The sequence below is a fragment of the Streptomyces sp. CNH287 genome (assembly GCF_000424825.1).
This window is the reverse complement of record NZ_KE384251.1, coordinates 550,277-606,193: the sequence shown is the minus strand read 5'-3', so window position 1 is coordinate 606,193 and position 55,917 is coordinate 550,277. Positions and strand designations below refer to the sequence as shown.

Annotated in this window: 52 protein-coding genes and 1 riboswitch (1 of these 53 running past the window's edge); of the genes, 19 read left to right on the top strand and 33 right to left on the bottom strand. The window is 72.9% G+C overall.

Annotated features, from left to right (window positions below; all coding sequences use genetic code 11):
* Positions 1-481, bottom strand: partial view of a hypothetical protein gene (locus tag H299_RS40700; protein WP_486587429.1) — the 5' portion only. 38 nt of this gene lie to the left of the window's left edge; the window shows 481 of its 519 coding nt (coding positions 1-481); it begins with the start codon at positions 479-481; its stop codon lies beyond the left edge, outside the window.
* 108 nt (positions 482-589) lie between these two features.
* Here H299_RS40700 and H299_RS0126500 point away from each other — a divergent pair, with 108 nt between their 5' ends.
* Positions 590-1,426: a Scr1 family TA system antitoxin-like transcriptional regulator gene (locus H299_RS0126500; RefSeq protein WP_027750879.1), complete on the top strand. Its 837-nt coding sequence runs from the start codon at positions 590-592 to the stop codon at positions 1,424-1,426.
* Positions 1,423-1,644: a DUF397 domain-containing protein gene (locus H299_RS0126495; protein ID WP_027750878.1), complete on the top strand. Its 222-nt coding sequence runs from the start codon at positions 1,423-1,425 to the stop codon at positions 1,642-1,644. Before H299_RS0126500 ends, H299_RS0126495 begins: the two co-directional genes overlap by 4 nt.
* 105 nt (positions 1,645-1,749) lie before the next feature.
* On the opposite strand, the gene H299_RS0126490 is transcribed toward H299_RS0126495, so the two are convergent.
* From H299_RS0126490 to H299_RS36425, 4 genes are all read right to left on the bottom strand, one after another.
* A complete protein-coding gene (locus H299_RS0126490; RefSeq protein WP_027750877.1) occupies positions 1,750-2,052 on the bottom strand; it encodes a DUF6087 family protein in 303 nt (100 codons plus the stop codon).
* 72 nt (positions 2,053-2,124) lie between these two features.
* Entirely contained in the window at positions 2,125-3,294 is a 1,170-nt protein-coding gene (gene tgmC, locus H299_RS0126485; protein ID WP_027750876.1) for an ATP-grasp peptide maturase system methyltransferase, read from the bottom strand.
* A complete protein-coding gene (gene tgmB / locus H299_RS0126480; protein ID WP_027750875.1) occupies positions 3,291-4,250 on the bottom strand; it encodes an ATP-grasp ribosomal peptide maturase in 960 nt (319 codons plus the stop codon). The genes tgmC and tgmB overlap by 4 nt, the downstream gene beginning before the upstream one ends.
* 3 nt (positions 4,251-4,253) lie before the next feature.
* Positions 4,254-4,475 (bottom strand): putative ATP-grasp-modified RiPP, encoded by a 222-nt coding sequence (locus tag H299_RS36425; protein WP_486587454.1) that lies wholly within the window; start codon positions 4,473-4,475, stop codon positions 4,254-4,256.
* Positions 4,476-4,619: 144 nt separating this feature from the next.
* Here H299_RS36425 and H299_RS0126470 point away from each other — a divergent pair, with 144 nt between their 5' ends.
* The gene (locus H299_RS0126470) at positions 4,620-5,723 is read left to right on the top strand and encodes a helix-turn-helix domain-containing protein (protein ID WP_051262913.1); all 1,104 of its coding nucleotides are present in this window, start codon (positions 4,620-4,622) and stop codon (positions 5,721-5,723) included.
* Positions 5,724-5,742: 19 nt separating this feature from the next.
* Positions 5,743-6,324, top strand: a complete 582-nt coding sequence (locus tag H299_RS0126465; protein ID WP_027750873.1) for an HD domain-containing protein — start codon at positions 5,743-5,745, stop codon at positions 6,322-6,324.
* Positions 6,325-6,547: 223 nt separating this feature from the next.
* On the opposite strand, the gene H299_RS0126455 is transcribed toward H299_RS0126465, so the two are convergent.
* The 5 genes from H299_RS0126455 to H299_RS0126435 form a co-directional block, all read right to left on the bottom strand.
* A complete protein-coding gene (locus H299_RS0126455) occupies positions 6,548-7,258 on the bottom strand; it encodes a hypothetical protein (RefSeq protein ID WP_158692392.1) in 711 nt (236 codons plus the stop codon).
* Between the two features lie 106 nt (positions 7,259-7,364).
* The gene (locus tag H299_RS0126450) at positions 7,365-8,489 is read right to left on the bottom strand and encodes an AAA family ATPase (RefSeq protein WP_027750871.1); all 1,125 of its coding nucleotides are present in this window, start codon (positions 8,487-8,489) and stop codon (positions 7,365-7,367) included.
* Positions 8,490-8,503: 14 nt separating this feature from the next.
* Positions 8,504-9,541 (bottom strand): aliphatic amidase, encoded by a 1,038-nt coding sequence (locus tag H299_RS0126445; protein WP_027750870.1) that lies wholly within the window; start codon positions 9,539-9,541, stop codon positions 8,504-8,506.
* 107 nt (positions 9,542-9,648) lie between these two features.
* Positions 9,649-10,293 (bottom strand): AmiS/UreI family transporter, encoded by a 645-nt coding sequence (locus H299_RS0126440; RefSeq protein WP_027750869.1) that lies wholly within the window; start codon positions 10,291-10,293, stop codon positions 9,649-9,651.
* Positions 10,294-10,395: 102 nt separating this feature from the next.
* Positions 10,396-11,469 carry a substrate-binding domain-containing protein gene (locus H299_RS0126435; RefSeq protein WP_027750868.1) on the bottom strand — a complete coding sequence of 358 codons (1,074 nt, stop codon included), beginning with the start codon at positions 11,467-11,469 and terminating at the stop codon, positions 10,396-10,398.
* A 125-nt stretch (positions 11,470-11,594) separates the two neighbouring features.
* Here H299_RS0126435 and H299_RS40695 point away from each other — a divergent pair, with 125 nt between their 5' ends.
* On the top strand, positions 11,595-12,158 hold the full coding sequence (locus tag H299_RS40695; protein ID WP_106965864.1) for a MarR family transcriptional regulator: 564 nt from the start codon (positions 11,595-11,597) through the stop codon (positions 12,156-12,158).
* 389 nt (positions 12,159-12,547) lie between these two features.
* Here H299_RS40695 and H299_RS38685 read toward each other — a convergent pair whose 3' ends face one another.
* The 7 genes from H299_RS38685 to H299_RS0126395 form a co-directional block, all read right to left on the bottom strand.
* Positions 12,548-13,624, bottom strand: coding sequence for a peptidoglycan recognition protein family protein (locus H299_RS38685; RefSeq protein ID WP_078513054.1), 1,077 nt, complete (start codon positions 13,622-13,624; stop codon positions 12,548-12,550).
* Positions 13,625-13,908: 284 nt separating this feature from the next.
* On the bottom strand, positions 13,909-14,703 hold the full coding sequence (locus H299_RS0126420) for an ABC transporter permease subunit (RefSeq protein ID WP_027750867.1): 795 nt from the start codon (positions 14,701-14,703) through the stop codon (positions 13,909-13,911).
* A complete protein-coding gene (locus H299_RS36410; RefSeq protein WP_037760599.1) occupies positions 14,703-15,638 on the bottom strand; it encodes an ATP-binding cassette domain-containing protein in 936 nt (311 codons plus the stop codon). The genes H299_RS0126420 and H299_RS36410 overlap by 1 nt, the downstream gene beginning before the upstream one ends.
* Positions 15,639-15,694: 56 nt before the next feature.
* Positions 15,695-16,672, bottom strand: a complete 978-nt coding sequence (locus H299_RS0126410; protein WP_027750866.1) for an ankyrin repeat domain-containing protein — start codon at positions 16,670-16,672, stop codon at positions 15,695-15,697.
* 174 nt (positions 16,673-16,846) lie between these two features.
* Positions 16,847-17,527 carry a response regulator transcription factor gene (locus H299_RS0126405; protein WP_027750865.1) on the bottom strand — a complete coding sequence of 227 codons (681 nt, stop codon included), beginning with the start codon at positions 17,525-17,527 and terminating at the stop codon, positions 16,847-16,849.
* Complete coding sequence (locus tag H299_RS0126400; RefSeq protein ID WP_027750864.1) at positions 17,524-18,750, bottom strand: sensor histidine kinase; 1,227 nt, start codon at positions 18,748-18,750, stop codon at positions 17,524-17,526. The genes H299_RS0126405 and H299_RS0126400 overlap by 4 nt, the downstream gene beginning before the upstream one ends.
* A 167-nt stretch (positions 18,751-18,917) precedes the next feature.
* Positions 18,918-20,213 (bottom strand): MFS transporter, encoded by a 1,296-nt coding sequence (locus H299_RS0126395; RefSeq protein ID WP_106965863.1) that lies wholly within the window; start codon positions 20,211-20,213, stop codon positions 18,918-18,920.
* A gap of 114 nt (positions 20,214-20,327) precedes the next feature.
* On the opposite strand from H299_RS0126395, the gene H299_RS0126390 reads away from it, so the two are divergent.
* On the top strand, positions 20,328-20,834 hold the full coding sequence (locus H299_RS0126390) for a MarR family transcriptional regulator (RefSeq protein ID WP_027750862.1): 507 nt from the start codon (positions 20,328-20,330) through the stop codon (positions 20,832-20,834).
* Complete coding sequence (locus H299_RS0126385; RefSeq protein WP_027750861.1) at positions 20,834-21,451, top strand: nucleotidyltransferase domain-containing protein; 618 nt, start codon at positions 20,834-20,836, stop codon at positions 21,449-21,451. Before H299_RS0126390 ends, H299_RS0126385 begins: the two co-directional genes overlap by 1 nt.
* 59 nt (positions 21,452-21,510) lie before the next feature.
* On the opposite strand, the gene metE is transcribed toward H299_RS0126385, so the two are convergent.
* A complete protein-coding gene (gene metE / locus H299_RS0126380; RefSeq protein WP_199782512.1) occupies positions 21,511-23,793 on the bottom strand; it encodes a 5-methyltetrahydropteroyltriglutamate--homocysteine S-methyltransferase in 2,283 nt (760 codons plus the stop codon).
* A gap of 241 nt (positions 23,794-24,034) precedes the next feature.
* A riboswitch (cobalamin riboswitch) is annotated at positions 24,035-24,266 on the bottom strand.
* Positions 24,267-24,786: 520 nt separating this feature from the next.
* Here metE and H299_RS40690 point away from each other — a divergent pair.
* A complete protein-coding gene (locus H299_RS40690) occupies positions 24,787-24,921 on the top strand; it encodes a hypothetical protein (protein ID WP_486587428.1) in 135 nt (44 codons plus the stop codon).
* Between the two features lie 63 nt (positions 24,922-24,984).
* On the opposite strand, the gene H299_RS0126370 is transcribed toward H299_RS40690, so the two are convergent.
* A complete protein-coding gene (locus H299_RS0126370) occupies positions 24,985-26,439 on the bottom strand; it encodes an aminotransferase-like domain-containing protein (RefSeq protein WP_027750859.1) in 1,455 nt (484 codons plus the stop codon).
* Positions 26,440-26,704: 265 nt separating this feature from the next.
* Between H299_RS0126370 and H299_RS0126365 the strand changes: the two genes are divergently transcribed.
* Positions 26,705-27,331 carry a LysE family translocator gene (locus tag H299_RS0126365; RefSeq protein WP_027750858.1) on the top strand — a complete coding sequence of 209 codons (627 nt, stop codon included), beginning with the start codon at positions 26,705-26,707 and terminating at the stop codon, positions 27,329-27,331.
* Between the two features lie 58 nt (positions 27,332-27,389).
* On the opposite strand, the gene H299_RS0126360 is transcribed toward H299_RS0126365, so the two are convergent.
* Together H299_RS0126360 and H299_RS40025 are read right to left on the bottom strand one after the other, a co-directional pair.
* A complete protein-coding gene (locus tag H299_RS0126360) occupies positions 27,390-28,565 on the bottom strand; it encodes an extracellular solute-binding protein (RefSeq protein ID WP_486587427.1) in 1,176 nt (391 codons plus the stop codon).
* A 358-nt stretch (positions 28,566-28,923) separates the two neighbouring features.
* Positions 28,924-29,079 (bottom strand): hypothetical protein, encoded by a 156-nt coding sequence (locus tag H299_RS40025; RefSeq protein WP_199782504.1) that lies wholly within the window; start codon positions 29,077-29,079, stop codon positions 28,924-28,926.
* Positions 29,080-29,217: 138 nt separating this feature from the next.
* Here H299_RS40025 and H299_RS0126350 point away from each other — a divergent pair, with 138 nt between their 5' ends.
* Together H299_RS0126350 and H299_RS0126345 are read left to right on the top strand one after the other, a co-directional pair.
* Complete coding sequence (locus H299_RS0126350) at positions 29,218-29,454, top strand: DUF397 domain-containing protein (RefSeq protein ID WP_027750856.1); 237 nt, start codon at positions 29,218-29,220, stop codon at positions 29,452-29,454.
* Between the two features lie 257 nt (positions 29,455-29,711).
* Entirely contained in the window at positions 29,712-30,620 is a 909-nt protein-coding gene (locus H299_RS0126345) for a Scr1 family TA system antitoxin-like transcriptional regulator (RefSeq protein ID WP_027750855.1), read from the top strand.
* A 204-nt stretch (positions 30,621-30,824) separates the two neighbouring features.
* On the opposite strand, the gene H299_RS0126340 is transcribed toward H299_RS0126345, so the two are convergent.
* Entirely contained in the window at positions 30,825-31,637 is an 813-nt protein-coding gene (locus H299_RS0126340) for an SAM-dependent methyltransferase (RefSeq protein WP_027750854.1), read from the bottom strand.
* Between the two features lie 258 nt (positions 31,638-31,895).
* Here H299_RS0126340 and H299_RS0126335 point away from each other — a divergent pair, with 258 nt between their 5' ends.
* Positions 31,896-33,434, top strand: coding sequence for an ATP-dependent DNA ligase (locus tag H299_RS0126335; protein ID WP_027750853.1), 1,539 nt, complete (start codon positions 31,896-31,898; stop codon positions 33,432-33,434).
* A gap of 54 nt (positions 33,435-33,488) precedes the next feature.
* Here H299_RS0126335 and H299_RS0126330 read toward each other — a convergent pair whose 3' ends face one another.
* Entirely contained in the window at positions 33,489-35,333 is a 1,845-nt protein-coding gene (locus tag H299_RS0126330; protein WP_051262911.1) for a hypothetical protein, read from the bottom strand.
* A 79-nt stretch (positions 35,334-35,412) separates the two neighbouring features.
* Positions 35,413-38,253 (bottom strand): serine hydrolase, encoded by a 2,841-nt coding sequence (locus tag H299_RS0126325; protein WP_027750851.1) that lies wholly within the window; start codon positions 38,251-38,253, stop codon positions 35,413-35,415.
* 229 nt (positions 38,254-38,482) lie between these two features.
* On the opposite strand from H299_RS0126325, the gene H299_RS36400 reads away from it, so the two are divergent.
* From H299_RS36400 to H299_RS36395, 3 genes are all read left to right on the top strand, one after another.
* On the top strand, positions 38,483-39,295 hold the full coding sequence (locus H299_RS36400; protein WP_078513052.1) for a GOLPH3/VPS74 family protein: 813 nt from the start codon (positions 38,483-38,485) through the stop codon (positions 39,293-39,295).
* 427 nt (positions 39,296-39,722) lie between these two features.
* Positions 39,723-40,583 (top strand): Scr1 family TA system antitoxin-like transcriptional regulator, encoded by an 861-nt coding sequence (locus tag H299_RS0126315; RefSeq protein WP_027750850.1) that lies wholly within the window; start codon positions 39,723-39,725, stop codon positions 40,581-40,583.
* 136 nt (positions 40,584-40,719) lie between these two features.
* The gene (locus tag H299_RS36395) at positions 40,720-40,944 is read left to right on the top strand and encodes a DUF397 domain-containing protein (protein WP_051262859.1); all 225 of its coding nucleotides are present in this window, start codon (positions 40,720-40,722) and stop codon (positions 40,942-40,944) included.
* Between the two features lie 125 nt (positions 40,945-41,069).
* On the opposite strand, the gene H299_RS0126305 is transcribed toward H299_RS36395, so the two are convergent.
* On the bottom strand, positions 41,070-42,188 hold the full coding sequence (locus tag H299_RS0126305; protein ID WP_027750849.1) for an ADP-ribosylglycohydrolase family protein: 1,119 nt from the start codon (positions 42,186-42,188) through the stop codon (positions 41,070-41,072).
* 251 nt (positions 42,189-42,439) lie between these two features.
* Between H299_RS0126305 and H299_RS0126300 the strand changes: the two genes are divergently transcribed.
* The 3 genes from H299_RS0126300 (at position 42,440) to H299_RS37790 (ending at position 46,120) form a co-directional block, all read left to right on the top strand.
* Positions 42,440-43,336, top strand: a complete 897-nt coding sequence (locus tag H299_RS0126300) for a phosphotransferase (protein ID WP_027750848.1) — start codon at positions 42,440-42,442, stop codon at positions 43,334-43,336.
* 48 nt (positions 43,337-43,384) lie between these two features.
* Positions 43,385-45,382 carry an outer membrane protein assembly factor BamB family protein gene (locus H299_RS0126295; RefSeq protein ID WP_027750847.1) on the top strand — a complete coding sequence of 666 codons (1,998 nt, stop codon included), beginning with the start codon at positions 43,385-43,387 and terminating at the stop codon, positions 45,380-45,382.
* A gap of 141 nt (positions 45,383-45,523) precedes the next feature.
* Entirely contained in the window at positions 45,524-46,120 is a 597-nt protein-coding gene (locus H299_RS37790) for a hypothetical protein (RefSeq protein ID WP_051262858.1), read from the top strand.
* A gap of 18 nt (positions 46,121-46,138) precedes the next feature.
* On the opposite strand, the gene H299_RS0126285 is transcribed toward H299_RS37790, so the two are convergent.
* From H299_RS0126285 to H299_RS0126255, 7 genes are all read right to left on the bottom strand, one after another.
* On the bottom strand, positions 46,139-47,149 hold the full coding sequence (locus tag H299_RS0126285; protein WP_027750846.1) for a DUF389 domain-containing protein: 1,011 nt from the start codon (positions 47,147-47,149) through the stop codon (positions 46,139-46,141).
* Positions 47,150-47,245: 96 nt separating this feature from the next.
* Entirely contained in the window at positions 47,246-48,559 is a 1,314-nt protein-coding gene (locus tag H299_RS37785; RefSeq protein WP_051262857.1) for a DUF2254 family protein, read from the bottom strand.
* A 7-nt stretch (positions 48,560-48,566) separates the two neighbouring features.
* Positions 48,567-50,303: a SulP family inorganic anion transporter gene (locus H299_RS36380; protein ID WP_051262856.1), complete on the bottom strand. Its 1,737-nt coding sequence runs from the start codon at positions 50,301-50,303 to the stop codon at positions 48,567-48,569.
* Positions 50,304-50,336: 33 nt separating this feature from the next.
* Positions 50,337-50,729, bottom strand: coding sequence for a DUF202 domain-containing protein (locus tag H299_RS0126270; RefSeq protein ID WP_037760592.1), 393 nt, complete (start codon positions 50,727-50,729; stop codon positions 50,337-50,339).
* 16 nt (positions 50,730-50,745) lie between these two features.
* A complete protein-coding gene (locus H299_RS0126265) occupies positions 50,746-52,653 on the bottom strand; it encodes an alkyl sulfatase dimerization domain-containing protein (RefSeq protein WP_027750844.1) in 1,908 nt (635 codons plus the stop codon).
* A gap of 143 nt (positions 52,654-52,796) precedes the next feature.
* On the bottom strand, positions 52,797-53,099 hold the full coding sequence (locus tag H299_RS0126260) for a lipopolysaccharide assembly protein LapA domain-containing protein (protein ID WP_027750843.1): 303 nt from the start codon (positions 53,097-53,099) through the stop codon (positions 52,797-52,799).
* 150 nt (positions 53,100-53,249) lie between these two features.
* A complete protein-coding gene (locus H299_RS0126255) occupies positions 53,250-53,588 on the bottom strand; it encodes a hypothetical protein (protein ID WP_027750842.1) in 339 nt (112 codons plus the stop codon).
* A gap of 383 nt (positions 53,589-53,971) precedes the next feature.
* On the opposite strand from H299_RS0126255, the gene H299_RS0126250 reads away from it, so the two are divergent.
* The gene (locus tag H299_RS0126250) at positions 53,972-54,325 is read left to right on the top strand and encodes a VOC family protein (RefSeq protein WP_027750841.1); all 354 of its coding nucleotides are present in this window, start codon (positions 53,972-53,974) and stop codon (positions 54,323-54,325) included.
* A gap of 149 nt (positions 54,326-54,474) precedes the next feature.
* Here H299_RS0126250 and H299_RS0126245 read toward each other — a convergent pair whose 3' ends face one another.
* A complete protein-coding gene (locus tag H299_RS0126245) occupies positions 54,475-55,815 on the bottom strand; it encodes an NsdA family TPR-like regulatory protein (protein WP_027750840.1) in 1,341 nt (446 codons plus the stop codon).
* Positions 55,816-55,917: the final 102 nt, after the last annotated feature.

Here is a 55,917-nt window from a genome sequence, read left to right as displayed (position 1 = left end):
GAACAGGCTGTCGGCAATCCGGCGCCTCCGGCGGCAGCGGCGCATCCCGCAGCGCCCGGCACAACTGCGCATGCACCAACTCCGCCTCAGCGGGCGAGAGGTGGAGGTTGACGTCCGCCTCTCGCCGCCCGTTGTGCACCAGCCACAACGGCAGCACACACCTCCCCTCCTCCGCCCGCAACGGAAACCCAGGCACCCGCTCCACCGACCACCCACGCACACAACGCACACCCGACCCCGCACAGCCCTGGGACGGGTCAGACACCGGGCGGCCCTCAAGAACCGAACAGAACTGGCCGTGCAACTCCACAGCCTGCACAAGGCTCAACACCAGATCCAGATCACTGTGATGCTCACCGTCACGCACCAGCCACAACGGCAGCAGACACCTCCCGAACTCCACCTGCCGCAACACCGGCCTGCCCGGAATCCGGTCAATACGCCAACCCACAGGACGACACACCATCGCCGCATCGGACACCGACCACTCCTCTCTGTAGTCGCTCCACTACCAAGGCGGCCCAGCGTGAACTACGATTCAAGACATATTCAACGTTTCACGGCAGGACGGAAGGTCGGTGTCGGCCACTTGAACGTCAAGGAGTTGGACCCGGAAGGCTCACCGCAGGCTGCGTACGGGGCGCGTTTACGCAGGTTGCGGACACAGCGTGGCTGGACACAGGATGACCTGGCGGAGCGTATGGGATATTCCAGTACGCATATGTCGTCCGTAGAAACTGGTCGGAAGGTTTCTACTTTGCGCTTCGCGCGTAGTGCGGATCGTGCCTTTGGCCTCGGGGAGGGCGCAGACACGTTCGAGCGCGAGTGGCGCGAACTACACCACGGTGGCCTGCTGGAAGGCTTTCCGCAGTTCATCGACTACGAAGGGCGCGCGACGGAGATCCGCCTCTACGAAGTGGGAGTGATGCCTGGTCTCCTCCAGACTCCGGAGTACGCGTCGGTACTCGCTGAGCACGACGTCAAACGCGGCGCGATCTCGGACGAACACGCCACCGAAAGAGTCGCGCTGGTCTCCGAACGGCAGGCCACGCTCGTCCGCACGCCTCCACCGCTCGTGATCGTGGTGCTGGACGAGAGCTGCATCCGTCGGCCCATCGGTGATGCCGCCGTCATGGACGCCCAGTTGGCCCGCCTCCTCGATTTCGCCGACCTGCCGAACACCGTGTTCCACATTGCCCCGTTCGACATGGGCGCCCGCCGCCCGTTCAGCCTGCCGGTTTCCATCCTGACGATGTCGGATCGGTCCCTCATGTCCTACGCCGAGTCCGCACAGCGGGGCCATCTCGAACGGGAAAGTACGTTCGTACTGCCTGTGCTGACGGCCTACCATCAGTTGCAGGCCGAAGCGTTCTCCCAAGCGGCGTCGGTGGCCGTGATCGAACAGCTACGAAAGGGCATCCCGTGACGACCGAGTCCCCTCACTGGTTCAAGTCCTCCTACAGCGAGCACGGCGGCCAATGCGTGGAGGTCGCCGCGAACCTCTCCGCTGCGCGCGGCGTGGTCCCTGTCCGCGACTCCAAGAACCCCACCGGCCCGGCACTGACCTTCGCCACCGGCACGTTCACCACCTTCGTGGCGGGCATCAAGGCAGGCGACCTCGACTTCGGCTCCTCCGACAGCTGACCAACAGGAACGAGCGGTGGGGTCCCCCGCAGGAGCGTTGCGGGGGACCACCGCTCTCGTTTCTGCTCTGGCGTACGCGTCCGACAGTCCTCACGTTGCCGACGGTCACTCGCCCAGCCGGGGCTTGCGGTGCCGCCCACGCCCGGCCTGGAGTGACTGCGACTGGGGCACCGGCGCCGCCGACGGTTCCTCGTCGGGCGGGTGCAGGAGGCGCTGAGCCTCAGCGAGGTTCGCCGCGCACCCATGCGGCTCCCAGGCACACCCGTTCCACCGCTGAATGACGCGGGGCGCATCAGGGTTGAGGTGTGAGCCCTGCGGACCGTCGCCGGAGACCAGCGGTACGGCCCGGAGACGCCCGATCTTCGCGTCCCGGCGCTCCGCCCAGTCCGACAGCGGCTCGTCGTCCATCGTGGTTCCCTACGCTCCGGAAGCTCCTGCTCCAGCACAGTAGTGCGCTGTCCTGGTGTCGCATTCCCTCAGTCAGGCGAGGTGGTGCTCCCAGTGAAGCGCAGGGTGGCCGTCTATCCAGTAGGCGTGGGCCTCCTGCGTGACGCGGAGCCGCACCGTGGTGATGTCGGGGCGATCCGCGTCTTGCCAGGCAGTGAGAGCCTGCTCGATCGCGTCCCACAGTGCTACCGGGCCGCCCTGCCGGACCGTCCAGTTGCCGTCGTTTTCCGTGAACGAGGCGAAGGACTCTCGGTCCGGGTCGAAGAGGTGAAGCAGCCGGTTGCCGTCCAGCGACGTGGCGCGCGCGAAGCGCGCGCCCGGGGCGGCGAGCTGTCCGAGGAAGGCCGGCATCCAATCTTCCAGCAGCAGCGGGGACACCTTGGCCTCACGCTCACTGTCGGCGTAGGCGGTACGGGCGGACAGGTCTCCGCCGATGGGCACCTCTGCCTGAGACCGGGCCTGCATGAACGAGCTGCGACCGATGATCCTCCCCTTGGCGGTGCCGTCTTCGCCGACGGTGACCTTCGCCAGGCCGGTGCCGTAGTGCCAGGACCCGCCGACCGTGGCGAGGACAATGCCGCCCGGCTTGGTCTGCCTGATCCACGCGTACGGGACACGGCGAACCGCACAGGTGGCGATGACGCGGTCGTACGGGGCGCGGCGGGGGTGGCCGAGGAGCCCGTCTCCGGTAACGGTCCAGGTCGAGTACCCGGCGGTCTCCAGGGCTGCGTCGGCTCGGGCCGAGACCTCCGGGTCCACCTCGATCGTGGTGACGTTGTCCTCTCCGAGGCCGAAGCACATCAGTGCGGAGGAGTAGCCAGTCCCCGTGCCGATCTCCAGAATCTGGTGGCCGTCCTCCACCTCCAGCTTCTCCAGCATGTCCACGACGGTGACCGGAGTGGTGGACGAAGAGGTTGGGGACCCGGTCACGGGGCCGCTGGCCTGGTCGGCGGTGAGGTGCCCGTCGAGCTGGGTGGTCAGGGACTCGTGGCGGTAGGCGGTCTGAACCCACTCGGCCTGATCCGTGCCGACCGCGGTGACCGGCCGCCACCGGCCGCCGTCCTCGGGCAGGAACACGCCGGGGTTCAGGAACAGCTCGCGCGGTACGGCCTCTACCGCCGCCCGCCAGCGGGGGCTGGAGAGGACGCCTGCCGCCGTCAGACGGCCGGCAAGCTCGCGCCGCTCATGGGCGGTGTCGGTCATGAGGCAACTCCTTGCGTCGGCAGATCAGCAAAAGCGGCGGACATCGGAAGGCCGGTGGATTCCTCCAGCCACCCCCACTGTCCGTTCGGATTCAGCTCCAGCCACCAGAGGCCACCTGCCTCGTCGACGGCGAAGTCGAAACTCCCCGAGACCAGCCCGAAGTGCGCCAGGTAGGCAAGGAGCGCCTTCTCTGCGCGGCCGGGCAGGTCCACCACGCGGTAGGACAAGGCCGAGTAGTCCTTGCGCCAGTCCAGCATTCCGGACTCGATCCGTACGGCGAACACCTCGCGGCCGACGACGAGCACGCGCAGGTCGGCCGTCTTGTCCACCACGGCCTGGAACAGGTGCGGCACCACCGCCACGCTCTCGTCGATCTCAGGTGCGGTGACCAGGTCGGCCCACCCGGTAACGGGAACCCCTTCACGCTGGTACGGCGTCCACCGGAGCGTCTTGAAGATCACCTGTTCGTGGCTGCCGACGAAGGACTTGGCCTCGGCCGGGTCGTTCGTGACGAGCGTCGGCGGCACGGTCAGGCCGAGGCGCTGGGCGAGGGCGAGTTGGGCGGGCTTGTAGTCGGCGGCGGCATTGCGCAACGGGTGGTTGACCCACAGCGGCCCGTCAAGGGCGTACAGGGTTCCGCCGAGCCCGTAGCGGGTCTGGGCTGCCGCGAACCGCGCGTCGTCCGCGCCGAGGTGGTCGAAGGCGGGCCACACCGGGCGACGCCAGTACACCGACCGGATCTGGGCAAGGTCCACGGTCCGCGACGGGGTACGGAGCTGCCCGGCCACGGGGGCCGGGCGACTCCCGAACCGAGCGGAGACCGTCAGGGCCGCCCCGATGTCGGCGGGGTTGAACCTGGTGACCGGCACGTTGCGCCGGTTCAGCTCGGTGATCACCATGTCGACGGTGACGTCGTCCGCCTCGGTGGCCACCAGGACCGGCCTCTCGTCGGTCACTGGTCAGTCCTGCTCGGAGTCCTGATCGTGCCCCTGGTCGGGCGCGGAGTCACTGTTCGTGTTCGTGCTCGTCTCGGTTCCCGAGCTGGTGCCGTGCTTGCCCATCTCGATCACCGTGCCGGCGTGGTCGGTGAAGACGCCGAGCTGGGTGTCGGGGTCGAGCGTGACTGAGGTGTGGGGGCGGTGGGTGACGGTCGGGTACGGGGAAAGCCGATCGGCCCCCAGGGACGGACGCGGGGCTCAACTGCTGTAGCCATCCTGGCCTCCTTGACGGCAGTGGCTGTTGTCGAACCAGAAGCTACGGCCACCGTCAGTGGAGTAGGACTGACTGTGGGTACGGGTTGGACAACCGACGGCAAAGGGGGCGGGATGGCCGCGAAGGGAGTTCCTCGCGGACGCGCAACCGCGGGCACGATCGCCGGGTTCGTCCTGCGCGTCGCCCGCGAGAGTACGAGCATCCGCACGCAGGCCGGCATGGCCGAGGCGATGGGAGTCGACCTCGCCACCTGGCAGGGCTGGGAGACCGGACGACGGCCGCTCGCCAACGTGAAGGCCGGTGTTCTTCTCGACATCCGACGTCGGTTACTCGCGCTGGGCGCGCCCCCCGATGTTCTTCACCTTCTCGACCCGGCGATGGACGCGGACCGTGTCATCACCTCCACGATCCACCCGGAGATCAACGCCCACCATCCCCTCGCGAGCTGGGTGCACACCCGCGAGACGGCCCACATGATCGCCTGGGCGCTGAACGGGACCGTTCCGCCCGCTCTGTCCCGCAGCGCGGTGACAGGGCGACGTGGCCCCGTCGCCAAGGCCCCGCTGCTGGCCGCGACCGACCGCGGCATGTTCTTCACCCACCTCCGGGAGACCGCCGAAACCGCGTCACGCGCGGGCGACGACGGACTACTGCTTCACCGCCAGGCCCTCTACCTCTGCTCCTACGACCGAGGACCCGAGGCGACCTCGTGGATGGTGCACGCTCTGCACAGCCGCCGCGACCTGGCCTCCGCCCGCGGCTGGACCCCGCACTGGGCAACCGCACGGTCAACGGCCGCCGCCCTGGTGCGCCTTGGCGATCGACAGCCGCTACTCGACTTCATCGACAGAGGCTTGGCGGGCGACGACTCCGCCGAGAACGCCAACCTGAACTACTGGGCCTACTGGCTCGGTTCAATCCGGGAGCCGCAGCCGGACGACAGCTTCATGCGGCACAGGCCCCCCGAGTGGGAGCCCGTACGGCTCCTTCGCAGCCTCGCCACCGGCCTCCAGGAAGCCCCGGCGTACACGGACCTCTACGTCCACTCGCTGTGGGCCCTGCTGACCACCAACCGGTGGCTGCCCCTGGCAGACGCTGTCCTCGCGGACAGGCTGGCCGCATATGCCGCCCGCCTCCTCGATCACGACGGGATCTCCCTGCGAGCGAGGCGGGAACTCAGTGCGGTGCATTACGTTCTACGCGAGAACCGCGCATGACACATCGGAGGGCACCCGCATGGCGGACACAGAGCAGGAGCAGGCAAAGGGCACCGCGGGCTTCCTGCTGGAGATGGGGATGCTCAAGCGCGCCAAGCGATCCGGCTGGTGGATCGCGGGGGTCAAGGACCCGGAGACCATCGCCGAGCACAGTTTCAGGGTCGCGCTCATCGGCTCCGTCCTCGCCATGATGGAGGGCGCCGACCCGGCCAGGACCGCGCTCCTCGGTCTGTGGCACGACACCCAGGAGACCCGCGTCAGCGACATCCCGCACATCGGCCGCCGCTACCTCGAAGCCGCCAGCAACGAGGAGGTCACCGCCGACCAGGTGTCCGCCGCTCACCCGGCGGTGAAGGCCGGTGCCCAGCGGATCGTGGAGGAGTACGAGAACGGCGACTCCCTCGAAGTCAGCTGCGCGCACGACGCCGACAAGCTCGAATGCCTCCTCCAAGCCGTCGAGTACCGCGAACAGGGCTGCTCGAACGTCCAGCCCTGGATCGACAGCAGCGTCGCCAAACTCAAGACTGCCTCCGCCCAGTCCCTCGCGGACGCCGCGCTCACCATGAACTCGATCGAGTGGCAGCAGACTTACCTCCGGTGACCACGGCCGTCAGCAGGCCTACGGGAAGCTTCCCCCGATGCCGGACGGCTTCGCCTACGTCCCCGCCGGGACCGCCGAGAACCTTCTCGCCGCGCAGCGTGGGCGCACGGGGCCGGCCCCGGTGCTCCCGCTGGTGAGCAGTAGGTGAGACCGGACCCACCACAGCTCGCGGGCGTCCGGCGGGCTCGGCGGGTGGCCGATGCTTCCGGGGCGGCAGTCGGCGTCACTCCGGGGTCGCGCTCTCCAGTACGGCCTTGATCTGCTCCCGCTCGTCCGGCAGGTCCTTCGGGGCCACGCCGAGCAGGAAGGCCGAGCGGCTCTTCTCCACGGCGATCACGGTCATCCGCAGGTGCCCGTGGCCGCCCTCGCCGTCGCGTACGCGCAGCACCACCGTGTGTGCCGGACGGTCGCCGACCGTCGTCGCCTGCGAGTCCTGGAGTTCCGAGCCGCCGTGCGGGAAGAAGAACTCCGCGTTGGAGCTGGCCGCCCGCTCCGTCTCCTGCTTCAGGGCGGACTCCTTCAGCGCACCCGCCTGGCCCGCCATGACGATGCCGCCGTCCTCGTCCTGCCCGGAAGCCGCGCTCTCCTGGGACCGGCCACCCTCGTCGGCGGGGCTCGTGGAGATCGCGGAGGAGAAGGCCCCGATCAGGTGGTCCCTTGGCTGCTCGGTCCAGCCCTCCGGTATCGCGTACGAGATCCCCGCCTTGTCGTCGGTCACCCGGGGGCGGTCCGCGAGGTCGGAGCCGTCGTCGCGCGTCAGCCACCAGGCCGTACCGGCGCCGCCGGCGAGCAGGAGCGCCACCACCGCGACGGCGCCGACCACCCGTCCCCGCCGCCGCGCGGGCTGCGGCGGGGACGGCGGAGGCGGGGGCGCCGGGGGGCCGCCGTAGGGGGCGGGGCCGGGCTCGGGAGGCGGGGACGAGTGCGTGTGCATGCCCCCAGCCTGCGGCATCGCTCCGCAGCCGCCCTGAGCACCCCTACTCAGCCCGCTACTCAGATCACCGCCCCCACGGGAGAGCCCCTCGGGCCTCTCGTGGGGATCACGCTGGGCTCGCGGGGTCCGGCGCGGGGGTCGAGGTGACCCGGATCACGCCCTGCTCGGACCGGGCGCGCAGGTGCAGCGGTTCGCGCCCGGTGGGGCGCAGGCGCAGCACGGTCTCGGCGACGGGGTCCGCCAGGACCGTGCGGACCGAGCGCCGCAGGCCGCGCGCGCCGTAGACCGGGTCGAAGCCGACCTCGGCGAGCAGCCGCGCCACGGACGCGTCCGTGTCCAGGTGTACGGAACGGCGGCCCAGCCGCTGCCGCAGCAGGTCGACCTCCAGCGCGGCGATCCGCTCGGCGGTGACCGGGTCGAACTCGGTGAACTCGGCGGTCTCGTCGATGCGGTTGAGGAACTCCGTGTCGAAGAAGTCACGGAGCGCGGTGCTCAGCACCGTCTGGTTGCCGCGGGCGGCGAGGCGGGCGGTGAGCGAGCCGGTGCCCGTGCCGAGGCGGTCCGCCAGGCGGCGCCACTTCGCGCCGCGCCGCCGTGCCAGTTCGGCGCTGCCGAGGTTGGAGGTCATGAAGACGAAGCTGTTGCGGAAGGAGATGGTCTGCTGGCCGCTGGCGAGGGTGAGCATGCCGTTGTCCAGGACCTGGAGCAGCGCGCGCAGGACGGTGGGGTGCGCCTTCTCCACCTCGTCGAAGAGCACCACCCCGGGCCGGTACGCGTCGCCCTCCACCTTCGTGCGGTCGAAGACGGTGAACGCCTCCTTGCTGCCCGCGTATCCGGGTGGTGCGCCGGTGAAGGAGGCCGCGTAGTGCTCCTGGGCCAGGGAGTTCATGTCCACGCGGCACAAGTCGTCGGGCCCGGAGCGCAGTTGGGCGGCGACCTGACGCACCAGCTCGGTCTTGCCGGTGCCGGTCGGGCCGACCAGCAGCAGGTTGGCCAGGGGCCGCTGCGGGTCGGTGGCGCCGGCGGTGGCCAGCACGACGGCCCGTACGACGGCTGAGATCGCGGGCTCCTGCCCGAGGACCCGCGCGCGCAGCTGCTTCGCGAACGCGGCCGGGTCGAGACCGCCGGAGGACCGCTGCTCCGGGTCCTGCGGACTGTCGTCCGGAGCAGCGGCCTCCTCGCCGTTCCTGCGCCGGTTCTGCTCGTGGTACATGTCGGTCAGGTACGGCACGGCGGTCCTCCCTCTCAGGCCTGCTTCGTCTTGTCTGCGGGCAGGTTGCCCACCTGGCAGTCGGCGACGCCCACGGTGTCGCGGGTGATCGCCTCGACGTTCTCCCGCGCCTTCTCGGCGTCGTTGACCCACAGCTTGTAGAAGTCGAACGGGCAGTCCGCGACGCCCTTGTCGCCGTCGCCGGCCGCGTGCACCCCGGAGTAGCCGCGGTGCAGCAGCTTGAAGAGATGGTTCTGAGACTGGTCGTACTCGCGGGCGTCACGGATGGCGGACAGGGACAGCTGCGCGTACTGGATGCCGTACTCCTCCTCCCCGGTCTCCCCCAGCGTGCGGCCGTCGAAGCCGATGAGCGCGGAGTGGCCGAAGTAGGAGTAGACGCCGTCGAACCCGGCGGCGTTGGCGACGGCCACGTAGGTGTTGTTGGCCCAGGCCATCGCCTTGGCCATCAGGACCTGCTGGTCCTTGGCCGGGTACATGTAGCCCTGGCAGCGGACGATCAGCTCGGCGCCCTTCATCGCGCAGTCCCGCCAGATCTCCGGGTAGTTGCCGTCGTCGCAGATGATGAGCGAGATCTTCATGCCCTTGGGGCCGTCGGAGACGTAGGTGGTGTCGCCCGGGTACCAGTTCTCGATCGGGCACCAGGGCAGGATCTTGCGGTACTTCTGGACGATCTCGCCCTGGTCGTTGATCAGCACGAGCGTGTTGTAGGGCGGCTTGTTGGGGTGGTCCTCGTGCTGCTCGCCGGTGAGCGAGAAGACGCCCCAGGTGCGGGCCTCGCGGCAGGCGGCGGAGAAGATCTGGGTCTCGTCACCGGGGATGACGGCCGCGGTCGCGTACATCTCGTCGGGGTCGTACATGATCCCCTGCGTCGAGTACTCGGGGAAGACGACCAGGTCCATGCCGGGGAGGCCGGACTTCATGCCGACGACCATGTCGGCGATCTTGCGGGCGTTCTCCAGCACCTCGGCCTTGGTGTGCAGCCGGGGCATCTTGTAGTTGACGACCGCGACACCGACGGTGTCGGGGCTGGCGGAGATGTCACCGTGTCGCATTGCGTGCTCCTCTGGATCTCGGGAACGGGAACGGGACGTGCGGTAAGGCGGTAAGGCAGTAGGGCGGTCTGGACGCTCGGGCGGTGAGCCGCCGGGGCGGGCAGGGGTCAGGCCGTCGCGGGACGGGACGGCGGCGGCGCGGGCTCGGCGGACCGGCGCTGCCGGGCGTCGCGGGTGGCGAGTACCCAGGCCAGCGCGACCAGGGCGATCCCGGCCGCGGCGGCCAGCACGGCCCATCCGGCGCCGGTGCGGTAGCCGCCGGTCATGGCCAGGAAGGCGGGCAGGGCGCAGGTGGGCAGGCTCAGCAGGGTCGTGGTCCAGCCGGTGAACCTGGTCAGGTCCGTACGGCCCAGACCGAGCACGAGGAAGAAGAGCGACCACAGCAGGGCCCAGTGGAGCCAGATGACGCCGAACACCGCGTCGCTGTCGCGCCAGAAGGCGATTCCGGCGTAGACGAGCGCGGCTCCGGCGACGAAGAAGGAGAACCAGCCGACCCCTTCGGGCTCCAGCCCGGCGAGGTTGGTGATCCCGACATAGAGGTAGGTGAAGCCGAACAGGTAGAGCCCGGACGCGGCGAGGATCGCGTCCCCGTCGCTGCCTGCCTGGATGATCAGCACGGTGGGGGTGACGCACTGGAGCGCGCCGACGAACAGGTTGAGCGGGGCCGCCGCGCGGGGCGGCACTCGGCCCAGCAGCATCAGGCCGTTGACCAGCAGTACCGCACCGACGTAAAGCAGGCCGACGTTGGCCATGAGTGCCTCCGATTCCCCCGTTGCCTCCTGGGTGAAATAATTTCAGGTGAAACTAAGAGCTTGAATCAAGCCCCGTCAAGAGATGTTTCGGAAGATGACGGATCAGAGTCGGGTGATCACATCGAAGTCGTAGCCGTCGGCGACGGCCAGGTGCACCCGCTGTGTCGCCTGCTGGCCCTGGAACTCCACGGTCCCGCGCGGGCCGTGGTACGCGACCCCGTCGATCGCGGCGTTCAGCTGCGGCAGTTCCGCGCTGCCCGCCCGGCGTACGAGTCTGGCCAGCGTGTGCATGCCCTCGTAGCAGGACTCCGCCGCGTTGTTCAGAGTCGGCGCGCCGACCCCGTGCAGACCGACGTAGCGGCCCAGCAGATCCATCGCGTCGGCGTTGACCAGGGAACGGAAGTAGGCGGCCGAGACGAAGAGGTTCCGGGTGCCCGCGGCGCCGCTCGCCAGCAGCATGTTCTCCTCCATCAGGGGGCTGAAGCGCAGCAGCCGCTCATGCAGCCCGGCCGCCCCGAAACGCCGGTTGAACTCCACCGCGTCCTGCCCGACCAGCAGCATCAGCACGCCGTCGCAGTCGGACGCCGCCACCTGGTCGATCAGCTGGGGCATGTCGCCCCGGCCCAGGCCGACGAACGCCTCGCCCTCGATCCGCAGGTCCAGCTCGCGCGCGAACTGCCGGACGGCGGCCGTCGAGGCGCGCGGCCACACGTAGTCGTCACCCACCACGAACCAGCGCCGCAGCCCCAGGTTGTCGCGCAGCCAGCGCAGCGCGGGCTCGATCTGGAGCCGGGGCGTCTCCCCCGTGCAGAAGATGCCCGGCCGCCGCTCCCCACCCTCGTACAGCGAGGTGTACGCGTACGGAATCCGGCCCGCCACCACGGGGGCCAGCGCGTTGCGCACCGAGGAGATGTGCCAGCCGCTGACGGCGTCCACCCGCCCGGCGTCGATCAGCCGGGACAGCTCGGCGGCGATCATGCCCGGGTGCGCGCCGCCGTCGAGGACCTCGAAGGCGACCTCGCGGCCGAGCACGCCGCCTTCCTGGTTCAGCTCGTACGCGGCCAGCTCGGCGATGGCCTCACAGGACGGGCCGAACAGGCCCGCCGGGCCCTGTAGCGGAAGTACCATCGCGACGCGCCAGGGAGACTGGCGGCCGGATGCGACGCCGATGTTCATAGCGACTCCGCGAGGTCGGCGAGCTTCTCCGCGTAGTGGGCGCAGCTTGACTTAGTTTCAAGTGGAAGTCTTACAATCGGTGGAGCTTTTCCGCAAGAGGTCCGCGAGAGTGAGGACGGAACCCCATGCCCGACGGCGCCGCGAGCGAGCCGCTGACCCGCGCACTCACCCGGGCGGTCCGCGCCGTGACCGGCCGGGTGGAGCGGGAGCTGAAGGCCGAGGGCCTTTCGTTGGACCAGTGGCTGGTGGTCGAGGCGCTCGCCGGACAGCACGGGCTCGCCATGATCGACCTGGCGGCCCGGACGATGACCACCGGCCCCACGCTGACCCGCGTCGTCGACCGGCTGGTCTCCAACGCCACCGTCTACCGCGAGGTGGACCAGCACGACCGGCGCAAGATCCGCGTCTATCTCAGCCCGCGCGGCACCGCCACCTACCGGCGGACGGCGGCGCGGATCGACGAGGTGGAGAGCGAGCTGCTGGCGCACACGGGAGACGGCGCGGCGACCCTGGCGCTGCTCGCGGCCCTCACGCGCGGCGCGGGCGCGGGCGCCGGCGGCGCGGCGGGCACCGGCGGGGGCGGGACAGGCAGCGTCAACGGGACGGGCGGCATGCACGGGACGGGCGGCGCGGGCGGCCGGGACGGCGCGCGCGAAGCGGGACGGGTGCGGGACGGCGACCCGGTGTAGAGCGTGCAGGTGCGGGCTGTGACGGTACGGCCCGTACCGGTACGGCCCGTGACGGCAGAGGCCGACGCGGCCCGGATTCGCCGCCGTTACGGCGGTGGCCCGCCTGCTGCACCCGTCGCCCAGCTGCACCGAGGTCTCCCCTCACGCACGGCCGCCGCCTCGGCTGCCGAGTTGGTGTGGACCACGAACCTACTGGGTGATCGGGTGGCTACGGAACGCTTTCGGGTGACAGAGATGGCGGAGAGGCGGTGCGCGGCACCGCAGGGGAGGATTGCGGCGCTTCGTGCCGGAGCCGGACCGACGGCGCGCGGAAGCACCGCACGGAGCGCGCGGGGAATCGCGCACGCCCCGCACACCTCACACGCCGCAGGCCCCGTACGCCCCGCAGGTCAGCCCGCGTCCTGCCGGATGGCCCAGCGCCCGTCCACCACCTTCGGGGCATCGGCGCCGCCCCGGTCCGGACCGGGGATCGGCTTCACCGCGACGTAGACGTGCTGGCCCTTCTTCAGCCCCTTGGAGAACGGCACGGACACGAACTGGTCGCCCGGCGTGGCCTGGTGGTCCGCGATGATCTCCGTCCAGGACCCGGCCGACTTGCCGTCCTTCCAGTCGTGCACCTCGTAGCGCACCTGCACCTGGTCCCCCGCGCGCAGGCCGGTGATCCGCAGCCGCCCGTTGAAGTCCGCCCAGGAGGTGACCCCGGGCACATACCCCGGATACGCGCCGTCGGCGTGCTGCTTGCCCGGGTCCGAGTGCTCCTCGTCCCAGCGCACCACGGTCCAGTCGCCCCAACCGGCGGTCTGCGACTGGCCCTTGCCCAGGCTCGTACGGATAGGCATGTCGTCGTCCTTCTCCAATCCGCCCGTGCCGGGCGCGTGCTTGAGGCGTGCCGCGACGTCGCGGCGGAAGGTGGCCATACTGAAGGTGGGGTCGATCTTGCGGCGGGTGCCTTCCTTGTGGCCGATCACGCTGTCCGCCGTCCACTTGTGCGCCCGGCAGATCGCCGCGGCCCAGCGCACCGCCTGGTCGTACTGCTCCTTGGGGTACGGGTCCTTCCCGTCGCCCTTGTTCTCGATCTCGATGCCGTAGTAGTGCCGGTTGCCGTCGATCGGCTCGCTCGCGTCGGGACGCGGGTGGGTGGACGACTCGGCGACCACGGCGTCGTGCGCGTTCCGCGCGAACGTGCCCGCGTGGTTCGCCCGGCCGTGGCCGATCAGGTAGAGGGTGGCCTTCTTCGAGACGAACGCGTGGCACAGCGGGCCCGGCAGCGCGGACGTACCGTCGTAGCAGAAGTCGGCCATCCCCGCGCCGACACCCGCCGTGTGGTGGATGACCAGGCCGTTCACCCCGCCCCACGAGCCCTTGTGATTCCGGTTGTGCGAACGCCACGACCGGTGCTCCTTGACCTCCACTCCCTCGGCACGCAACGCCTTGACCAAGCGGTCGGCTGACAGGGGTTTAGCCATACGCTGACAATCCTCCTCACACGTCGCAGATGTTCACGTAGAGGTGATACCCGTCACTTAAACGTAACTGAGCTTCACGCGGTGTCACTTGAGGGCGCGGGGCCACGGCCGCCCGCCAGGCCCGGGCCTGGCGGGGGGTCGTGGGTCGGAAAGTGGGCACGGTCCGGTGCGTGTGGTTCCAAGGCGGAGGAGGGAGTCGACGCGGAGCGTCGGCGACCGACGACAACGCGGGAAACGCGCGTGCCGGGGCGTCACCGCCCGGGCCACGACTCCTCGCCAGGCCCCTACGCGTCACGCGCGCGCAGCGCTGTCGTCGCGGCCAGCAGCAGCACGGCCGTATACGTGGCGACCAGCAGCAGGGACGGCCAGGCGGTGAGGCTGCCGACCGCCTCGGCGGTCGCGTCCGAGGTCTGCGTCAGCTTCTCCAGCGCGGCGGTCGGGGAGACCCCGGCGACCCAGCGTTCGGCGCCGCCGAGCAGCGGCCCGAGCATCGAGGGCAGGATCATCAGGCCGACGACGGCGGTCACCGCCCCGGCCGAGTGCCGTACGAGCGTGCCGATCGCGAGGCCCAGCAGACCTGCGACGGCGAAGGCCGCAGCCACGCCGAAGAGCGCGGGCAGCGGGTCGCCCTGCGCGTAGTCCCCGGAGAGCAGCGCGCTGCCCAGCAGGTAGCCGCCCGTGCAGGTCAGCAGGCCCAGCACGAAGAGCAGGGCGGCGAGCAGCGCGCCCTTGGCCGCCAGTACGGTGCCGCGGCGCGGGCAGGCGGCGAAGGTCGTACGGATCGTGCCGCTGCCGTACTCGCCGGTGACCGTCAGCGCGCCGACGACCCCGGCCAGCATCTGGGCGATCACGGCGAGGGTGAGGCTGCCGCCCAGCACCGTGTCGTCGTCCTGGAGGCTGCCGGAGCCCGCGACGAACACTGCGCCCAGCAGCGGCAGCAGGGCCGTCGCGACGGTGGTCCAGACGGTCGAGCGCACGCTGCGGAACTTGATCCACTCGTACGCGAGCGCCTGCCGGAAGCCCGCCTTCGCGGCTGCGGTGGAAGGGGTGGCGGGGGTGTGCCTGGTGTGCGTGGTCATCAGGATGTCTCCTCGTGTTCCGGCCCGCCCGCCGCCGACCGGTACTCGACCGAGGCGCGGGACAGGTCCGTGTAGACCTCCTCCAAGGAGGCGAAGGCGGGGGTGAGTTCGTGCACGGCGATGCCGTGGTCGCGGGCGAGATCGCCGATGGCCGCCGCGCCTGGGCCGTGCACCTGCCAGCCGCCCTTCGCGTCCAGGCGTACCCGGGCGCCGCCGGACTCCAGCAGCGCCCGCAGCCGTTCGGGCTCGGGGGTGCGTACGCGGGTGTGCGCCTGGGAGTTGGTCTCGATGAAGTCGCGCATGCTGGTGTCGGCCAGCAGCCTGCCGCGCCCGATGACGATGAGGTGGTCGGCGGTCAGCTCCATCTCGCTCATCAGGTGGCTGGAGAGGAAGACCGTCCGGCCCTCCGCCGCGAGCGACCTCATCAGGTCGCGAATCCAGCGGATGCCCTCGGTGTCCAGGCCGTTGACCGGCTCGTCCAGGAGGAGCACCTCCGGGTCGCCGATCAGCGCGGCGGCGATGCCTAGCCGCTGGCCCATGCCCAGCGAGAAGCCCTTGGCGCGCTTGCGGGCCGTCTCGGGCGGCAGGCCGACGAGGTCGAGCACCTCGTCCACCCGGCGGGCCGGGATGCCGTTGCTGGCGGCGAGCCCGGCGAGGTGCTGGTGGGCGGAGCGCCCGCCGTGCACGCCTTTGGCGTCCAGCAGCGAGCCGACGGTGCGCAGCGGCGCCGCCAGGGTGCCGTAGGACTTGCCGCCCACGGTCACGGAGCCCGAAGTCGCGGCGTCCAGGCCGACGATCAGGCGCATGGTGGTGGATTTGCCCGCCCCGTTGGGGCCCAGGAAGCCGGTCACCCGGCCGGGTTCGATCTGGAAGGACAGCCGGTCGACGGCGGTACGGTCGCCGTACCGCTTGGTGAGTTCTGTTGCCTCGATCATGCGGCCGACGCTACGGAGGACGGCCCGGTACGGAATCCGCCCGCGGGAGTCGGCGACTACTCCCGCGGGCGCAGCGGGGCGGGCGCGGCGGGCTCGGCGTCCGCAGCGTCCGGGGCTTCCGGGGCGTCCGGGGCGTGGCCCGCGATCGCCCGTGTGAGAAGGCCGCGCGGGCTGACGCCGCCCGCCGCGGCGCCGCTCAGTTCGGCGTATTCGAGGGGCGTGGCACCGCGCGGGTAGACCACGCCGCCCGCTGTGCCCTTGCGCCGGGTCGGCAGCAGCGGATCGGCTCCCGCCGCCAGCAGCCTTCGCACCATGTCCGCGTTGCCTTCCCTGGCCGCTGCGTGCAGCGGTGCGATGCCGGTCTTCGGGCTGAAGGCGTTCGGGTCCGCTCCGTGCCGCAGCACGAGGTCCATCGCCATGGCGTTGTATCCGCGGGCGACGACGACGACCGTATGGGGGTTGATCCGCGCTCCGGCGGCCGTCAGCAGCTCCGCCGGTGCCATGGTGAGGTGGGGGCTCCGGCGGAGGGCCAGGTCGAGCGGGGTCGTCCCGTGCGCGTCGAGGCGTTCGAGGTCGATCCCGGGCTGCGCGAGCAGAGCGGCCACGGTGTCCGGGTGGTTCATGTCCACCGCCCAGTGGAGCGCGGTGTGCTGGTGCGGGCAGGCGTGGGGGACGGCGTTGACGTCGACCCCCTGCCCTCCGAGATACCGGATGACAGAAGCCGAACCCATCAGCGCCGCCTCCTTGAAGAAGAACTCCAGCTTGCTCCGCTCGCCGACGCCCTCGATCCGCAACCGGAACAGCGGCACACAGTCCGTGGTGGCGGCGTAGAGCATCACGAAGTGATCGCGGCACATCGCCTCACGATGGGTGTAGACGGCGCGCGGGTCCGGGCTCGCGACGAGCTGGGCCACCGGGCTCCGCAGCTCGTCCAGGCGCCCCTGCCTGGTGTACACGCGGCGCATCTCGTCAAGCGCGCGGACGACGGACTCCTCTGCCGCCAGGTCCGGCAGGAACGCGGTCAAAGAGAGCATCGGCGCTCCAGGGTGAGGCGGTGGGGCGATCATGGTATCCAGGCGGCACCGCGGCAACGGCGGCAGGCCGCAACGGTGTTGGACCGACAAGGCCCCGCGGTGCGCACGGCGCTCGTCGTGGGCTCCCGGGCGGCCCGGGCGGGTCACGGGGACGGAGCGCGCCTGCGGGCGCGGTCAGCTGCCGCGGGTGCCGTCGCCCGGACGGATCAGGCCCGTCTCGTAGGCGAGGATGACCAGTTGGGCGCGGTCGCGCGCGGAGAGCTTGATCATGGCCCGGCTGACATGGGTTTTCGCCGTCAGCGGGCTCATGATCAGCTCCCGGCCGATCTCCTCGTTGCTGAGGCCGGCCGCGACCAGCGCCATCACCTCCCGCTCCCGGCCGGTCAGCACCGCCAGCCGTTCGGCCCCCGCCACCTCCGGCGCCCGCAGCCGGGCGAACTCCTCGATGACCCCGCGGGTGACGGCGGGCGCCAGCAGGCTCTGCCCGGCCGCGACCGTGCGGACGGCGGCCCGCAGGTCGTCCGGCTCGATGTCCTTGAGCAGGAAGCCCGCCGCACCGTGGCGCAGCGCCTCGAAGACGTACGCGTCGATCTCGTAGGTGGTCAGCATCACCACGCGCACCCGGTCCAGGGCGGGATCGGCAGCGATCCGGCGGGTGGCCTCGATGCCGTCGACACCGGGCATCCGGACGTCCATCAGCACCACGTCCGGGCGGGTGGTGCGGACGGCCTCGACCGCCTGCCGCCCGTCGGCCGCCTCCGCGACGACCACCAGGTCCTCGGTGAGGTCGAACAGGGCGCGGAACCCGGCCCGTACGACGGTCTGGTCGTCGGCGAGCACCATGCGTACGGTCATCCGGTCCCTCCCTCGGCGGGCAGCGCGGCGCGGACCCGGAAGCCGCCACCGGGCACGGGCCCGTACTCGATACTGCCGCCGATGGCCGCCGCGCGCTCGCGCATGCCGATCAGGCCGAAACCGGCGGGGGGCGGGGACGGGGGCGGGTGCGCGCTCGCGTCGCGCGGGTGCGCGGGGGGCGGCCTGCCGTCGTCCACGACCTCGACCACCAGCAGGCCTCCGTCCCGTATGACCGAGACCGCGGCGTGCCGGGCGCCCGCGTGCCGGACCACGTTCGTCAGGGCCTCCTGCACGATGCGGTACGCGGCCAGCCCGGCGACCGCCGAGCACCGCACCGGCTCCTGCCGCAGCACCATCTCCACCCCGCCGCCCGCGAGGTGCCCGACCAGTTCGGCCAGCCCGTCCAGCCCCGGCACCGGGGCGGTCGGCTCGCCGCCGCTGCCGCCACCGCCGTCGCTTCCGTCGCCGCGCAGCACCGTCACCGTGGTGCGCAGCTCCCGTACGGCGTCCTTGCCCGACGCGCGCACCTGCCGCATCGCCTTGCGCGCCAGGTCCGGCCGGGTCTCCAGCGCGTCGAGGGCGACGCCGGTCTGCACGGTCATCGCGGTCACCGTGTGCGCCACGATGTCGTGCAGCTCACGCGCGATCCGCGCCCGCTCCTCCTGCACCCGCCGCACCGCCTCGCGCTCCCGCTCCGCCTCCGCGCGGGCGGCGCGGGCGGCGTACTCGTGCAGCAGCTGCCGCCGGGTGCGCACCACCTCGCCCAGCAGCAGCGGCACCAGCGGCCAGAGCATCTCCAGTACGGGCAGCCCCTGCGGGTTGACCACGTCCCGGCCCACCTCCAGGGCGACGGCGCCCGAGGCGGCCGAGGCGAGCAGCGCCGTCCACAGGGTGCGGCGGCGGTCGCCCTGCACGGCGACCGTGTACAGCGCCACGATCACCGACAGGTTCAGCAGCTCGCCGATGTGCCCGTAGAGCGCCCAGCCCGCGCACGCGGCCCCGGTCACCACCGCCACCGCCACCGGACGGCGGCGGCGCCACAGCAGGGCGAGGAGGGAGACGGCGAGGAGCAGCCAGGTGAACCAGTCGGCCTGCCGGTAGCCGGGCTCGTTCACGGCCGCGTCCGCGGCGGTGAGGGCGCCGACCACGGCCACCACCAGCAGGTCCAGCACGTACGGCGGCAGCGCGCGGAGGCGCCGTACCAGGCCGTCGGGGGTCAACATGTGTCTCACCGTAGGAGGCGCGGGCGGGGCGCGCATACGACTCCGGGAGTAGCGGGCGCGGCTGGCCGAGCGGATCGCCAACCGCTTCGGCGAGGTCTTCGAGGCCGCACCGGTGCCCGACGCCGCACCCGAGGCCGCACCTGCGGCGTCGGGCGGTGGCGGCCCGGTCAGCCCGTGACCGCCAGCACCGCGACGGCCGGGCCGAAGGCGCCGCCGAGCTGGTAGCAGAGCGAGAACAGGCCGATCGCCGTGGGCCGTTGGGCCGGGGCCGCCGCACCGGCGGCGTACGAGGCGAGCACCGCGTTGCCCGCGACCGCGGCGGCCCCCGCCAGCGCGGCCACCCCCAGCAGCAGCGGTGCCCACGGGGTGAGCAGCGCGGCCAGCGGCGCCAGCGCGCCGAGCGCGATCAGCACGGCCAGCACGGTCGGCCGCCCCAGGCGGGCGGAGGCGGCCGGCAGCAGCCAGCCGAGCACGGAGCCGGCCAGCAGGGCGGCCAGCTGGCCGGTGCCGACGGTGGCGGTGGACCAGCCCGTACGGTCCGCGAGCAGTTCGGGCACGGCGAAGAGCAGCACGAAGTACGAGGTGGACAGGGCGCAGGCGAGCAGCGCCGAGGTGGCGAAGGCGGGCGTACGCACCACGGCGCGGGGGACGAAGCCGTCGAGCCGTGAGCGCGTGTGTGCCAGGAGCAGCAGGCCGAGTACGAGCGCGACGAGCACGGCCGGCACCGGACAGCGCGGGATCAGCACCAGCGCCGAGGCCAGCACGGTCAGCAGCGCGGCACCCCGGGCGTCGAAGCGGCCCCCGGCGGACGGGACTTCGGCGGACGGGGCCCCGGGTGACGGCGCCTGGGCCGGTGCCGCCTCGGGCCGTACGGCGCGCGCGACGGCCGGGACGGCCAGCAGGACGACGGCCGGGACCGCGAGCGCGAGCCGCCACGACGCCGTTTCGCTCAGCCAGGAGCCGAGCAGCGGCCCGGTCGCGCCCAGCACCCCGAAGCCGGAGGTGATCACGCCCATCCGGCGGGCCGTGCCGGCCAGGGTGAGGGCGAGGGTGATCAGCCCCGCACCGCCTGCGGCCTGCGCGGCCCGTCCGGCCAGCGCCAGCGGCAGCCAGGGCGAGACGGCCACCAGCGCCGTGCCCGCCGCCACCAGGGCGGCGCCGAGCCGGAGCGCGGCGGCCGTACCGTGCCGGCGCAGGCGGCCGGCCAGCAGCGGGGTGCTCACCGCCATCGCCCAGGCGAACACGGTGACGAACCAGGTCGCGGTGGCCTTGCCGGTGCCGAGCGAGTGGGCCATGTCGGGAAGGATCAGCACGGGGCTGTTGGCCCCGGCGGCGATCGGCGCCGTCAGCAGCGCCAGCCAGGCGGCGTGGACGCGCCGGGGCGGCGGGGCGGCCCGCGCCGGTCGTGCGGCCGCTGCGGCGGGCGGGGTGGGCAGGGTGGCGGTCGCTCGGGTCTCGCGCACGGCTGGCGGTCCCTTCCTCCAGGGCAGTAATCTCAACGTTGAGATAAAAACAGCTCAGTCTTCTCAACGTCAAGTGTATGAACGTTGAGAGAATGAACTTTGAGAGGAGCCCCGATGGGTGATGCGGTGGACGTGATCGTCGGCCAGTGGACCAAGGAGCGGCCGGAGCTGGCCGACGACCTGTGGCCGGTCCAGGTGATCGGCAGACTCCAGCGGCTCGGGCGCTACCTGGACCGGGAGATGAAGAGCTTCGCCGCCGCACGCGGGCTGGAACTGGGCGAGTTCGACGTCCTCACCACCCTCCAGCGGTCCGGCCCGCCGTACGAGCTGACGGCCGGTGCGCTGCTGAAGGCGTCCATGGTGACCTCCGGGGCGATCACCAACCGCATCGACCGGATGGAGACCAAAGGGCTGGTCGAGCGGGTACGCGACGAAGGCGACCGCCGCACCGTCAAGATCCGCCTCACCGAGCGGGGCAGCGAGTTGATCCTCGCCGTCATGTCCGAGCACCTGGCCAACGAGGCCCGGACGCTGGCGGGGCTGGAGCGGGCGGAGTGCGACCAACTGGCCGACGCCCTCCGCACGTTGCTGGAGTCCCTCGGCGACACCTCGCTCAGCTGATGGCCTCACCCCCGCACCCGCCGCTGGACCGGTGGGACCCCGCGTCCCCGGCCGAGGCCGCCCGCCTCTTCGCCGGGCTGGGCGTCCCCTGGTGGGTGGCGGGCGGCTGGGCCATCGCGCTCGCGGCGGGCCGCCCCGTACGCGAGCACGCCGACCTGGACGTACTGCTGCTGCGGCGCGACCAGCTCGCCGTGCAGCGGGCCCTGCCCGACTGGCGCTGGTGGGCCGCCGACCCGCCCGGCACGCTGCGCCCGTGGGCGCCCGGCGAGACGCTGCCGCACGGGGTGCAGGACATCTGGTGCCAGCCCGGCCCCCGCGCCCCCTGGCGCCTCCAGGTCATGCTGGACGAGGCGGACGGCGGCGCGTGGGTCTCGCACCGCGACCCGCGCGTCCGGCTGCCGCTCGCGGCCGTCGGCCGCACCTCCGGGGAGGGCATCCCCTACCTCGCGCCGGAGGTGCAGCTCTTCTACAAGGCCGGATCGCCCCGGCCCAAGGACGAGCAGGACCTGGCCGCCGCCCTGCCCCTGCTCGACCCGGGCCGGCGGCAGTGGCTCACCGGCACGATCACCCGCACGTACGGCCCGCAGCACCCCTGGCTGGCACGCCTGCGCCCCTGACCGGGCGGGTCCCTGACCGGGCGGGTCCCTGGCCGGACGGGTCCCTGGCCGGGCACTCGTCAGCCCAGGGTGTCCCGGACCTCCCGTGCCGCCGCCACCAGGTTCTCCAGCGAGGCGCGCACCTCCGGCCAGGCACGGGTCTTCAGCCCGCAGTCGGGGTTGGCCCACAGCCGCTCCGCCGGGATCGCGCGCAGCCCCTCGCGCAGCAGCGCGGCCAGTTCGGCCGCCTCGGGCACCCGGGGCGCGTGGATGTCGTACACCCCCGGGCCGACCTCGCGCGGGTAGCCCGCCCTGGCGAGTTCACCGGCGACCTCCATGCGCGAGCGGGCCGCCTCCAGGCTGATGACGTCGGCGTCCAGCGCCTCGATGGCGGCGAGGATCTCACCGAACTCGGCGTAGCACATGTGGGTGTGGATCTGGGTCTCCGCACGGACGCCGCCGGTGGTCAGGCGGAAGGCCTCGGTGGCCCATTCCAGGTAGGCGGGGCGGTCGGCGGCGCGCAGCGGCAGGGTCTCCCGCAGGGCGGGCTCGTCGACCTGGATGACCGAAGTACCCGCCGCCTCCAAGTCGTCGACCTCGTCGCGCAGGGCGAGCGCGACTTGGCGCGCGGTGTCGCCGAGCGGCTGGTCGTCGCGGACGAAGGACCAGGCGAGCATGGTGACGGGCCCGGTGAGCATGCCCTTGACCGGCTTGCCGGTGCGGCTCTGCGCGTAGCGCGTCCAGCGCAGCGTCATGGGCGCGGTGCGGGAGACGTCCCCGGCCAGCACGGGCGGGCGCACGTAGCGGGTGCCGTACGACTGGACCCAGCCGTGCTGGGTGGCCACGTAGCCGGTCAGCCGCTCGGCGAAGTACTGCACCATGTCGTTGCGTTCGGGCTCGCCGTGCACCAGGACGTCCAGCCCGGCCTTCTCCTGGAAGTCCAGCACCTCCTGGATCTCGGCGGCGATCCGCCCGTCGTACGCCGCCTGCCCGATGCGGCCCGCGCGCAGGTCGGCGCGGGCCCGGCGCAGTTCGGCGGTCTGCGGGAAGGAGCCGACGGTGGTGGTCGGTACGCGCGGCAGGCCCAGGCGCGCGCGCTGGGCGACGGCCCGCTCCTCGTAAGGCTCTGCCCGCTTGGCGTCCGAGGGGCGCACGGCCGCACAGCGGGCCCGTACGGCGGGGTCGCGGGTGAGCACGGAGACCGAACGGGCGCTGCGGGCCGCCCGGTTGGCGGCCAGCTGCGGGCCGATGGCCTCGGTGCCCTCGGCCAGCCCGCGTGCCAGCGTGACCACTTCGTCCGTCTTCTGGCGGGCGAAGGCGAGCCAGCGGGCGACCTCCGGGTCCACGCCGTCCTCGAGCGAGGCGTCCAGCGGCACGTGCAGGAGGGAGCAGGAAGGGGCGACGTCCACCCGGGCGGCCAGGCCCAGCAGCGTGGCCAGGGTGGCCAGCGAGCGCTCCAGGTCGTTGATCCAGACGTTGCGGCCGTCGACGACGCCCGCGACCAGCCGCTTGCCCGGCAGGCCGCCGACGGCCGCGAGGTCGTCCAGGTTGGCGGCGGCGGGCCCGGTGAAGTCGAGGGCGAGGCCCTCGACCGGCGCCTGCGCGAGGACGGGCAGCGCCTCGCCGAGCCGGTCGAAGTAGGCGGCGACCAGCAGCCGGGGCCGGTCGGTGAGGCCGCCCAGCTCGCGCAGGACGCGGGCGGCGGCGCCGAGCACGGCGGGCGACTGGTCCTGCACGAGGACCGGCTCGTCCAGCTGCACCCAGGCGGCGCCGGCGGCGCGCAGGTCGGCGAGGACCTCGGCGTAGACGGGGAGCAGCCGGTCCAGCAGGGTCAGCGGCTCGAACCCCGGGTCGACGCCGGGGGCGGGCTTGGCCAGCAGCAGGAAGGTGAGCGGGCCCACCAGCACCGGGCGCGCGGTGTGGCCCTCGGCGCGGGCCTCGGTGAACTCGGCGACGGGCTTGGCGGAGTCGGCCGTGAAGACGGTGCCGGGGCCCAGTTCGGGCACCAGGTAGTGGTAGTTGGTGTCGAACCACTTGGTCATCTCCAGCGGCGGGGTGCGCTGGTCGCCGCGCGCCATCGCGAAGTACCCGCCCAGGGCGTCCGCTTCGACGGCGGCCCGGTGCCGCTCGGGGACGGCGCCCGTCATCACCAGGGTGTCCAGCATGTGGTCGTAGAGCGAGAAGTCGCCGGTGGGGACCTCTTGGATGCCTGCCTCCGCGAGCCGGCGCCGGGTGTCGCGGCGCAGCCGGGCGGCCGTGCCGAGCAGCTCGTCGGCACTGCGCCGCCCCGCCCAGTAGCCCTCGACGGCCTTCTTCAGCTCGCGTCCCGGGCCCTGCCGGGGGTGGCCGTGCAGGGTGGGCAGCGGGCGGTCGTGCGCGGCGGCGGGGTCGGCGTAGGCAGGATCGGCAGGGGCGGAGCCGGTGGTGGCGCCGACGGGGGTGGCGGAACTGTCAGCCACGGAACTCTCCTTCGCGAGTCGCGGTGCGACCCCGGTGCCGCCCGGGAGGCGCGAAGGCAGGACCGGCGGGCGGCACACGAGACCGTGTGCGGCTGCCCGCGCTCCGCCGACCCGCCCTCGAGGTCACCGAGATCACCGCGTACGGGATCGCACGCGGGCAGTGGCAGGTCTTCGGACTCGCGGGCACACCCTGCCGGTCCAGGCCCGGCCGGGCACCTACTGGCCGTCGCTTCCCAGGCCCAGTTCTGCGGCCCAGTGCGCGTGACGCCGTTCGTTCCCACTCACCGCTGCGGGGCAGTCCCGGACTCGCACCGGGTTCCCTCTTGTCGTCGCCACCGCCTGGCGGGCGGGGCGAACCAGCTGCACACCCCACACAATCACAGCGGCGGAGCGGGGTGAAGACGGCATCGGACCGCATCGCGCCCGTACGCGTCCGGACGGTGACGGGGGCGGTACGGAACGGGTGTGCGCGTGTCCGCCAGGGACGCGGAAGCGGACGCTTTCCGGCCCGATTCCGTGACGTTCCCCACGGTCGGCCGCCCCAAGTGCCCCGGCTGTCGCGGCGTCCGCGCAGGCTCTGCCCGGGGCAGTTGCCCCGCGCAAGGGGCGGGCGTGCATGCGTCCACACTTCACTCGTACGGGTGTCATCGCAGCTCGGGGGCGTACGGCTACCCACGGGTATGCGCCGGGTACGCACCGCCTGTGCGCCCGCAGGGGAAAGCGGGCAGGCCGGACGGGAGGCGCAGGGGGCGTATCCGAGGAGTCTTGTCCTGAACGCGGTGGGTGAGATTGCCGCGCTCCTGGCCTAACCTTGACGGTATGTCCCCTACTCCTTCACCCGCGTCGAGGTCGTCGCGGTTACCCGTCGAAGAAGCCAACGCAGCGATCCGCGCGTTCGTGGCAGGCCGCAAGGTATGGACGCCTGCCGACCTCGCGGAGCTGGCGCGGCTGCGGCAGGACTGGATGGACGCGGCCAGCGGCCGGACCGGGGGCCGGCAGCGAAACGCGGACGAGGGTGAGGAGGCGGCGTAGGCCGCCCCTCACCCCCATCCACCGACCCTCATCACCCGCGCCTTTCACCCTCCTCCCTCTCCTTCACAGTTCGTCCCAGGCCGCGCCCAGCCTGCGCACCAGTTCGGTCAGAGTCGGCGGCGGCATCGTGTACGGCACCCGGATGTGGCTCTCGTACGCCCCCTCCGCGTCCATCGTCGCCCCCGGTACGACCTCGACCCCGTGCCGGAGGGCCACCTGCGCGTACACCGCGGCGTCGACGCGGCCCGGCAGCCGTACCCACAGCGCCGAGCCGCCGTCCGGCGTGCGCCACCTCCAGTCCGGCAGGCGTTCGGCGAACAGCCGCTCCAACAGCCCCAGGCGCGCCCGCAGTTCGCCCGCCCGCTCCGCGCGGATCGCGGCGAGCCCCGGCAACAGCCGTGCGGCCAGCGCCTGTTCGAGCACGGGCCCGCCGAGGTCGGCGAGCGTCTTGAGGCGGGCCAGGCGCTCCACCACCTGCTCGGGGCCGCGCACCCAGCCGATACGCAGCCCGCTCCACACGGACTTCGCCAGTGAGCCGACGGTGAGGACCTGCGCGTCCCGCCCGGCGAAGGCGCCGATGGGCGGCGGCTCGGCGACGGTGCCCAGACACGCGTTGTAGGCCAGGTCCTCCACCACCGGGACGCGGTAGCGGGCGGCCAGTTCGGCGACCCGGCGGCGGCGCCCGGCGGACATCAGGGTGCCCGTCGGGTTGTGGTACGTCGGCATGACGAACAGCAGCGCGGGGGCGTGCGCGCGCAGCGCCCGCTCCAGCGCGTCCGGCCGTACGCCGTCCTCGTCCATCGGCACGCCCCGCAGGTGCACGCCCAGCGCCCGGAAGGTGTCCAGGCAGCCCGGCCAGCTGGGCTGCTCCACCACGACCGTGTCCCGCCTGCGCAGGTAGAGCCGGGCGGCCAGCGCCAGCGCCTGGGTGGCGCCCGTGGTCACCAGCACCTGCGCGGGCGTGGTGGGCGTGCCCTCCTCGGTGCAGTGCGCCGCGACGGCCGCGCGCAGGGCGGGCAGGCCGCGCGGGTGGTAGCCGATGTCGCTCAGCAGCGGCTCCAGGTCCGGCCCGTCCGGTGCGGCCAGCTCCAGCAGCGCCGCGCGCACCTGCGGTACGGCCCTTTCGGCGGCGGAGGCCAGCGAGAGGGTGCCGCCGGGGCCGTCCACCAGCCGCTGGACCAGCGAGGTGGCCCGGCCCCCGGGCACCCGGCCGTCGGCGCCGCCCGCGACGGGAGCGCCGCCCGTAGCGTCTCCCGCAGCCGCGTGCGGGCGGGTGGGGGCGACCCGGGTGCCGCTGCCGCGCAGGCTGTCCAGCACGCCGGGACCGCGCAGCTCCTCGTACGCGGTGGCCACGGTGGCCCGGCTCAGCGACAGCGCGGCGGCCAACGCGCGCTCCGACGGCAGCCGTTCGCCCTGCTGGAGATCGCCGCGCCGGACGGCTCGGGCGAGCGCGGCGGCGAGCTTGCGGTAGAGCGGCCCGGGGCCGTGCATCCAGTCGCCGAGGATCGCGGCCAGCACGGCGGGGTCGCCGGGCCCCTCCCGCCCTGGGCGGTCCGCGCGTACCGGCCCGGCGGGTACCGGCCCGGCGGGTTTCGGTCCGGCGCGTTCCGGTCCGGCGCGTTCCGGTCCACTTCGGCCTCCTTTGGCACGGGTGCGCCGCCACCGCCGCGACCAGGCTTGCGCGTGCGGCGCCCGGCACCGCCCGGACCCGCCCCAGCCCACCCCGCCCACCGTGAACGGAGCCACCCATGGACCGTAGACCACCGCCCCCGGAGCGTGGCTGATGCCGGACCCCGCCCGCCTGCTGGCGTTCTGCGCGGCCTCGCTCGCCCTCATTCTGGTGCCCGGACCGAACCTGATCTACATCGTGACGCGCAGCGTCGCCCACGGCCGCCGGGCGGGCATCGTCTCGGCGCTGGGCGTGGAGTCGGCCACGGTGGTGCACCTGGCCGCGACCGTCTTCGGCGTCTCGGCCGTCATCGCCCGCTCCGAGACGGCCTTCGCCACCGTCAAGTACGCCGGCGCCGCCTACCTGCTGGCGCTGGGCGTACGGGCGCTGCGCCAGGGCGGCGGCGCGGCGCTAGCGCAGAGCGCCGGATCAGCGCCGCTGTGGCGGGTCTTCCGCGAGGCGTTCTGGGTGAACCTGCTCAACCCGAAGGTCGCGCTCTTCTTCCTGGCGTTCTTCCCGCAGTTCGTGGACCAGGGCGCGGGCAGCGGCACGGCCCGTACGGAGATGCTGGCGCTCGGCGTCCTCTTCTTCGCCTTGGCCCTCGCCCTGGATCTGGCCTACGCGCTGGCGGGCGGCGCGCTGAGCGGCTGGCTGCACCGCCGCCCGGGGATGCTGGGGCGGCAGCACCTCGCCGTGGGCGGCGTGTACCTGGCGCTGGGCACCCTGGCCGCCCTGGCCTGAACCGGTGCGCCGGGCGGCCGGCGTACCGGCCGCCCGGCGCCGCTCTACTGACAGGGCGTCAGTTCACGGCGTCCTCGGCGGCGTTGGCCCGGCGCTGCATGGAGCCGAGCACCGTCTCCGGGTTGCCGCCCTTGACCACGGCCCGGCCGATGTTGCTCTTCACGCTGCGTACGGTCGCGCCCCAGGACGCCATGCCGACCGGGTAGAACCGGGCTTCCGGCAGCCGGTCGAGGAAGGCCCAGAGCGCCCGGTGCTCCCGGTCCTCGCGCATGATCTCGGAGGCCCCGGCGGTGACCGGTAGCAGCCCGTACCGCTCGGAGTAGTCGACGACGTTCTGCTCGCGGTAGACGTAGTCCAGGAAGGTGCGGATCTCCTCCCGGTTGCCGTTCCGCTTGAACGCCATCATCCAGTCGGCCACGCCCGCCGATCCCTTGGCCGGTCCCGTGCGGCCGGGCAGCGGCGCCGTACCGTAGTCCACGCCGCTCTCCAGCGCGATCCGCATCAGCGAGGAGTTGCCGTTGAGCATGCCGACGTCACCGTCCGCGAAGGCGCTGTACGCGTCCTGGCGGTCGGTCTTGGCCGGGTCCTCACCGGTCAGCCCGGGGGAGACCAGTTCGTCCCGCAGCCAGTTGAAGGTGCGGACGTTCTGCGGGGAGTCGATGTCGTAGGAGCCGCCGTCGGCCGCGTAGCTGCCGCCGTTGCCGACCATCCAGTTGAGCGTCTCTATCTGGGCCTCCTGCGCGCCCAGCGGCAGGCTGTACGGCTTCTTGACGCCCGCCGACTCGAGCGCCTGCGCGGCCTTCCTCAACTCCTTCCAGGTACGCGGCGGTTCCTCCACGCCCGCGGCCTCGAAGAGTTTCTTGTTGTAGAAGAGCGCCTCGGTACTGGCGACGAACGGCAGTCCGTACTGGACGCGCCGCACCGTGCCCGCCTCCGCGAGGGGGCCGACGAAATCACCCTGCGTGGGGGTGGAGAGGACCTCTCCGGCGTTGTAGAGCTTGCCGGTCCGCACGTACTGCGCGAAGGACCCGACGGTCTGGGCGAGATCGGGCTCCTTGCCCTCCTTGACCAGCTCGGCCACGCGGGCGTCGATCTTGGCCCGGCTGTAGACGTCCACCTTCACGTTGATGTCCGGGTTCGCGAACCGGAAGTCCTCGACCAATTTGCTCCAGTAACGCTTGGAGCTGTTCGCCGCGCGGTCGCCGTGCTCGACCGCCACCAGGTGCAGCGTCACGTCACTGCCTCCGGCTTCGCCGTTGCCACAGGCCGTAAGTGAGGAGAGGAGGGCGATCGCCAACCCCGCCGCGACTATCCCCGTTTTCCGTCGCCGCACTGCGCGTACCGCCTCTAAATCGGTGATCCGTTTACGTACCGGAACGGTCACCTCCCGGCACGGGGCGAGTGTGCCGCGACCCGTGCTGTGAGGTCCAGATTACCGGATGTGAGATAGCCCGCTCTCACACCGGACGGGGCGTCATACCCGCCCATAGGCCGTACAACTACCGGCGGTTCACACGGTCTTCACAACGACGAGTGCCCCGGCGCGCATCGCGCCGGGGCACCGGAAGGGCTCAACTGTCAGCCTGGGGAGTTCAGTTCTCCTGCGCTGCCGCAGAGGACTCCGCCAGTTCGCGCAGCCAGGCAGGCTCGCTGGCTATCTCCAGCAGCAGCAGGAGACGGGTGAGCGGGTCTTCCCATTCGGACGGCTGCTCGTCCACCTCCGCCAACGAGCGTGGGGGTGTCGTCATCACGAACTCCGCAACGGGGTCTCGGGGCTGGGCACATACCGTGACTGATCCCCTCCATCATCCTCGGGTGAGCACACGTCTGCAAGTACATCTGCAAGAACAGGTGCAAGCACACTCGACTGTGGGAAGGTGCTCCCCATGCATATCGACCATGGCATGGAAGACCCGCGGCTCGACGGCGTCGTATGGCGTAAGAGCGCGCGGAGCAACCCGAGTGGCAACTGCGTCGAGCTGGCCGAACTGGCCGGTGGTGGGGTGGCCGTGCGCAACTCACGGCACCCTTCGGGCCCGGCGCTCATCTACACACCGGCTGAGATCACCGCCTTCATCCAAGGGGCGAAGGACGGCGACTTCGACGACTTCCTGGACGCCTGAGCGCGTTCGGTCGTACGTTCTCCGTCCACCTCGCACACCATCACACCGATCGCGTCCGCGCCATGTGCCCGCACCCGGCACGTGGCGCGGCCGCGCGTACGCGGCGATCCACGGGCGGGCGTGCGCGCGCCCCGGCGCGCGAGCGAGCCCCTCACGTGCGCTGCTGTACGCCCGCTCGGCCGGGTGCGAGACTGGCGGCCGTACAACGCTGTACAAATTATGGAGACAACTGCGCATTCGGACAGAGGAGATGGGCCATGCCAGCACGACCGGCGCGGACGGAGCAGTCGTCGGTCCGGCGCATTCTCGACCACCCCCGAGGCGGCCCGACCATCCTCCGCATCGTGCTGGGCACCCAGCTGCGGCGCCTGCGCGAGGCCGCGGGCATAACCCGGGAGGCGGCGGGGGAGGCCATCCGCGGCTCGCACGCCAAGATCAGCCGCCTGGAGCTGGGCCGCACCGGCTACAAGGACCGGGACGTCTCCGACCTGCTGATGCTCTACGGCGTCACCGACCCGCGCGAGTGCGCGGAGTTCCTCGCCCTCGCCCAGCAGGCCAGCATCCCCGGCTGGTGGCACCGGTACAACGACGTCCTGCCGCCGTGGTTCGAGCAGCTGCTCGGGCTGGAGGAGGCCGCGTCCGTCATCCGCACCTACGAGGTGCAGTTCGTGCCCGGCCTGCTCCAGACCGAGGCGTACGCCCGCGCCTGCACGCGGCTCGGGCACCCGCGCGCACCCGAGAAGGAGATCGAGCAGCGCGTCCGGCTGCGCATGGCCCGGCAGGAGGTACTGAGCCGTCCGCGCTCGCCGAAGCTGTGGGCCATCGTGGACGAGGCCGCGCTGCGCCGCCCGCTGGGCGCCCCGGAGCTGATGCGGGAGCAGCTGGACCACCTCCTGTGGGCAGCGGCCCAGCCCCATATCACCCTCCAGGTCGCGCCGTTCGCCATCGGCGGGCTCGCGGCGGCGGGCGGGCCGGTGACGATACTGCGCTTCCTCGAACCGGACCTGCCGGACATCGTCTACCTCGAACAGCTCACCACCGCGCTCTACCTCGACAAGCAGGACGAGGTGGAGAACTACATGGTGGTGATGGACCGGCTCTCGGCGACCGCCGAACCCCCGGCCAAGACCATGGAGTTCCTCAAGGACATGCGCGACCAGCTCTGAACCGGCCCGCCGCGCCCCAGCCGCAGGCGGGGCGCCGGCCTAGGGCCTGTCTGGCAATTCGTGTCGGATCAGGCCGGGTCGTCCGGTGCGTGCGATCGGCGTGTGGCAGGAGCGCCCTCGTAGCGGAGCTACTCGGGCGTTTCTGCCGTGCGCCGAGCGTGCGTGCCGGGCGGGCCGGACCCGGCGGGAATTGCCAGACAGACCCTAGGGCTTGCGGGCGACGCCGCCGAACTCGTACCACTCGTCGGTCTGCTGGCGGGGGAAGACCTCGGTGTCCGGCCGCCAGTCGTCGATACGGCCCAGGCCCGGCTCCAGCACCTCGAGCCCCTCGAAGTACCGCTCGACCTCGTGCGCCTCGCGGACACGGCCCCAACGGCCCTGCGTGCTGCGGTCCATGAACTCCGTGACGAAGTCACGCGTGGCGCGGTCCTCGCTGACCAGCTGGTTGACGACGACGAAGCTGCCCGAGGGCAGGCGGCCGACGACCTCGCGCAGCAGCTCCTGCGGACCCGGGTCCGGGATGCAGTGCATGACGGACACGAACAGCGCGGCCACCGGCTGGTCGAGGTCTATCAGCCGCTGCACGTCCTCGTTCGCGAAGATGGCCCCGGTGTCCCGCATGTCGGCCTGGATGACCGTCGTCCGCTCGTCCTCCTGGAGCAGCGCCCGGCCGTGCGCGAGCACGATCGGATCGTTGTCCACGTACACCACGTGCGTGCGCGGGTCGACGTGCTGGGCGACCTGGTGCACGTTGTCCTGCGTCGGCAGACCTGAGCCGTGGTCCAGGAACTGGCGTATACCGAAGTCCTCCGCCAGCCTGCGCACCACGCGGCGCAGGAACCGCCGGTTGTTGAGCGCCAGCGCCCGCGTGCTCGGCACCACCTCGTCCAACTCGGCCACCGCTTCGCGGTCCACCGCGTAGTTGTCCTTGCCCCCGAGATAGAAGTCGTACATACGGGCCACGCTCGGCGTGGTCACATCGACTTCCGGCCGCTCCGCCTCGTTCTTCTGCGGCATGATGACCCCACTCTTCCGCGCACCCGGCGCTTCGACACGCGCCCTGCCACGGAATCGGGCACGCCGTTGTCCCCGCGCGCTGTCCGTAGTCGCGCCGTCGCGGAGAATCATTCCACGCCAGGTCGCCGTGACGCCACGTCAGAGCGAAATCCGCCGGAGATCACCGCGGCCTCCTCCGGCCGCTCCGTCCGACCCGCCGCGCCCCCACGCGCCCCGCCCCGACGCGCGCCCGTGCACGCACTGCGCCACGATGGAGCCATGCTGCTGGCCACCGTCGCCCAGACCTCGCTCGAGGTCGCGGCTGCCTCCGCGCGCCGGGAGAAGGTCGCCCTTCTCGCCCGCCTCTTCCGCGCCGCCGCCCCCGAGGAGGCCCCGCTCGCCATCACCTACCTCGCCGGACGGCTCCCGCAGCGCCGCGTCGGCGTCGGCTGGCGTGCCCTGGTGGAGCGCCCCGCCCCCGCCGCCACCGCACGGCTCACCCTCGCCGAGGTCGACGCCGCCCTCACCGCCCTGGGCGCGGTCTCCGGCAAGGGCGCCCAGACCGAGCGCGCCCGGCTGCTGCGCGAGCTGCTGGGCGCGGCCACCGGGACGGAGCAGGACTTCCTGGTCCGGCTGCTCGGCGGCGAGCTGCGCCAGGGCGCGCTGGACGCGGTGGCCGTCGAGGGCCTCGCCGCGGCCTCCGGTGCCCCGGCGGACGACGTACGGCACGCCGTCATGCTCAGCGGCTCGCTCGGCACCGTCGCCCGCACCCTGCTCGCCGAGGGCCCCGCCGCGCTCGGCGCCTTCCAGCTGGAGGTAGGCACCCCCGTACTGCCCATGCTGGCCCGCAGCGCGAAGGACGTGGACGAGGCGCTGGACCGGCTCGGGCCGTGCTCCGTCGACGAGAAGCTGGACGGCATCCGCGTCCAGGTGCACCTGGACGGCGACGGCGTACGGATCTACACCCGCACCCTGGAGGAGATCACCGACCGCCTCCCCGAGGTCGCCGAGGCCGCCGCACGGGTCGCCGCCGTCGGCGCCGTGCTGGACGGCGAGGTGATCGCCCTGGGCCCGGACGGCCGCGCGCGCCCGTTCCAGGAGACCTCCTCGCGGGTGGGCTCGCGGCTCGACGTCGCCGGGGCCCAGGCGACGCTGCCCCTCTCCCCCGCCTTCTTCGACCTGCTCGCCGTGGACGGCCGCGACCTGCTCGCCCTGCCCGCCGCCGAGCGGCACGCGGAGCTGGTACGGGTGACGCCCCAGGAGCTGCGGGTGCGCCGTATCGAGGCCGCGCACCCGGAGCAGCCCGCCGTACGGCGCGCGGTCCGCGCGTTCGCCGAGGAGGCGGTGGCGCGCGGGCAGGAGGGCGTCGTGCTCAAGGCGCTCGACTCGCCGTACAGCGCGGGCCGGCGCGGCGCGTCCTGGATCAAGGTCAAGCCCGTGCACACCCTCGACCTCGTCGTCCTGGCTGCCGAGTGGGGCCACGGGCGGCGCACCGGCAAGCTGTCGAACCTGCACCTCGGCGCCCGCCGGGCGGACGGCTCGTACGCCATGCTGGGCAAGACCTTCAAGGGCCTGACGGACGCGCTGCTGGCCTGGCAGACCGAGCGCCTCCAGCGGCTCGCGGTGCGTACCGAGCCGTGGGGGGTGGTCGTACGGCCGGAGCTGGTCGTGGAGGTGGCGTTCGACGGAGTCCAGCGCTCCACGCGCTACCCGGCGGGGGTGACGCTGCGGTTCGCGCGCGTCGTCCGCTTCCGTGAGGACAAGGCGGCGGCGGCGGCGGACACCGTGGAGGCGGTGGCCGCCGCGCTCCCGTCCTGACGCCGGGGCGGCGGCCACGGGCCACCGGCCCGCCACCGCCCCGCGCGGGCGGCCTCAGTCGTCCGTCTGCTCCGGGCACGGCGTCCCGCGCGGCAGCCGGTACGGCGCCGCCAGCCGGTAGGTGCCCGCGCGCGGCGCGTCCAGGACCGTCCACTCGTCGGTCAGCGGCTCCTGCTCGTCGCCCTCGCCGTCCCCCGACCCGCCGCCGTCGTCGGGCACCCGGGTGGGCTCGCTCAGCATCGGTTCGGCCGGGCGCAGGCAGCCGTTGCGGTTGTCCTCCATGCGCTCCGGTGGCCGGAGCCGCTCGCCGTCCTCGTTGACCAGGCCCAGCCAGGGCGACCAGGGGACGCGTACGAGCACCTCGCCCGCGCGCTGCACCTCGACGGTCACCCCGCCCGCCTCGGCCCGCGCGTCGTGCGCGGGCGGCGAGGCCAGGGGCGTCGGGTCCATGACGCGGTACAGCTCCCAGTTCGCGTCGGACCAGATCTTGCGCAGGAAGGGCTGGCCGGAACGTACTATCCGCGCCTCGTCCCGCGCCGCGATGTCCGGTTCGTCCGAGGAGAGCACGACGAACCGCACCGCCCAGCGCCGCAGCCACTCGTGGTAGCGCTCCGGGGTCAGCTTGCCCTCCTCGTAGAAGAGGGGGTTGCGCCCGGTGTCGGCCTGGCGGCTCCAGCCGCGCGCCAGGTTCACGTACGGGGCGATGGCCGACGCCTCGCGGTGGCTCTCCACCGGGACCACCTCCACCCGGCCCCGGTCCGCGTCCTGCTTCTTCAGCTGGTGCACCAGCGGCGCCAGGTCGTGGGCCCAGGCGGCTTCCGGGGTCGTGTGGACGACGTCCCAGGCGGGCTTGCCGAGCTGGAAGCCCAGCGCCAGCACCAGCGCGGTGACCAGCATGGCCTGCCGCCGCCGCGACTCCCTGCGCACCGTGGGGATCAGGGCGACCAGCACCACGCTGGCGAACATCAGCCCCAGCCGCTCGACGTTCAGGCCGACCTGCGAGGGGATCGCCCACGTCAGCACCACGCCCAGGATGTAGATCTCGGCACAGCGCCGGACCATCCACCAGTCCGCCGGTGCCAGCAGCCGCACCGCGATCGAGGTGACCAGCGGGAAGAACACCGACACCCAGGGCATCGGCATCTCGCCCGAGAACGGGAAGAGCAGCGAACTGAGGCCCACCATTATCGGCGGCGGCAGGCCGATCGCCCCGGCCACCCACCACCGCTTGCGCAGCAGCAGCGCGGCGGCCACCACGACCAGGAACAGCCCCGAGACCGGGCTGCCCGCCGTCGCGAGCGCCGACATCAGCCCGACCAGCACCCCGCGCAGCAGCGGCCGACGCCCCCAGCTGCGGCGGGGCCAGGCCCACACCAGCGCGAGGGCGGCCAGCGCGAAGAGCGTGCCCAGGGCGTAGGTGACCCGGCCGGAGGCGGCGTTGCAGGCGAAGGTCAGCGCGCCGCACAGCGCGGGCACCAGCGGGCGCCGCAGCACGCCCGAGCGGACGAGGATCAGTGCCAGCACCCCTGCCGAGAGCACCCCGGAGAGGATCAGCACCGGACGCACGCCCAGCACCGCCATCAGGTACGGCGAGATCACGCTGTACGAGACCGGGTGCATGCCGCCGTACCAGGCCAGGTTGTAGGCGGAGTCCGGGTGGCGCCCGACGAACTCCGCCCAGGCGTCCTGGGCCGCGAGGTCGCCGCCGCCGCTCGCGATCAGCCACAGCCACAGCAGGTGCAGGACCGAGCCGAGCAGCATGGCGGCGAGGACCGGGAACCACCAGGCGTCCCGGTAGGGGCGTCTGGGTGAGGGCGCGGCGGCGCCGGCGGCGGCGCCGCCTATGTCGCCGTCGCCGTCGGCATCCGCCTCCCGCGCGCGCACCCGCGGCGGTCGCATGGTCGTCACTGCGCCCTCTTCTCCCCCCGGGGCCCCGTTGCCTCGAGCCAGGCTATCGACAACGGGGACCAGGCACGATTCACGTAATCCGGGTCACCTTGTTCCCGAAGCCCGGCTCCACGAGGTCATCCTGGAGCGCCACCGGGACCTTCACCTGACCGGGTCCGTCGCCGACGGTCAGAGTGCCCACCTTCTCACCAGCCTCCCCCGTTCGGGGAACGCCTTTCTTTCCCTCCTCCAGCGCGAGCTTCACGCGCAGCCCCGTCCAGCCGACCGCGGTGACGTCCTTGGTGGCGATCACCGGCGTCTTGCCGCCGAACCCGTCGTCCACCTGACCGACGACATCGCCCTTCTTGACGACCTTCCGCGCGGAGAGCGTCTTGCCCGCCGCGATCAGCAGTTCCTGGCTGGCCGCGTTGACCGTGTCGATGATCGGCGGCGCGTGCTGGCCGAGGACCGCGCCGACGATCAGCTGCGTGGTGCCGCCGATCTCCTTGCGGCCCGCGAAGAGCAGGTTGCCGCCGGCCTTGGTCGTGCTGCCCGGCTTGACGCCGATCGCCCCGTTGTAGGGGACCAGGGTGTTGTAGTTGCGCCACTGCTTGCCGGACGGGTCGGTCCAGGAGGGCAGCTTGGTGATCTCCACCAGGGACTCCATCTCCATCGCCTTCTTGCCCAGCTTCACCTGGTCCACGGCGGTGCTGACGGTGGTGTCCTCCAGGCCGCTGGGGTCGGTGTAGGTGGTGTCCTCCATCCCCAGCTCCTCGGCCGTCGCGTTCATCTCCTCAACGAACTTCTCCTGCGAGCCGTCGCTGTGCCAGCGGGCCAGCAGGCGGGCGATGTTGTTCGCAGAAGGGATCATCACGGCGGAGACGGCGTCCCGGAGCGACAGCTCGTCGCCCTCCTTGACGGTGTCCAGCACGGACTCGTTGCCGTTGCCCTCACCGAGGCGGCCGTCCTCCTCCGCCTTCTTGTCGACCGGGACGGGCGGCCCCGGCTCGTTCGCCGCCAGCTTGTGCTTCTTGAGGATGACGTAGACCGTCATGGTCTTGGCCACACTGCCGATCGGCACGGGCTGCTGCTTGCCGTGCGTACCGAGCGAGCCCAGCCCCGAGACCTCGACGTGCGCCTGCCCCTCACCCGGCCACGGCAGCGACGGCTTCGCGCCGTCGAAGGTGTACGAGGCGGACGCGGTCATCGCCAGCGACGTGTCCGGCAGCGGACGCACCATCTGGGCGATCACGAACGCAACCGCGAGCAACAGGACCAGCGGGGTCCAGATCTTGACCCGGCGGACGACCGTGCGCAGCGGCGTCTCGCGCGGCGCGGGCTTGTTCGTGAGCTGCGCCAGCAGGTCCAGCGGGGGCGGGTCGGGGGCGGGCTGCGAAAGGGTGGGCGGCAGCACCTGGGGCGGCGCGTCCGGGGCGCCAGGGGCTTCCGGGGCGGCGGCTGCGGCGGCGCCGTCCGTACGGGCCGCCTCACCGGCGGGCGCGGGGGCACGCGGGGGCGCGGTGGGGCGGGGCGGGCCGTCGGCGGACTTGAGCGGTATGAACTGGCTGGTGCGCTCCGCCTCGCCCTCCGGGGCCGGGAGCGGCGTGGCCGGAGGGGTCGCGGGGGCGGCCGGGGCCGACGCGTCGCGGACCTTCTTCGGTACGCGGATGGCCGTCGTCGGGTGATCCACGGCTTTCGCGTCGGCGGCGCCCGCACCGGCCGCGCCGGTGTCGGCGGCGTCGGGCTGCGCGCTCTCCGGCGTCGCCGGTACGTCCGCGCCGTCGGTACCAGCGCCCGCGGGCTGCGCGCTCTCCGGTGCGTCCGGTGTGCCCGTGCCGCCGGTGCCGGTCGCGGACGGCGGTGTCGCGGGCTTCCTGCCGCCCCGGGACGCCTGCGTGCCGGACGCCCCGGCCTTCTTCGCGACGGGACGGGCGGTCTTCTTGGCCGCCCCTTCGGCGGTCTTGCTCTTCGGCTGCGCCCGCTTGCGCCCACTCGCCGCAGGCGCCTCGGCCGGGCCGTCCGGCGTCCCCGCGTCAACGTCCGCGGCTCCGTCCGCGGCTCCGTCCGCCGCGCCGCCCGCTGCCGGCCCGGAAGCCGCCGCCTTGGGGCCCGGCTTCCGGGCCGCCTTCTTGGCGGCCTTGCGCGCCGGTTCGCCGGAGCCGCCGCGCGTGCCCGTCTTCCCGGCCGGTGCGGACGCCTCCGGTCCGGTCTCTCGCCCGGCCGCCGCGTCAGCGTCCGGCTCCGTCGCATCCGGCTCCGTCGCATCCGGCTCCGTCGCGCCCGGCTCCGCGGCGCCCTTCGCGCCCCGCTTCCGCGCGGCGGCGCCCGTACCCGAGGAGCCGGGACCGGAACCGGTGTCCTTCGCCAGTGCGGGCCCGGCGTCCGGGCCGTCCGCGGCAGAGCCGTCCGGGTCCGGGCCGTCCGGGCTTCGCGGGCTGCCGAAGTACGCGTTGGTCAGCAGTTCGGCGCGCTGCTGGGCCGCGGCCTCGGGGTCGTCCTCCTCGGCCGCCTCGTCCGGGCGCAGCACCCCGAACATGGCGGTGGGGTTGTCCACCTTCGGTGCGGTGGGGCGCGCGGCGGGCTCGGCGGGCGGCTGCTCCGCGTCGTCCCCGTCCGTGGAGACCCAGGCGGCGATCGCGGCGCGCAGCCGCGCGTCACCGCCCTCCGCAGCGCCCCCCGCACCGGCTTCCGGCTCCTGCCCCGGCTCCCCTTCCGGTGCCGGGCCGGACGACGGGTCCGCCCCGTCCGCCGGGAGGTCCTGCCCGTCCGCCGCGCCGGACTCGCCACCCGCCGCGACCCGTGGGTCCACCCGTGCCGCCGGACCGGCCGCCGCGCCGTCCCGCTCCTCCTCGGGGGGAACCACCGGGGTGTCCTCCGTCGTCTTCCCCGACGACCTCTCCTGTTTCGACCCGTCGGGGGACTCGCCCGCCACCGATGCCTCCTGTGCTCGCCGCTCGCCGTATCAGTTAACAGTCTCCCGGGACCGCTTCCGTTCCGCCGCGATCCCGCTCCCCGAGGCCCGTCCGCGGACCGTCTGGTGCCCTCCCACCCGCCAGACGACGACGACATACCTACTGGTTCCCGCACATTCCGACCAGGCGCTCTCGACAGACCATTGTGAGAGGGGTCACCCTGTCATTCATCCACGCGGGGAGGCATGGATGGGCAGGAGCCGCAGAACAATCCCGGAGGAGCTGCTGCTGCTGGCACTGGACCCGGCCACGGGTACCACTGCACAGCCGCAGTCGCTCGACCTCGGCCTGGCCGGGGCACAGCTAGTAGAGCTGGCTCTGGCAGGACGGATAGCCCCAGACGGGGATCGTATCGCCGTGGTGATGCCACGGCCGACAGGAGATCCAACCCTGGACTCCGCACTGGAGCTGTTGCGCAGGCGCGGCAGCCCGGTGCGAGCGGTCCACTGGATAGGCGGGCCCCGGCTGGGGCTGCGCCAGACCTACCTCACGCACCTGGAGCGGTGCGGCATGGTGCATGCCGTATCGGGCCAGATGTGCGGGGTGCTGCCGACGACGCGCTACCAGGCGTCGGAGTCGGCGGTCAGCCGGGAGATCAGGACCCGGCTGGACAGCGCGATCCGCACCGGCGTGCCGCCGGACCCGCGGACGGCGGCGCTCGCCGCGCTGGCCCACGCGGTCGGCCTCGGCAAGCACCTCTATCCGGGGAACGAAGGGCGCTCGTGTCGCTCGCGCCTGCGCGACCTCATCAGGCACGACCCGATGGGCGGCCTCGTCGCACACGCCGTGATGGATGTGCAGAACGGCGCGGCGGCGCAGCCACGCCGCGCGCCGGGCGGTGGCGGCGGCGGTCCGGGCACCCCACGTGGTGGCGCGGTCATGCCGGCGGGAGCGGCCTCGGTGGCGGCTCAGGCGCAGCGCGCGCAGCCGCCGCGGCCGGCAGCGGACCAGGCGCGTCATCCGGCGCCGCTGGGCGGCCGGCTGGCGGCTCGCGCCAGCTGAACGGGCGGCGTCGGCCGAGCCGGCGCTCGCGCGGGGCGTGCTGAGCCGCGACGCCCCGTATCCACGCGCGCCCTGACCGGCGCGCACGCAGACAGCGTGCGTCGGTCAGGGCGCGCGTCGGGCTGGGTACGGGCTCGGGTCGAGGCCCGTGCTGTGCGCGCCGGTCCCGGCAGGCGGCCGGATTACCACCTCGCGTGTGCTCGATCCAGCACCCTCTGTTGCCATTTGGCAGCGCCTTCACCCATGGTGGTGGCAAGCTGATGGAAAGTAGTCGTACTTAGTCCGTCCGGCTTGTCCGGGGTGGGAGCCGACGCGCCGCGCCGGTGGTCCGCGGGCCCGTGGCTGGGCAGCGGCAGTCCTTGCGGGCGCCGCCAGGTCACACCTCCCACCCCGCGTCGGCCGGGCGCAACGCGGAGGTGCTGTTCCTGTGGCGTCGAACGTCAATCCCACCGTCCGTCGGCGCCGGTTGGGCCAGGAGCTGCGCAAGCTCCGGGAGCTCAAGGGCATGACCGCCGAGGAGGTCGCGGACCGCCTGCTGGTCTCGCAGTCCAAGATCAGCCGGTTGGAGAACGGCCGCCGCAGCATCAGCCAGCGCGACGTGCGCGACTTGTGCGGGGTGTACGACGTCGAGGACCACCGCATAGTCGACTCGCTCATGCAGATGGCCAAGGAGTCCCGCCAGCAGGGCTGGTGGCACGCCTTCGGCGACATCCCGTACAGCGTCTACATCGGCCTGGAGACGGACGCCGCCTCGCTGCGGGTCTACGAGCCGCTGGTGGTGCCGGGGCTGCTCCAGACGCAGGCGTACGCGGAGGCGGTGATCGCGGGGGCGCTGCCGGAGGCGACGGCCTCCGACATCGAGAAGCGGGTCCAGGTGCGGGTGCGGCGGCAGGACCGGATCACCGACCCCAGACATCCGCTGCGGCTGTGGGCGGTGCTGGACGAGTCCGCGCTGCGGCGGGCCGTCGGCGGCCCGCAGACGATGGTGGAGCAGCTCGCGCACCTGATGGAGCTGTCCCGGCTGCCCCATGTGACCGTGCAGGTCATGCCGTTCAGCATGGGGGCGCACCCCGGCGTGAACGGGCAGTACGCGATCTTGGAGTTCCCCGACGCGTCCGACTCGACCGTCATCTACCTGGAGGGCGTCACCAGCGACCTCTACCTGGAGAAGGCGAACGACGTGCAGAGCTACGGCGTCATGTACGAGCACCTGCGGGCGCAGGCCCTGAACGCGGACCAGTCGCGGGAGTTCATCGAGAAGGTGGCCAAGGAGTATGCACAGAACTGAAACGGAGAGATTACACCCCGTGACAGTTCGGTGTGAAGAGCTGCTTGGAATATGCCACTCGGTCGAGTGACTGGCACCTCACAGCAGGCGACCGGAGCGTACCGTCACTGTCACATCACGACCCAGGGGAGCAGCTATGGCAATTCAGCAGGGCAGGACGACCGTCTGGACCAAGTCGAGCCACTCGGGCGGGAACGGCGCGTGCGTCGAGGTCAAGTCCCCCACGACGGCGGCGATCGCGGTCCGGGACTCCAAGGCGCCGGAGGGGCCCGCGCTCAGCTTCGGCCCGGCGGCGTGGTGCGGCTTCGTGGACTCGGTGCGGGAAGACCTGTGCGTCCGCGGAGCCGACGGCGGCTGTTAGGGCCTGTCAGCCCAGAGCCGTCCGCAGCCGTGGGTGGGGCCGGGCAATCGCCCGGCGCCCCGCCGCGCCTCAGCCCCGCTCCGCCCGCACCCGGCGCGCCCGGGGCGCGCCTCCTCCTGCTGCCCTCACGCGCGGGGATAGCGCGCCAGCCAGGCCGGGGACGAGGCCGCGGGCGTGTGCAGGGCGGGCCCCTGAGTCATCTCCATCGCGAAGTCGTCGGCCAGCTCCAGGATCGTCGCGCGGCCCTCCAGTTCCGCCACCCAGCCGGGCGGCAGCGCCGTCTCCCCGTGGATGGTGCCCAGCAGTTGGCCGCAGAGGGACCCGGTGGAGTCGCTGTCGCCGCCGTGGTTCACCGCGAGCAGCAGCCCGTGCTGGACGTCCTCGGCCACCAGCGCGCAGTACACGGCGATCGACAGCGCCTCCTCGGCCGTCCAGCCCTCCCCCAGCGCCTCGACCCGCTCCGCCGCCGGCATGCCCTGCCGTACGGAGCCCAGCGCCCGCTTGAGCGCGTCCGTGGTCTCCTCGTGCCCCGGCCGGTTGGCCAGCTGGGCCAGCGCCCGCTGCACGGCGTGGTCCAGGGACTCGCCGCGCGCCAGCGCGTGCACGATGGCCGCGCAGGCGCCCGCGGCCAGATAGCCGGTGGGGTGGCCGTGCGTCTGCGCCGCGCATTCCACCGCGAGTTGGAAGACGAGCTGCGGCTCCCAGCCCACCAGCAGCCCGAAGGGCGCGGAGCGCATGACCGTGCCGCAGCCCTTCGAGTCGGGGTTCTTGGGCTGCTCGACCGTGCCCATCCGGTCGTCGGCCAGGCCGGTCAGGCAGGCGTTGCCGGGCGCGCGGCGGGCGTAGAGCCACTCCTCGTGCGCCAGCCAGCCGTCGTCCTTCTTCCGCTCGTCGGGGCCCCAGTCGCGCTGGGTGGCGGCCCAGCGGCGGTACGCGGCGTGCACGTCGGTGGGCGGGTGCCAGGCGCCGGTGTCCCGGCGTACGTGCGCGCGTATCAGGCCGTCGACGGTGAAGAGGGTCATCTGCGTGTCGTCGGTGATCGCGCCGCGCCGCCCGTACGCGGGGACGAAGTCGGTCACGCCGGCGGTGCCGTGCGCCTCGCGGATCGCGTCGAGCGAGTCGAACTCGATGCCCGCGCCCAGCGCGTCGCCTATCGCCCCGCCCAGCAGGCAGCCACGCACCCTGCTGCGGAAGTCCTGCTGCTCCACGCGACCCCAGATCACGTCACTCTCAGGTGCAGTCACGGTGCCCCTCCCCTCCGTCTCGCCGCTGCGGAGCAGCACTCTAATAGACAGATGTGTGCGGAATGTGGGGGCCGAGGCCCGGCTCCGGCCGGCCGCCGCGAGCCGCTCCACCGCCTCCTGGCCGCGCCCCCGCCGCCAACTCCCGTACCGGCCTTGCCCGTCCGCTCCCCCCGGAAGACGGCCGCGCCGACGGTGATCCGGCCGCCGGACGCGGGCTAGTGCCGCGTCAGGGTGGAGACGGGAGAGCGGGCATGGTGTTCGCGCAGGTGCCGCTGACGGCGGCGGTACGGAGCGCGTGCGGGGTCAGCGGGCCGGCGACGCGTCTGCACGGCGGCGAGGAGTCCGCCGCCTGGCGGGTCGGCGACCACGTGATCCGCGTCGGCCCGTACGCGAGGGACCCGGCGGAGGCGGAGTGGTGCCACCTGGTCGCGGCGGCGGCACGGGCGGGCGGCTGCGCCGAGGCGGTGGCCCCGCTGGCGCTGCCGGGCCGCGGCGGGGCGACGGTCGTACGGGTCGAGGGGCGGGTGGTGTCGCTGTGGCCGTACGCCGACGGCGGGTGGGCGCCGGGGGGAGCGGCGGGAGCGGCTCCGGCGGCACGGCTGCTGGCCCGACTGCACCGGGCGCTGTCGGGGGCCGCGCTGCCGCCCCGCCCGAGGCCGAGCCTGCTCCAGACCGGCCTGGACGGCCGGGCCGCCTACGGAGACCCGCGGCTGCACGACCCCGAACTGGACCGCTGGCTGGCGCACTTCAGCGCACGCGCCCCCCTACGGCACCCGCTGCACGGCGACTACTACCGCGGCAACCTCCTCGCCGCCCGCGACGACCTGGCACGGCTGACCGCCGTACTCGACTGGGACGAGGCGCTGGTGGCCCCGCCGGAGGTGGAAGTCGCGTGCGCGGCACTGGAGTTCAGCGGCGACTTCTGCCAGGATCTCGCGGATGCCCGCCGCTTCACCCGCACCTACCTGCGCGCCGGAGGCACCGCCCGGCAGCTCGACGACGAGTCGCTCGTGCAGCTGATGCGCCACCGACTGCGGCGCGAGAGCGTCTACTTCGCGCAGGCAACGGCAGCCGGCGCGGCACACGACGCCGCGGACCTCGACTACCACCGGCGGCGAATGGAGGCGTACGCCCGCCTTCGACCGTGACGGGCCGCCGGGCTGCTGCGTGTCCGGTGCGGAGACTACGGTTTGCCCATGCCAACGATCACCGACCTCGCCGCCGTCCTCCGCCGACCCGGCTTCTGGTCCTCCTACTACGGCGAGAACGTCGCGGACACCGAGGCGGAGAACGGCGCGGACCTGCTCCGCCGCGCGCTGGGCGCCGATCCCGACTTCGACGACGACTGGCTCTGGGGACCCGACCCTTACGAGCTCGTCACCGACGAGATGGACGACGAGGAGGAGGACCGCGTCATGGACGCGGCCATGGCGGCCGGCGCCGTGCTCCACCTCCCGTTCCCCTCGGGGTACACCTGGTCGGTCCGGTTCAGCTCCTCGCCCGGCATCTACCACGCCCTGAGCGCCCCGAACGGCACCGACGTCATCAGCCTGGGGTACGACGACCCCCACTTCCACCTGCCGATCCTGCGGTGGGCCGAGGCGCAGCGGATCGCCGCGCATCTCGGCCGGCAGACCACCACGGGCGAACCCGCCCCGCTCCCGGCGGAGTTCGTGCTGCCGCTGCTGGCGCCCGTGACCTGGGCGACCTCTCCCGAGGAAGCAGCCGAGGCGGAACGCCGTCTCGCCGAGGCGTGGGCCACCACCGGCATGACCAGCCCGGAGCACGCCGCCGAACTCGCCGCCCGGCTGGTGCAGCGCATACCGGCGCTCGTCTGGCGGCCCGACCCCGTGCACGGCTGGACCAACAACGGACGGCACAGCCACCGCAACCCTGCCGCCGGTTCCTGGGAGCCGGACGAGTTCGCGACGTTCCGCCGGTTCCTGGATGTCCTCGGCACCGACAGCCCGGCGGCTTCCGCCACGTCTGCGGCTGCGGACACGGCGGGGGCTGACACGGCGGGGGCTGACACGGCGGGGGCTGACACGGCGGGGGCGGTCGCGACGACGCGGTGGCGGATGGACGCCGACGGCCCGGTGGAGCCCACCGTCGCCGTGAGCGGCGGCCAGGTGTACTGCTTCACCTCCGCGGACGCGAAGCTGCGGGCACTCGACGCGGCAACCGGCCGCGAGAACTGGTACACCGGCGTCCAGGACCGGGGAGCCGGCCGCAGCACGGTCTCCGTCGCCCACGGCCTGGTCTGCTACGCCGGTGGCCGGCAGGGCCTCGACCTCGTGGCCTTCGCCGAGCAGGCCTCGGGCGAGGCGGGCACCGCCTGGGTGCACCCCGTCGACCCCGGCACGACGCGTTACGCGCCGTCCGGGGCGTACTCCGGCTGGGCCGACACCACGCCGGTCCTCGCCGCCGGACGCGTATTCGTCACCGAAAGCAGCCTGTACGCCTGGCAGTTCACGCCCTCCGGTCAGCCGAAGCCCTGCTGGGAGGCGCACCTCTCCGGGCATGCCACGCCGCGCGGCCGCCCCGTGGTGGTCGACGGCCTCGTGTACGTCGCCGTCGCGGACGGCTACCGCAACGCCAGCACCGTGCAGGCATTCGACGCCGCGACCGGCGAGCCCGCCCGCACTCCCGCGGCCTCCCCGGAGGACCGTCCCGCGCAGCGGGAGACGGAGGTGAGCGGCACCGCGCAGGACCTGGTGGCCCACGGCGGCACGCTGTTCGTCGCGGCCGACGCGCTGACCGCGCTGGACGCGTCGACCGGTGAACCGCGCTGGTCGGTGGCGACCGAGCGGCAGTGGTCCGGCGCGATCGGCGTGAACGACGCCTGGGTGGTCGGCACCACCTGCCGCCTGCCGCCGGAGGCGGAAGGCGCGGGCCCCGAGTGGCAGTACACCATGGTGGGCGTCGACCGCAGCCGCCGCGAGGTCGCCTGGACCTTCACGGCACCCGGACGTCTCGCCTCGAACGGCGTGGTCCTGGAAGGCCGGACGGCCTACTCGGTCGGCTACGACGACCGCGACGCCACGCTCTACGCGGTCGACCTCACCAGCGGGGCCCTGCGGTGGCAGCACCCGCTGGGCCGCTCCACCTGCCTCCCGGCCGCCGCGGACGGAACCGCCTACGTCTCGACCGCCGACGGAACCCTGCTGGCCCTCACCGCCCCCGCAACGCGCTGACGCCCTCCGCGCGCCTCGGCGGCCCGCCCGCCGGGGCACGTCGGCACACCGGCACCCTCGATCACTGTTCGGTCACATAGGGCGCGCACCTCGCACACACCCGTCACCATGTCCCTCCGACTCAACTCCAGGGGGCCGCCCATGCACACCCGCACCAGCACCGTCGCAGCCGGTGTCGCGCTCCTCCTCGCGGCCACCGCCTGCACGAGCGGCGGCAGTGACACGCTGGAGTCGCTGGCGAAGGCGGGGGCCGCCCAGAGTTCGAGCAAGCCGGCGAGCGAACCGCCCCCCGAGGCGAACGGGCTCGCGTTCGGCAGCCGATGGACGTGGGACGAGCCCGAGGACGACCAGTACTCCGCGTCCAAGGGCTCCGCCACTCCCCTCGGCTACGTCCAGCCGGTCACCGCATCCGCCACCGCGGAGGAGGAATTCGGCCGACCGGGCCATGTGTGGGCAGGACTCGAAGTCAAGGTCTGCTTGATCACGGGCGGGAGCTACATCACCAGCCAGCCGTGGACGCTGTCGTACAAGGACGGCAAGCGCCTCTACCCGTCCGCCATCACGTACGACGACTTCCCCCAGCCCGCGTACCCCACGGAGGAAGTGCTGCTCGACGAGGGCGAGTGCGTCCGGGGGACGATCGTGTTCGCCGTGCCCGGCGGCCAGCGCCCCGACCGGGTGATCTACGAAGCCGGTGACCGCTCCGAGCCTGCCGACTGGGCCGTGCCCAGGGCGTAGGCGCCCCTTCCTCCGAGGTCAGCCGCCGACCTTTCCCACGCTGATCCGGCGCCCGCGCGTGGCGTCCACGACGATCGGGATGCCGTCCGGGATCTGGCCTGCCAGATCGTGGAGCAGGTCCTTGACGGGCGGGAGGTCGCCGGGGCCGCGCACGTGGATGTAGAGGGTCCGGGAGTGCGCTTCGACGCTGGTGACCCGTGCGCCGGGGGTGCCTTCGAGCCAGTGCTGCGTGGTGCTCCTGGCCCGCGCGGTCCAGGTGTGCAGCAGCACGGTGGTCACCGTGTTGGCGCCCAGGGGGAGGAGGACGGCGGTGAAGAGCAGGCCGAGCATCACGTACGCGCGCCGCGCCGCCCGCAGGCCGTGGACGCCCCGCTCGCCGGGGGCGCCGGTGTAGCCGAGGGTGGCGAAGACCACCATGCCCGCGAAGACCAGGGCCAGCAGGTTGGACAGGAAGAGCACCAGTGCGCCCAGCGCCAGCCACCACGACGTCTGCCCGGCGCACACGCCGGTGACCACGAGCGGCGGGACCAGGGAGATCGCGATGGCCACCCCGGGGAGGACCGCGGCGACGTCCTTGCGGGCCAGGGCGACCGCACCCGCGAAGCCGGTGGCCAGGGCGGCGATCAGGTCGAGCAGTCCCGGTGAGGTCCGGCCGGAGATCTGACTGTTCGTCAGCAGGTCGAAGGCGCGCGGCACCACCAGCGAGGCCGCTGCCCCCACCAGGACGACCAACAGGCACCCCAGCACCACGAACGCCGCGGCGGTGGTGCGGCGGCGCTGCACGGCGCCCAGGGCGATGCCCATGATGGGCGTGGAGAGCGGGGCGATGATCATCGCGCCGATGACGGTGGCGGTGGAGTCCGTCAGAATCCCGCCCGCGGCGATCACCGAGGACAGCGTGAGCATGGTCCAGAAGGCCGACTGCTTGGACCGGCTGTCCCCCGACGACAGGTCCAGGTCCTCCTGGAGGCCCTCCAGGGAGCGGCGCTGACGGTCGGGCAGGACCCTGTCGCGAAAGTGGCCGAGCATCCGCCCAGTATCGGGAGCGGGAGCGGTTGGGCAGTTCAAGGACACGGCGCCGCGCCGCAGTGCTCGGTAAGGTCGCCCGCCAGGTGGCTCGGCCCGTCAGCCGTCGCGCGGGGCGGGGCCGCCGAGGCCCTGCGTGTCGGGCCGGGTGGCGGTGGCGATCAGCGTCGGGTCGGGCAGCGTACGGGCGGTGCGCTCCAGCGCGGCGCGGTAGGGGCCCAGGGCCGCCGCGCGGGACGGGGGCAGGGCGGGGGCGAGGGTGTCCAGCAGGGCGCGGACGCGGCGGTGTACCTGGAGGGAGTCGGCGCCGTAGAGGAGGATCTCGGCGAAGGCGAGGTCGAGCAGCTCGGGCCAGTCGGGGCGCGGGACGGTGACGCGGGCGGTGCCCTCGCCGTCGCGGAAGGTGGCCGGGCCCAGCGGGCGCGGCGCGAGGCGCAGCAGGGCCGACTCGATCTGGTCGAGCGCCTGGACGGCGGTCGTCGGGTCGTTGACGGCGGGTGACAGGGCACGGATGGCGACGTCGACGAGGAGCCGCAGGCCGTACGCAGGGTCGTGGTCGATGCGGCGGGAGGGGCCGAGGCGTACGGCGCGGGCCAGGCGGCGTGCCTCCGGTGCGGGCGGTGCGGCGGGACCGGCACGCAGAAGCGGCGCGTCGGGTTCGACGAAGCCGCCGACGGCGACGAGGCAGGTGACGTGGAGGTCCAGGCGCGCGGCGAGCGCCGCGAGGGCGGGGCCGTCGATGTGCTGGACGACGCCCCCGCGCGGCGCGCCGATCTCGGCGCCCTCGGGCGGCGGCTCGCGCCCCGGAGCCGACGGCCCCGACGGCACCGGCCCGGGAGCCGTGCGCGGGTGCGCCGACTCCTGCCACGCATGGTCGAGCGCGGCGTGCAGCCGCAGGCCGACGGTGCGGACGAGGCCGCCGCCGGTGACCGTCTCGCGCAGTTCGGCGAGGCTGCCCAGGATCGCCCCGGTGGACAGGACGACGAAGACGATGGCCAGGGTGACCGACAGGCGTGGCACGTGGTCGTCGCTGACCTGGGCGAGGACGACCAGGGCGTAGACGGCGGTGCCGGTCAGCGCGCCGAACAGGACCAGCGAGCGTTCGAAGTAGCCCAGCACGCCCGCGAGGCGGGGAGACATGCTCTGTACCGACTGGACGACCAGGGTGACCGCCGTCAGCACGAAGCCGGTGAGCGTGATGACGCCGGAGGCGATGGCGCCGAGGGTGGCCTGCGCGGCGGAGGGGGCGTAGGTGAGTCCGCCGAGGTGCTGGGAGCGTTCCGCGTGCGGCAGCCACCAGCCCAGCAGCGCCCCGCCGCCCGCGAGCGCGACGGCCAGCCCCCGGTTCGGCCAGCTCGCCCTGGGGGTGTGCCGGCCGCGGGGGCGGCGCAGGACGGTACGCGCGGTGCGCATCGCGTGCTCACTCCTCCCGGTCGGGCGGCGGGGGCGCGCCGACGTGCGACACGGCGGCCTCGACGCTGCCGTGGACGGCGCCGGGCCCGAGCCGGGCGGCGAGGCGGTGCTGGTCGAAGTCCCGGCGGGTGACGGCGCGCAGGTGGGCCAGGTGCAGGGCGACGCCCTGGCGGTGGAGGGTCTGGCGCAGTTCCTCCAGCCGGTCCAGGACGGGGATGCCCAGGCGGTAGGTGGCGCCGAGGTCGAGGACGACGGTGTGCGGGGCGGGGCGCGCGGCGGCGGTCAGGGCGAGTACGCGCAGCCGGGTGCGGTCCGCGTTGCCGAAGAAGAGGGCGCCGTCGGGGCGGACGACGAGCACGCCGGGGACGGCGCGCGCCCCGGGCTGCTGGGCGAGTTCGCCGTAGTGGCGGCTCCCGGGCAGCCGGCCGAGCACCGCCACGCGCGTGGTGCTGGCGGCGGCGACGAAGAGCACCAGCGAGAGGGCGACGGCCAGCAGCAGTCCGGGCAGCAGGTCGAAGAGCAGCACGCCGAACAGCGCGGTCAGCGCCACCCACAGGCTCGCGCGGTCGGCCGCCGCGTAGCGGCGCAGGTCGGCGGTGGAGAGGAAGCCGCGTACGGCGACGATGACGATGGCGCCGAGCACCGGTTCGGGCAGCTGGGTGAAGAGCGGGGTGAGGAACGCGCCGGTGAGCAGGATCAGTGCGGCGGCGGCCAGGGAGGTGAGTCGGGTACGGGCGCCCGCGGCCTCGGCGGCGGCGCTGCGGGAGGCGCTGCCCGAGACGGCGAAGCCGCGGAAGAGGCCGGCGGCGATGTTCGCGACGCCGACGGCGGCCATCTCGCGGTCGGCGTCGACCTCGTCGCCGTGCTCGCGGGCGAACCGTGCGGAGATGCTGAACGCCTCCGCGAACACCACCAGCGCCACCCCGCACGCCCCGGCGGCCAGTTGCCACCAGTCGGCGGCGGGGATGCCGGGCAGGTGCGGTACGGGTACGGCCGCGGGGATCGTGCCGACCACCTCCACGCCGTGGTCCGCGAGCCCGGCCGCCGCCGAGAGGGCCAGCGCCGCGACGAGCACCAGCAGCGACGCGGGGATCTTCGGCAGGTACCGCTCCAACGCGAACAGCGCCGCCAGCGCGCCGACACCGACCACCGCCGAGGCGGCCGACCAGTCGGGCGCGTGGCTGAACACCGTCCACAGCCTGGGGAAGAACTGGCCGTCGCCGCTGGAGATCCCGACGATCTTCGCGACCTGGCGGATCACGATGGTCAGCGCCATGCCGAACAGGAAGCCGTAGAGGGCGGGTTCGGCCAGGAAGTGGGTCACGAAGCCCAGCCGGGCCAGGCCGGCGGCCAGCAGCACGCCCCCGGCGATCACCGCGAGCGCGGCGGAGAGACCCACCGCCTGGTCCGGGTCGGAGCTGACGTCGGCGACGGTGGCGGCGGAGAGCACCGCCGCGGCCGAGGTCGCCCCGACGATCAGGAAGCGGGAGCGGCCCAGCAGGACGTACGCGGCCAGCGCGACGGGGGCGGCGTAGAAGGCGTTCTGCGGGGGTACGCCCGCGATCTGCGCGTACGCCACGCACTCCGGCACGATCAGCGCCCACACGGTCAGCGCGCCGAGCAGGTCGCCGCGTACGGTGCCGGGCACGCCGGCGCCGCGCAGGGTGCTCCACGGCCTGCGCAGGGTGCGCAGGCCGTGGAGCGCCGCCCGCCATTGCACCGGTTTGAGCAGTCGCCCGGCCACTCCCGTACCTCCCTCCTGCGTCGGCGCACGTGCTCAGGGGGCCACGATGATCACCGTGATGACGAAGCCCGCGAGCAGGAACATGGCCAGGGTGAGCACCAGTCCGCCCAGGCCGTTGCCCGGCAGTGGGGGCTCGTGGATGCGGGACTGGCGCAGGCGCCACTGCGCGTAGCCGAAGAGCAGGACGGCCGTCCCCAGGATGACGAGGTACGAGCCCAACGCCAGGCGCAGCCCGCTGGGGGCGATGTCGGTGAGCTTGACGACGGCGAACGAGGCGGCCAGCAGCGCCAGCGAGGTGCGGGACCAGGCCAGCAGGGTGCGCTCGTTGGCCAGGGTGGTCCGCATGTCGGAGTCCTCGGCCAGCCGCCGCCCGGTGTCGCCGGGCGGCGGTTCCCGGTCCGTGCGGCGGTCGTGGTCGTCCGGCATCAGCGGGGCTCCGGGGCTAAGGGGTGACGATGGCGAAGTCAGGGTCGGGATCGAGATCGCTCAGGTAGCCGAACAGTTCGGTGAGTACGCCCGGCTCGCCGCGCACCTCGGCGCGGCCGTCGGCGACGAGCGCGTCGAGCTGCGCCGTGCCCAGCAGGAGGGAGCGGAGGTCAGCCGTGTCGAGGGTGATCTCGGCGTCGGGGTCGGTCACTTCGGGGGTGTCTCCGGCGATGTGCACGAGGACGCCGTTGCGCAGGCGCAGCACCACCGGGTCCCCGTCGCGTACGCGGAAGCGCAGCGTGAGGTGCGCGTCCCAGCTGCGGGGGCCGTCGACGCGGATGGCCAGGGAGTCGAAGAGCTGGTCCAGGGTCAGAGCCGCCAGCAGGTCGGGGGAGACGGTGGAGGTGGGGGTGCCCACGGAGCCCTCGCGCAGTTCGAGCGCGCCGGTGAGGTAGAAGTTGCGCCAGGTGCCGTTCTCGCAGCCGTACCCCAGCTGCTCCAGCGCGCGGGCCTGAAGGGCGCGGGCGTCCGCGTTGCCGGGGTCGGCGAAGACGACGTGGTTGACCACCTGGGCCACCCAGCGGAAGTCCCCGGCCGTGAAGGACTCGCGGGCGCGGCGCAGGACGGCCTCGGCGCCGCCCATGAAGTCGACGTAGCGCGCGGCGGCCTCGGCCGGCGGATGCTCCCACAGGTGGGCGGGGTTGCCGTCGAACCAGCCCAGGTAGTGCTGGTAGACCGCCTTGGTGTTGTGGCTGACCGAGCCGTAGTAGCCGTGGGTGTGCCAGGCCCGCTCCAGCGCCGGGGGCACCTGCATGGTCTCGGCGATCTCCAGCGGGGTCAGCCCCTGGTTGAGCAGGCGCAGCGACTGGTCGTGCAGGTAGGCGTACAGGTCCCGCTGTTCGGAGAGGAAGGCCAGGACGCGCTCGCGGCCCCAGACCGGCCAGTGGTGCGAGGCGAACGCGACGTCGGCGGAACCGGCGAACAGCGCGATGGCCTCGGTGAGGTAGTGCGCCCACACGTGCGGATTGCGGACCTGGGCGCCGCGCAGGGTGAGCAGGTTGTGCAGGTTGTGGGAGGCGTTCTCCGCCATGCACAGTGCGTTGTGGTCGGGGAGGTGGAGGTTCAGCTCTGCGGGGGCCTCGGTGCCCGGGGTGAGCTGGAAGACCATCCGGATGCCGTCTACGGTCGCCGTCTGCCCGGTGGCGGTGACGTCCACCGTGGGCGGGATCAGGCCGACGGCACCGGTGGAGGTGGTCTGGCCGAGGCCGGCGCCGATCTGCCCGTGCTCACCCTTGGGCAGCGCCGCTCCGTACATGTAGGCGGCACGACGGTTCATCGCGGTCCCGGCGTAGACGTTCTCGCTCACCGCGTGTTCCAGGAAGCCCTGCGGGGCGAAGACGGGGACGCCGCCCGCGACGTCCTCGTCGGTGAGGACACCTCGTACGCCGCCGAAGTGGTCGACGTGGCTGTGCGTGTAGACGACGCCGGTGACGGGCCGCTCGCCCCGGTGGCTGCGGTACAGGGCCAGCGCGGCGGCGGCGGTGCCGGCGGAGAGCAGCGTGTCGATCACCAGCACCCCGGTGTCGCCCTCCACCAGGGTCATGTTCGACAGGTCGAAGCCGCGCACCTGGTAGATGCCCTCGGCCACCTCGTACAGACCGTGCTGGGCGGCCAGCTGGCCCTGCCGCCACAGGCTGGGATTGGCGGTGTCGGGGCAGTCCCCCTTGAGGAAGCGGTACGCGTCGAGGTCCCACACGACGCTGCCGTCGGCGCCACGCACCGTGGTGTCCTCGGCCGTCCCGAGGAAGCCCCGCAGGGCGTCGTCGAAGTCGCGGGTGTCGTCGAACGGCAGGTGCTGCCGCACGGCGTGGTTGCTCGCCACGACGCTGGGTTCGGCGGCGCTGGCATCGGTGGTCTCGGCCACGTGGGTCTCCCTGGCGTTCGGCTCGGCGCGACCGGCGGGGCGGGCCCGCGGTGTCCGCCACGCTTCCGGAAGGGCGGGCGGCGGGCCAGCCGCGCGGGCCGTACGGGTGACGCGGGCGGGCGCCGGGGGCCGGGCGCCGCGAGTCAGCCGCGCGTACGGCCCCTGGAACGGCCGCGCGTACGGCCGCGGGCGAGCAGCAGCCCGCACAGGGCGCCGATCACCAGCATGATGAGCAGCGCGGCGTACAGGGGCATCGTCACCACGGGCACGACCAGCCGGATCTTCACCTGCCGCGTGTTCTCGGCGATCAGCACGACCGCGAGCGCGGCCAGCACCAGCGCCAGAACCCGGTTCGGCGTCAACTGCGCACGCCAGCCACCGCCGCCGCTTCCCCCGCCTCCCTTGCCTGCGGAGGACCACGGGCGCGGGGCTTGCTGTCCGCTCATGGTGCCAGCATCAGCCCGGCGGCGGGGTACGTCGCGGCGGGCTGGGCCGTCCGGGTGCCGTACCCGGGGGCACCCGGGCCGCACGCGGGGCGCGGCGCGGCACCTCGTACGTCGGCGACGCGCTCACGTCCGTTCCCGCGGCCCGGTCAGTCACCCGGGGTAGGTGGTGAAGGTCGTGAAGTTCCGCGCACGCAACGTGTCGACAAGGACGTCGACAGCGCCGGGAGCAAGGGTGGTTTGCGTCCTCCACGCGTCGAGGGAGTCGCAGAACTCGGCTTCGCGTCCCGCGATCTCGTCGGCGACCCACAGGTTCACTTGTCCGACGTCTGCGGTGAATCCGATGAGGGTGACCATCATCAGTCCGGCGCTGGGATTCGCCGTGAGGCGCACATGTCCGCCTGCCATGACGTGGGCCCGGTCGAGGAACCCGAGCTTCTGGGCGACCCCGGACGCGCAGATCCACCCTCGGTTTTCCAGCAGAGCGGACACGGTTTTGGTAGGCGTTGTCACACTGTCCTCATCGCGGCGTGCGTGGGCGGGGAGCGGAACTGCTCGGGCCCGGTGGGCTCAGGCGTTGGTCGCAGATCAGCAGCCGTTGATCGCTGGAGTGTACAGGTCGACGCGGTCCCGGCACGGGGCTGCTTGGCTTGGCCGGTCCGAACCAGCGTGCACCGTGCGGGAGTTCACTTGCGGTCCGCTGTCGCCGGCGGAGCGGCGGAACAGCTGGTCACCGGGCCGTGCCGGTGCGCATCGCAGCGGCCGGCCGAGCCACCACCCCTCGTACACACCCGGCTTCTGACGCACTCGGCGCCCACCACAGCACCGCCGCGCACCTCTACGCGATTTACGAGCGCAAGCCTAAGCTCGGGCCCATGGCACGGGAATGGGAACAGATCATCGTCGACTCCGCCGACCCCGTCGCTCTCGGGCGCTGGTGGGCCGAGGCTCTCGGCTGGGGTGTGGTCGACGAGTCCGAGGAGATCATCGAGATCCGGCCTGAGCCGGACCGGATGCCGGGCCTGCTCTTCGTGCCCGTCCCCCAGGGCAAGACGTCGAAGAACCGGCTCCACCCCGACTTCCGCCCCGACGACCAGGAGGCCGAGGTCCCCCGGCTGCTCGCCCTCGGCGCCCGGCGCGTCGACACCGTGCAGGACGGCCAGCAGTGGGTGACCCTCCTCGACCCGGAGGGCAACGAGTTCTGCGTCCTGGGCAAGCGCACGAGCTGAACGGTTCCCCGACGAGACATGGCTGCCGGCCATGGTGGAGGCGGCACAGTCCTGGGTCGACCATCGGGGCGTGACAGGGGTTTGACAGCCGGTGCCCCCGTGCCTTGACGGCCCGTCCGCCGAGGCACGGGGGCACGTCGGCGGACCGGCTACACGAGCAGCGCGGGCGGGACCATCGCACGCGCCCGCTCGTGCAGCGCGCGAGCGGCGGGAACCCTGCGATAGGGGCGAACGCGGGAGCACATGGCACGGACTCGTTCATCGACTCGCCCGGACTGCATTCCCGGGTAGTCGTCCAGGACGAGATTCCAGGAGTGGCACGCCTCCTCCAGGTGACCCACCTCCAACTGCCGTTCCGCCAGCATGGCGCGGAAGCGCAACTGCGAACGCCGACTGTCCGTTTCATCGCGCAGGCGGAAGTGAGACTGCATGGATTCCACGCTCCCCGACACGTCACCCGAGGCATAGCGAACCTGGGACACGCAGTAGGCCATTGTCGAGGGATTGAATCCACCCAGCGACCCCAATGGACTTTCGGCCTTCTCCAGGGCCGATTCGGCCACAGCGAGGCTTTGCAGCGCCTTCGCCTGTTCTCCGGCAACCGCAAAGGCGTGGGCCTGCTGAGCCGCGAGGAAGGCACGCATCCGAGGGCCGGTGGACGGGGCTGCGACGGCGGCGGCGTCTGCCAGCCGGGAGGCAGGGGCTCCATGCCCCAAGTCTGCGGCCTGGACCGACATGCCCCGGAGAATGTGGCAGTAGGTCAGGTGGTCCCCTCCGGCCCCCGCCAACTCCAGCCCCTTGACGTAGTACTGCTGCGCCAAGCCGTGCAGACCCTCGTCCACCGCCATCCACCCCGTGACGTAGCAGAGGAAGGATGCGGCGGACAGCATGGATTCCCGGACTTCGGACGCCGCGTCCACTCTCAGAAAGGGCGCAACCGTGTTGACGAGGAACGCGGCTGCCATGGGGCGCGCATAGCGGCCACCGAAGTCGTCATCGATCTGGGACAGGCGCTCCGTCATCGACTTCACGGCCTCGACTTCGGATGCGCCGATGCGTTGGGTGTGGCCTTTCTGGACCGCTTCCATCCGGCCCACGACATCCGGCCAGTTCGGCACCGCCAGAGCGACCGAGAAGAGGCCCACTCCCAGCACCCCGCGACGCGAGGGGTCCATGTCCCGGCGCCCCAGGTCGAGGATTCCCTCGGTCGTGGCCGCAGCCCCGGGCGCGAACGGCAGCGCCGGAAAGCCCGCCTCCGCGTGCGTGACCGGACGGCGCAGCCTGCGGGCCAGCGCCTCCAGCACCAGCGGACGCACCTCTGCCTTCGGCAAGTGACCGCGCAACCACTGGTGCACCGACTGGCCGCTGTACGTCAGCGGCGTCCCGCGCTCGGTCCCCAACCGGTTCACCTGCTGCGCGAAACGGCCCAGCGTCCACCCCGCCTCACGGTGCAGCCGCTCCAGACCGGTGTTCGGCCCCATGGCCCCCACAGAGACACCACCCCTCACCCACACGGCGTTTGACGCATTTGACGCACGCCACCCCCACCACCGTACCGCTGTGCGTAGCCACGCAGTTGCCTAGTGCAAGGA

Excerpts from the sequence above, each read along its gene's own strand:
- H299_RS36395 (WP_051262859.1), top strand. The coding sequence starts at position 40,720 with ATGGCAATTCAGCAGGGCAGGACGACCGTCTGGACCAAGTCGAGCCAC.
- H299_RS38685 (WP_078513054.1), bottom strand. The coding sequence starts at position 13,624 with ATGGCTAAACCCCTGTCAGCCGACCGCTTGGTCAAGGCGTTGCGTGCC.
- H299_RS0126350 (WP_027750856.1), top strand. The coding sequence starts at position 29,218 with ATGCATATCGACCATGGCATGGAAGACCCGCGGCTCGACGGCGTCGTA.
- H299_RS0126330 (WP_051262911.1), bottom strand. The coding sequence starts at position 35,333 with ATGCGACCGCCGCGGGTGCGCGCGCGGGAGGCGGATGCCGACGGCGAC.
- H299_RS0126405 (WP_027750865.1), bottom strand. The coding sequence starts at position 17,527 with ATGACCGTACGCATGGTGCTCGCCGACGACCAGACCGTCGTACGGGCC.
- H299_RS40025 (WP_199782504.1), bottom strand. The coding sequence starts at position 29,079 with ATGACGACACCCCCACGCTCGTTGGCGGAGGTGGACGAGCAGCCGTCC.
- H299_RS36410 (WP_037760599.1), bottom strand. The coding sequence starts at position 15,638 with ATGATCGAGGCAACAGAACTCACCAAGCGGTACGGCGACCGTACCGCC.
- H299_RS0126335 (WP_027750853.1), top strand. The coding sequence starts at position 31,896 with ATGCTGCTGGCCACCGTCGCCCAGACCTCGCTCGAGGTCGCGGCTGCC.
- H299_RS0126365 (WP_027750858.1), top strand. The coding sequence starts at position 26,705 with ATGCCGGACCCCGCCCGCCTGCTGGCGTTCTGCGCGGCCTCGCTCGCC.
- H299_RS0126465 (WP_027750873.1), top strand. The coding sequence starts at position 5,743 with ATGGCGGACACAGAGCAGGAGCAGGCAAAGGGCACCGCGGGCTTCCTG.
- H299_RS0126400 (WP_027750864.1), bottom strand. The coding sequence starts at position 18,750 with ATGTTGACCCCCGACGGCCTGGTACGGCGCCTCCGCGCGCTGCCGCCG.
- H299_RS40695 (WP_106965864.1), top strand. The coding sequence starts at position 11,595 with ATGCCCGACGGCGCCGCGAGCGAGCCGCTGACCCGCGCACTCACCCGG.
- H299_RS0126260 (WP_027750843.1), bottom strand. The coding sequence starts at position 53,099 with ATGAGCGGACAGCAAGCCCCGCGCCCGTGGTCCTCCGCAGGCAAGGGA.
- H299_RS0126340 (WP_027750854.1), bottom strand. The coding sequence starts at position 31,637 with ATGCCGCAGAAGAACGAGGCGGAGCGGCCGGAAGTCGATGTGACCACG.
- H299_RS0126470 (WP_051262913.1), top strand. The coding sequence starts at position 4,620 with ATGGCCGCGAAGGGAGTTCCTCGCGGACGCGCAACCGCGGGCACGATC.
- H299_RS0126435 (WP_027750868.1), bottom strand. The coding sequence starts at position 11,469 with ATGAACATCGGCGTCGCATCCGGCCGCCAGTCTCCCTGGCGCGTCGCG.
- H299_RS0126270 (WP_037760592.1), bottom strand. The coding sequence starts at position 50,729 with ATGCCGGACGACCACGACCGCCGCACGGACCGGGAACCGCCGCCCGGC.
- H299_RS0126345 (WP_027750855.1), top strand. The coding sequence starts at position 29,712 with ATGCCAGCACGACCGGCGCGGACGGAGCAGTCGTCGGTCCGGCGCATT.
- H299_RS0126440 (WP_027750869.1), bottom strand. The coding sequence starts at position 10,293 with ATGGCCAACGTCGGCCTGCTTTACGTCGGTGCGGTACTGCTGGTCAAC.
- H299_RS0126295 (WP_027750847.1), top strand. The coding sequence starts at position 43,385 with ATGCCAACGATCACCGACCTCGCCGCCGTCCTCCGCCGACCCGGCTTC.
- H299_RS0126390 (WP_027750862.1), top strand. The coding sequence starts at position 20,328 with ATGGGTGATGCGGTGGACGTGATCGTCGGCCAGTGGACCAAGGAGCGG.
- H299_RS0126300 (WP_027750848.1), top strand. The coding sequence starts at position 42,440 with ATGGTGTTCGCGCAGGTGCCGCTGACGGCGGCGGTACGGAGCGCGTGC.
- H299_RS37785 (WP_051262857.1), bottom strand. The coding sequence starts at position 48,559 with ATGCGCACCGCGCGTACCGTCCTGCGCCGCCCCCGCGGCCGGCACACC.
- H299_RS0126445 (WP_027750870.1), bottom strand. The coding sequence starts at position 9,541 with ATGCGACACGGTGACATCTCCGCCAGCCCCGACACCGTCGGTGTCGCG.
- H299_RS0126285 (WP_027750846.1), bottom strand. The coding sequence starts at position 47,149 with ATGCTCGGCCACTTTCGCGACAGGGTCCTGCCCGACCGTCAGCGCCGC.
- tgmC (WP_027750876.1), bottom strand. The coding sequence starts at position 3,294 with ATGACCGACACCGCCCATGAGCGGCGCGAGCTTGCCGGCCGTCTGACG.
- H299_RS37790 (WP_051262858.1), top strand. The coding sequence starts at position 45,524 with ATGCACACCCGCACCAGCACCGTCGCAGCCGGTGTCGCGCTCCTCCTC.
- H299_RS0126385 (WP_027750861.1), top strand. The coding sequence starts at position 20,834 with ATGGCCTCACCCCCGCACCCGCCGCTGGACCGGTGGGACCCCGCGTCC.
- H299_RS0126410 (WP_027750866.1), bottom strand. The coding sequence starts at position 16,672 with ATGCTCTCTTTGACCGCGTTCCTGCCGGACCTGGCGGCAGAGGAGTCC.
- H299_RS0126490 (WP_027750877.1), bottom strand. The coding sequence starts at position 2,052 with ATGGACGACGAGCCGCTGTCGGACTGGGCGGAGCGCCGGGACGCGAAG.
- H299_RS0126455 (WP_158692392.1), bottom strand. The coding sequence starts at position 7,258 with ATGCACACGCACTCGTCCCCGCCTCCCGAGCCCGGCCCCGCCCCCTAC.
- H299_RS0126420 (WP_027750867.1), bottom strand. The coding sequence starts at position 14,703 with ATGACCACGCACACCAGGCACACCCCCGCCACCCCTTCCACCGCAGCC.
- H299_RS36400 (WP_078513052.1), top strand. The coding sequence starts at position 38,483 with ATGGGCAGGAGCCGCAGAACAATCCCGGAGGAGCTGCTGCTGCTGGCA.
- H299_RS0126250 (WP_027750841.1), top strand. The coding sequence starts at position 53,972 with ATGGCACGGGAATGGGAACAGATCATCGTCGACTCCGCCGACCCCGTC.